At 66.4% G+C, this 57,019-nt stretch carries 51 protein-coding genes (2 of these 51 only partly in view); 23 read left to right on the top strand and 28 right to left on the bottom strand.

Annotation, left to right across the window (positions count from 1 at the left end; all coding sequences use genetic code 11):
* A protein-coding gene (locus ABUA37_RS10140) for an ABC transporter permease (RefSeq protein WP_349899077.1) crosses the window boundary here: on the top strand, positions 1-808 show its 3' portion. It extends 848 nt beyond the left edge of the window; only the last 808 of its 1,656 coding nucleotides appear in the window; its start codon lies off the left edge, out of view; the stop codon is at positions 806-808.
* 103 nt (positions 809-911) lie between these two features.
* Here ABUA37_RS10140 and ABUA37_RS10135 read toward each other — a convergent pair whose 3' ends face one another.
* The 3 genes from ABUA37_RS10135 to ABUA37_RS10125 all read right to left on the bottom strand — a co-directional run bounded on the left by ABUA37_RS10135 (position 912) and on the right by ABUA37_RS10125 (position 2,915).
* Positions 912-1,172: a hypothetical protein gene (locus tag ABUA37_RS10135; RefSeq protein ID WP_349899076.1), complete on the bottom strand. Its 261-nt coding sequence runs from the start codon at positions 1,170-1,172 to the stop codon at positions 912-914.
* Positions 1,162-1,407 carry a DUF2249 domain-containing protein gene (locus ABUA37_RS10130; protein WP_349899075.1) on the bottom strand — a complete coding sequence of 82 codons (246 nt, stop codon included), beginning with the start codon at positions 1,405-1,407 and terminating at the stop codon, positions 1,162-1,164. Before ABUA37_RS10130 ends, ABUA37_RS10135 begins: the two co-directional genes overlap by 11 nt.
* Positions 1,408-1,595: 188 nt before the next feature.
* A complete protein-coding gene (locus tag ABUA37_RS10125) occupies positions 1,596-2,915 on the bottom strand; it encodes a uracil-xanthine permease family protein (protein WP_349899074.1) in 1,320 nt (439 codons plus the stop codon).
* A gap of 121 nt (positions 2,916-3,036) precedes the next feature.
* On the opposite strand from ABUA37_RS10125, the gene ABUA37_RS10120 reads away from it, so the two are divergent.
* The 3 genes from ABUA37_RS10120 (at position 3,037) to ABUA37_RS10110 (ending at position 7,036) form a co-directional block, all read left to right on the top strand.
* Complete coding sequence (locus ABUA37_RS10120) at positions 3,037-5,088, top strand: M13 family metallopeptidase (RefSeq protein ID WP_349899073.1); 2,052 nt, start codon at positions 3,037-3,039, stop codon at positions 5,086-5,088.
* A complete protein-coding gene (locus tag ABUA37_RS10115) occupies positions 5,085-5,987 on the top strand; it encodes a serine hydrolase (RefSeq protein WP_349899072.1) in 903 nt (300 codons plus the stop codon). The genes ABUA37_RS10120 and ABUA37_RS10115 overlap by 4 nt, the downstream gene beginning before the upstream one ends.
* Before the next feature lie 191 nt (positions 5,988-6,178).
* Complete coding sequence (locus ABUA37_RS10110; RefSeq protein WP_349899071.1) at positions 6,179-7,036, top strand: hypothetical protein; 858 nt, start codon at positions 6,179-6,181, stop codon at positions 7,034-7,036.
* Between the two features lie 13 nt (positions 7,037-7,049).
* Here ABUA37_RS10110 and ABUA37_RS10105 read toward each other — a convergent pair whose 3' ends face one another.
* The 5 genes from ABUA37_RS10105 to ABUA37_RS10085 all read right to left on the bottom strand — a co-directional run bounded on the left by ABUA37_RS10105 (position 7,050) and on the right by ABUA37_RS10085 (position 14,445).
* Positions 7,050-9,305, bottom strand: coding sequence for a hypothetical protein (locus ABUA37_RS10105; RefSeq protein ID WP_349899070.1), 2,256 nt, complete (start codon positions 9,303-9,305; stop codon positions 7,050-7,052).
* Between the two features lie 121 nt (positions 9,306-9,426).
* Positions 9,427-10,503: a glycosyltransferase gene (locus ABUA37_RS10100; protein WP_349899069.1), complete on the bottom strand. Its 1,077-nt coding sequence runs from the start codon at positions 10,501-10,503 to the stop codon at positions 9,427-9,429.
* Between the two features lie 279 nt (positions 10,504-10,782).
* On the bottom strand, positions 10,783-11,739 hold the full coding sequence (locus ABUA37_RS10095; protein WP_349899068.1) for a glycosyltransferase family 2 protein: 957 nt from the start codon (positions 11,737-11,739) through the stop codon (positions 10,783-10,785).
* Positions 11,736-12,566, bottom strand: a complete 831-nt coding sequence (locus tag ABUA37_RS10090; protein ID WP_349899067.1) for a glycosyltransferase family 2 protein — start codon at positions 12,564-12,566, stop codon at positions 11,736-11,738. Before ABUA37_RS10090 ends, ABUA37_RS10095 begins: the two co-directional genes overlap by 4 nt.
* 487 nt (positions 12,567-13,053) lie before the next feature.
* Entirely contained in the window at positions 13,054-14,445 is a 1,392-nt protein-coding gene (locus ABUA37_RS10085; RefSeq protein ID WP_349899066.1) for a lipopolysaccharide biosynthesis protein, read from the bottom strand.
* Positions 14,446-14,694: 249 nt separating this feature from the next.
* Here ABUA37_RS10085 and ABUA37_RS10080 point away from each other — a divergent pair, with 249 nt between their 5' ends.
* Positions 14,695-15,840 (top strand): glycosyltransferase, encoded by a 1,146-nt coding sequence (locus ABUA37_RS10080; protein WP_349899065.1) that lies wholly within the window; start codon positions 14,695-14,697, stop codon positions 15,838-15,840.
* 332 nt (positions 15,841-16,172) lie between these two features.
* Here the strand turns inward: ABUA37_RS10080 and ABUA37_RS10075 are convergent, their stop codons facing one another.
* From ABUA37_RS10075 to ABUA37_RS10065, 3 genes are all read right to left on the bottom strand, one after another.
* Positions 16,173-17,069 carry a glycoside hydrolase family 16 protein gene (locus tag ABUA37_RS10075; RefSeq protein WP_349899064.1) on the bottom strand — a complete coding sequence of 299 codons (897 nt, stop codon included), beginning with the start codon at positions 17,067-17,069 and terminating at the stop codon, positions 16,173-16,175.
* 191 nt (positions 17,070-17,260) lie between these two features.
* Positions 17,261-18,970, bottom strand: coding sequence for a cell wall-binding repeat-containing protein (locus tag ABUA37_RS10070; protein ID WP_349899063.1), 1,710 nt, complete (start codon positions 18,968-18,970; stop codon positions 17,261-17,263).
* 316 nt (positions 18,971-19,286) lie between these two features.
* Positions 19,287-20,555: a glutamyl-tRNA reductase gene (locus ABUA37_RS10065; RefSeq protein WP_349899062.1), complete on the bottom strand. Its 1,269-nt coding sequence runs from the start codon at positions 20,553-20,555 to the stop codon at positions 19,287-19,289.
* Positions 20,556-20,572: 17 nt separating this feature from the next.
* Here ABUA37_RS10065 and hemE point away from each other — a divergent pair, with 17 nt between their 5' ends.
* The 11 genes from hemE (at position 20,573) to hemL (ending at position 30,074) form a co-directional block, all read left to right on the top strand.
* Positions 20,573-21,634 carry a uroporphyrinogen decarboxylase gene (gene hemE, locus ABUA37_RS10060; protein ID WP_349899061.1) on the top strand — a complete coding sequence of 354 codons (1,062 nt, stop codon included), beginning with the start codon at positions 20,573-20,575 and terminating at the stop codon, positions 21,632-21,634.
* Positions 21,621-22,892 (top strand): protoporphyrinogen/coproporphyrinogen oxidase, encoded by a 1,272-nt coding sequence (locus ABUA37_RS10055; RefSeq protein WP_349899060.1) that lies wholly within the window; start codon positions 21,621-21,623, stop codon positions 22,890-22,892. Before hemE ends, ABUA37_RS10055 begins: the two co-directional genes overlap by 14 nt.
* 68 nt (positions 22,893-22,960) lie before the next feature.
* Complete coding sequence (locus ABUA37_RS10050) at positions 22,961-23,269, top strand: YtxH domain-containing protein (RefSeq protein ID WP_349899059.1); 309 nt, start codon at positions 22,961-22,963, stop codon at positions 23,267-23,269.
* Positions 23,270-23,277: 8 nt separating this feature from the next.
* Positions 23,278-23,700 (top strand): phage holin family protein, encoded by a 423-nt coding sequence (locus tag ABUA37_RS10045; protein WP_349899058.1) that lies wholly within the window; start codon positions 23,278-23,280, stop codon positions 23,698-23,700.
* Positions 23,697-23,924, top strand: a complete 228-nt coding sequence (locus tag ABUA37_RS10040; protein WP_349899057.1) for a DUF3618 domain-containing protein — start codon at positions 23,697-23,699, stop codon at positions 23,922-23,924. Before ABUA37_RS10045 ends, ABUA37_RS10040 begins: the two co-directional genes overlap by 4 nt.
* A 149-nt stretch (positions 23,925-24,073) precedes the next feature.
* Positions 24,074-24,781, top strand: coding sequence for a hydrogen peroxide-dependent heme synthase (gene hemQ / locus ABUA37_RS10035; protein WP_349899056.1), 708 nt, complete (start codon positions 24,074-24,076; stop codon positions 24,779-24,781).
* Positions 24,782-24,834: 53 nt separating this feature from the next.
* Positions 24,835-25,992, top strand: a complete 1,158-nt coding sequence (locus tag ABUA37_RS10030) for a ferrochelatase (protein ID WP_349899319.1) — start codon at positions 24,835-24,837, stop codon at positions 25,990-25,992.
* A 41-nt stretch (positions 25,993-26,033) separates the two neighbouring features.
* A complete protein-coding gene (hemC, locus tag ABUA37_RS10025; RefSeq protein WP_407075375.1) occupies positions 26,034-26,936 on the top strand; it encodes a hydroxymethylbilane synthase in 903 nt (300 codons plus the stop codon).
* Complete coding sequence (locus tag ABUA37_RS10020; RefSeq protein ID WP_349899054.1) at positions 26,933-27,715, top strand: uroporphyrinogen-III synthase; 783 nt, start codon at positions 26,933-26,935, stop codon at positions 27,713-27,715. The genes hemC and ABUA37_RS10020 overlap by 4 nt, the downstream gene beginning before the upstream one ends.
* Positions 27,716-27,777: 62 nt before the next feature.
* Positions 27,778-28,722 (top strand): porphobilinogen synthase, encoded by a 945-nt coding sequence (gene hemB / locus ABUA37_RS10015; protein ID WP_349899318.1) that lies wholly within the window; start codon positions 27,778-27,780, stop codon positions 28,720-28,722.
* The gene (hemL, locus tag ABUA37_RS10010; RefSeq protein ID WP_349899317.1) at positions 28,722-30,074 is read left to right on the top strand and encodes a glutamate-1-semialdehyde 2,1-aminomutase; all 1,353 of its coding nucleotides are present in this window, start codon (positions 28,722-28,724) and stop codon (positions 30,072-30,074) included. Before hemB ends, hemL begins: the two co-directional genes overlap by 1 nt.
* A 3-nt stretch (positions 30,075-30,077) precedes the next feature.
* On the opposite strand, the gene ABUA37_RS10005 is transcribed toward hemL, so the two are convergent.
* Complete coding sequence (locus ABUA37_RS10005) at positions 30,078-30,479, bottom strand: DUF1304 domain-containing protein (protein WP_349899052.1); 402 nt, start codon at positions 30,477-30,479, stop codon at positions 30,078-30,080.
* 49 nt (positions 30,480-30,528) lie between these two features.
* On the opposite strand from ABUA37_RS10005, the gene ABUA37_RS10000 reads away from it, so the two are divergent.
* On the top strand, positions 30,529-31,770 hold the full coding sequence (locus ABUA37_RS10000; protein WP_349899050.1) for an FAD-dependent oxidoreductase: 1,242 nt from the start codon (positions 30,529-30,531) through the stop codon (positions 31,768-31,770).
* A gap of 106 nt (positions 31,771-31,876) precedes the next feature.
* Here the strand turns inward: ABUA37_RS10000 and acuI are convergent, their stop codons facing one another.
* The 7 genes from acuI to ABUA37_RS09965 all read right to left on the bottom strand — a co-directional run bounded on the left by acuI (position 31,877) and on the right by ABUA37_RS09965 (position 39,146).
* Positions 31,877-32,869 carry an acrylyl-CoA reductase (NADPH) gene (acuI, locus tag ABUA37_RS09995; protein ID WP_349899048.1) on the bottom strand — a complete coding sequence of 331 codons (993 nt, stop codon included), beginning with the start codon at positions 32,867-32,869 and terminating at the stop codon, positions 31,877-31,879.
* Between the two features lie 57 nt (positions 32,870-32,926).
* A complete protein-coding gene (locus tag ABUA37_RS09990) occupies positions 32,927-33,952 on the bottom strand; it encodes a 6-phosphofructokinase (RefSeq protein ID WP_349899046.1) in 1,026 nt (341 codons plus the stop codon).
* A 65-nt stretch (positions 33,953-34,017) separates the two neighbouring features.
* Entirely contained in the window at positions 34,018-35,271 is a 1,254-nt protein-coding gene (locus ABUA37_RS09985; protein WP_349899045.1) for a sugar ABC transporter permease, read from the bottom strand.
* Positions 35,268-36,080: an ATP-binding cassette domain-containing protein gene (locus ABUA37_RS09980; RefSeq protein WP_349899316.1), complete on the bottom strand. Its 813-nt coding sequence runs from the start codon at positions 36,078-36,080 to the stop codon at positions 35,268-35,270. Before ABUA37_RS09980 ends, ABUA37_RS09985 begins: the two co-directional genes overlap by 4 nt.
* A gap of 106 nt (positions 36,081-36,186) precedes the next feature.
* Complete coding sequence (locus tag ABUA37_RS09975) at positions 36,187-37,275, bottom strand: ABC transporter substrate-binding protein (protein WP_349899044.1); 1,089 nt, start codon at positions 37,273-37,275, stop codon at positions 36,187-36,189.
* A gap of 82 nt (positions 37,276-37,357) precedes the next feature.
* Positions 37,358-38,587 (bottom strand): ROK family transcriptional regulator, encoded by a 1,230-nt coding sequence (locus tag ABUA37_RS09970; protein ID WP_349899042.1) that lies wholly within the window; start codon positions 38,585-38,587, stop codon positions 37,358-37,360.
* 73 nt (positions 38,588-38,660) lie between these two features.
* Positions 38,661-39,146, bottom strand: coding sequence for a pyridoxamine 5'-phosphate oxidase family protein (locus ABUA37_RS09965; RefSeq protein WP_349899041.1), 486 nt, complete (start codon positions 39,144-39,146; stop codon positions 38,661-38,663).
* A gap of 93 nt (positions 39,147-39,239) precedes the next feature.
* Between ABUA37_RS09965 and ABUA37_RS09960 the strand changes: the two genes are divergently transcribed.
* The gene (locus ABUA37_RS09960; RefSeq protein ID WP_349899039.1) at positions 39,240-40,589 is read left to right on the top strand and encodes a CoA transferase; all 1,350 of its coding nucleotides are present in this window, start codon (positions 39,240-39,242) and stop codon (positions 40,587-40,589) included.
* A 3-nt stretch (positions 40,590-40,592) separates the two neighbouring features.
* Here the strand turns inward: ABUA37_RS09960 and trhO are convergent, their stop codons facing one another.
* A complete protein-coding gene (gene trhO / locus ABUA37_RS09955; protein WP_349899037.1) occupies positions 40,593-41,501 on the bottom strand; it encodes an oxygen-dependent tRNA uridine(34) hydroxylase TrhO in 909 nt (302 codons plus the stop codon).
* A gap of 32 nt (positions 41,502-41,533) precedes the next feature.
* On the opposite strand from trhO, the gene ABUA37_RS09950 reads away from it, so the two are divergent.
* Together ABUA37_RS09950 and ABUA37_RS09945 are read left to right on the top strand one after the other, a co-directional pair.
* Positions 41,534-42,313: an SGNH/GDSL hydrolase family protein gene (locus tag ABUA37_RS09950; protein ID WP_349899035.1), complete on the top strand. Its 780-nt coding sequence runs from the start codon at positions 41,534-41,536 to the stop codon at positions 42,311-42,313.
* 49 nt (positions 42,314-42,362) lie between these two features.
* On the top strand, positions 42,363-43,265 hold the full coding sequence (locus tag ABUA37_RS09945) for a DNA-3-methyladenine glycosylase family protein (protein WP_349899033.1): 903 nt from the start codon (positions 42,363-42,365) through the stop codon (positions 43,263-43,265).
* Positions 43,266-43,337: 72 nt separating this feature from the next.
* Here the strand turns inward: ABUA37_RS09945 and ABUA37_RS09940 are convergent, their stop codons facing one another.
* Genes ABUA37_RS09940 through ABUA37_RS09930 form a run of 3 tightly spaced genes read right to left on the bottom strand, consistent with a single transcriptional unit; the run spans position 43,338 to position 46,976 of the window.
* Entirely contained in the window at positions 43,338-44,702 is a 1,365-nt protein-coding gene (locus ABUA37_RS09940) for an FAD-binding oxidoreductase (protein ID WP_349899031.1), read from the bottom strand.
* A 42-nt stretch (positions 44,703-44,744) separates the two neighbouring features.
* Complete coding sequence (locus tag ABUA37_RS09935; RefSeq protein ID WP_349899029.1) at positions 44,745-46,304, bottom strand: phytoene desaturase family protein; 1,560 nt, start codon at positions 46,302-46,304, stop codon at positions 44,745-44,747.
* A 48-nt stretch (positions 46,305-46,352) separates the two neighbouring features.
* Positions 46,353-46,976, bottom strand: a complete 624-nt coding sequence (locus ABUA37_RS09930; protein WP_349899027.1) for a TetR/AcrR family transcriptional regulator — start codon at positions 46,974-46,976, stop codon at positions 46,353-46,355.
* Between the two features lie 227 nt (positions 46,977-47,203).
* On the opposite strand from ABUA37_RS09930, the gene ABUA37_RS09925 reads away from it, so the two are divergent.
* A complete protein-coding gene (locus ABUA37_RS09925) occupies positions 47,204-50,707 on the top strand; it encodes a proline dehydrogenase family protein (RefSeq protein WP_349899025.1) in 3,504 nt (1,167 codons plus the stop codon).
* A 100-nt stretch (positions 50,708-50,807) separates the two neighbouring features.
* Here the strand turns inward: ABUA37_RS09925 and ABUA37_RS09920 are convergent, their stop codons facing one another.
* The 5 genes from ABUA37_RS09920 to ABUA37_RS09900 form a co-directional block, all read right to left on the bottom strand.
* The gene (locus ABUA37_RS09920) at positions 50,808-51,032 is read right to left on the bottom strand and encodes a hypothetical protein (RefSeq protein WP_349899024.1); all 225 of its coding nucleotides are present in this window, start codon (positions 51,030-51,032) and stop codon (positions 50,808-50,810) included.
* Positions 51,029-51,358: a DUF7882 family protein gene (locus ABUA37_RS09915; RefSeq protein ID WP_349899022.1), complete on the bottom strand. Its 330-nt coding sequence runs from the start codon at positions 51,356-51,358 to the stop codon at positions 51,029-51,031. Before ABUA37_RS09915 ends, ABUA37_RS09920 begins: the two co-directional genes overlap by 4 nt.
* A 173-nt stretch (positions 51,359-51,531) precedes the next feature.
* Positions 51,532-51,885 (bottom strand): GntR family transcriptional regulator, encoded by a 354-nt coding sequence (locus ABUA37_RS09910; RefSeq protein WP_349899020.1) that lies wholly within the window; start codon positions 51,883-51,885, stop codon positions 51,532-51,534.
* A gap of 10 nt (positions 51,886-51,895) precedes the next feature.
* Positions 51,896-52,753, bottom strand: a complete 858-nt coding sequence (locus ABUA37_RS09905) for a hypothetical protein (protein WP_349899018.1) — start codon at positions 52,751-52,753, stop codon at positions 51,896-51,898.
* Positions 52,754-52,830: 77 nt separating this feature from the next.
* Positions 52,831-54,294, bottom strand: coding sequence for a helix-turn-helix domain-containing protein (locus ABUA37_RS09900; RefSeq protein WP_349899016.1), 1,464 nt, complete (start codon positions 54,292-54,294; stop codon positions 52,831-52,833).
* A gap of 133 nt (positions 54,295-54,427) precedes the next feature.
* On the opposite strand from ABUA37_RS09900, the gene aceA reads away from it, so the two are divergent.
* Both aceA and aceB read left to right on the top strand, forming a co-directional pair.
* Complete coding sequence (aceA, locus tag ABUA37_RS09895; RefSeq protein WP_349899014.1) at positions 54,428-55,759, top strand: isocitrate lyase; 1,332 nt, start codon at positions 54,428-54,430, stop codon at positions 55,757-55,759.
* A 17-nt stretch (positions 55,760-55,776) separates the two neighbouring features.
* On the top strand, positions 55,777-57,019 hold the 5' portion of the coding sequence (gene aceB, locus ABUA37_RS09890; protein WP_349899012.1) for a malate synthase A. Its footprint extends 371 nt past the window's final position; 1,243 of the gene's 1,614 nt are visible here — the first part of the coding sequence; it begins with the start codon at positions 55,777-55,779; its stop codon lies off the right edge, out of view.

Here is a 57,019-nt window from a genome sequence, read left to right as displayed (position 1 = left end):
CCTGGGCGCGGGCATCATTCCCGAGCGCGTCGGACCGCGGGCCGCATCAGCTCTCCTGCGAACACAGTTCGGACTGAGCCTGCGCCTCCAGCGCGGATCGATGATCGGCTGGGCACTCGGCATCGTCGTTTTCGCGCTCTTCTTCGGGGGCGTCGCCACGGCGATGGCCGACCTGCTCTCCGCGGACAACCCGATCGCCCAGGCGTTCACCGGCAGTTCGAAGAGTGTGCTGGATGGCCTGCTCGGCTACTTCACGATGGCGAACGCCCTGCTCGTGGCCGCCTTCGCACTGCAGAGCGCGGACACCATCCGATCGGAGGAGTCGGACGGTCGGGCCGAACTGCAGTGGGCGTCGGCGATCTCCAGGGTGCGCTGGGCCGCGACGCGGATGGCGATTCCCGCCGTTGCCTCCTTTATTCTCCTCGCCCTCAGCGGCGCCGCCATCGGCGCGACCTTCGGCGCCGCGATCGATGACCCGTCCCAGGCAGGCCGCTTCGTCTGGGCGTCCCTCGCCTACTGGCCCTCAGCGCTGCTCGTCGTCGGCGTCGTGATGCTCTACGCGGCGGCGATCCCGCGGGCCGCCGCCACCGCTACGTGGGCGCTCTACGGTGTCGCAGTGATCCTGTCGATGTTCGGCGACCTGTTCGGCCTGCCCGACTGGGTGTCGCAGAACACGCCGTTCACCGCGATTCCCCGACTCGGGACGGAGTTCACGGCCTGGCCGCTGATCGTCATCACCCTGCTTGCGGTGATCGCGGCGTGGGCAGGACTGGCGATCCTGCGCCGCCGCGATCTGACCAGCGCGTAGCGGACGAGGGCCTCGATACGGCGGGCTCCTGCGTTGCGCGCTACTCGATCCGCGGACTACGCCGGTCGCGTAGCGAGGTACGAGCGTATCGAGACCCTGTGACTCATTCTTTCTGCTGGGCCTCTAGTCGCGCCGTGTAGTGCATGGTGCCGTCGAGTCGCTCGGCCTGCCGCTCGTGGGACTCTCGCAGCAGCACCCAGCCGTCGGCGGCGAGCTTGCCTGCGGCGCGCGGTTGACCCGCGTCGGCCAGGGCGCGGCAGGCGTGCGCGAGCACGCGGGTCAGACCGTCGACCACATCCTTCGGATCGCCGGCCTCGACATCCGAGTCGTCGTCAGCGTGATGGTGATCGTGCTCAGCCGACACGGCGGATCGCCACTCGCCAGGTCACGGGGCCCTCTTCGAGGTAGTTCCACTCGTAGCGTCCCGGCCACAGCGACTCGCTCTGGTAGCGCAGCGGCAGCGGGTCGTGGTCGTTGACGATGACGAGGACGCCGTCGGGCTCGAGCTCACCGAGCTTGCCGAAGATGATGTTGTGGCGCGCGCCGTGCGGCAGCGTGCGTACGTCGAGATCGGTGGACTCGGGCGATGCGTCTGGCATAGAGATCTCCTGGTTCGAAGGGCACGCGAGGATCGCGCTATTTAGATGATAGAACTCCTCCAAAAGAATTGCGCTACCGAAGTGCCGGGAAAAACAGTGGCCGGGCGCGCTCTGCACCCGGCCACTGTTCTGATTCCACACCTTCCCTGAGCTCGTCGAAGGGCCACCTCGGCGAACTCCAAGCGCGGCTACTTTCGCACCGGCTCCGCCGTGTTGTCGTCGCGAGGTGCCGCAACCGTGCTGACATCCGTGCCGCGCAGCCTGCCCAGCAGGTTCATCAGGTGGTAGACGACGAGCGCGGCCACGGTGCCGAGGATGATGCCGCTGAAGCTCGCGCTTCCGGCGTGCAGCGTGAAGTCGGCGATCGCGATGATCAGGGCGACACCGGCGGTCAACTGATTCTTCGGCTTGCTGAAGTCGACCCGGTTCTCGACCCAGATGCGCACGCCGATGATTCCGATGAGGCCGTAGAGCGCCGTCGTCACGCCGCCGAGCACGCCCGGCGGGATGGTGAAGATGACCGCGCCGACCTTGGGCGAGAGGCCGAGCAGGATGGCCACGATGCCGGCGACCCAGTACGCCGCGGTCGAGAAGACGCGGGTGGCGGCCATGACGCCGATGTTCTCGCCGTACGTCGTGGTCGGCGAACCGCCGCCGATCGCGCTGATCACGGTGGCGAGGCCGTCGGCGAAGAGCGCGCGGCCGATCACCGGGTCGAGATCGCGCTCGGTCAGCTGCCCGACGCCCTTGACGTGTCCGACGTTCTCGGCGATGAGCGCGAGCACGACCGGCAGGAACATCAGGTAGATCGGGAAGTGCGCGAAGTTGAACGACGGCGTGATGAACTCCGGCAGCCCGATCCAGGCCGCCTTCTCAACGCCGCTGAAGTTGATCTCACCCATCAGCACCGCGGCGAGGTAGCCGACCACGACGCCGAGCACGATCGAGAGCCGCCCGATCATCCCCTTGAAAAGGACGGTGATGAGGATGATGGCGAGCAGTGTGATCACCGCGATGAGCGGCGACTTCTCGAAGTTGGTCTTCGCCGCTGGTGCCAGGTTGAAGCCGATGAGGGCCACGATGGTGCCGGCGACGATCGGCGGCATGGTCGCGTTCACCCAGCCGATCCCCGCCACGTGCACGATCACGCCCACGATAGCCAGCAGCACACCGACGACGAGGATGCCGCCGAGCGCGACGCTCTTGCCGTCGGACGCCACCGCCGCCGTGATCGGCGCGATGAACGCGAACGACGAACCGAGATAGCTGGGCAGCTTGTTCTGCGTGATGATCAGGAACAGCAGTGTTCCGATTCCCGAAAACAGCAGGGTCGTGCTCGGGGAGAAGTGCGTAATCAGTGGGACAAGGAACGTCGCGCCGAACATGGCGACGACGTGCTGGGCTCCGAAGCCGATCGTTCGCGGCCAGCTCAGCCGTTCTTCGGGTAGAACGATTTCGGATGCGGCGACGTTCTTGCCGTCTCCGTGCAACTTCCAGGGGAGTGCCATCAATGCTCCTTCTCGTTGGGTAGGTCTTGCCAGAGAGTATTGCCCGCCGGCCCCTCGTCGCCAGTGGCGCGCTCAAGAGCCGGCTCGACCGCGCCCGCCGCAGAGCATTTAGGCTGGGTCCATGAGCCCAGACGCAGCCTCGAACCGACACGACGACGCGAGCGAGGATGCGAGGCTCAGCGCCGGCATCGACGCCCGGGAACTGGACCCCAACATCCGCCCGCAGGATGACCTCTTTCGCCACGTGAACGGCAAGTGGATCGACCGCACCGCCATTCCGGACGACAAGGCGCGCTACGGCTCGTTCCACATTCTCGCCGAGGAGGCCGAAAAGGCCGTCCGCGACATCATCGTCGAGGCGCAGACGGCGGAGCCGGGCACCGAGGAGCGCAAGTTCGGTGACCTCTACGCGAGCTTCCTCGACGAGGATCGCATCGAAGAGCTCGGCGCTGAACCGCTGAAGCCGCTTCTGGCGCAGGTGGATGCGATCACCTCCGTCGACTCGTTCCTCAGCACCCTCGGCACGCTAGAGCGACAGGGCACGAGCGGCTTCTTCCAGCTCTTCGTCGACAACGACCCGGGCAACCCCGAGCGCTACCTCGTCTTCCTGGAGCAGGGCGGCCTCGGCCTGCCCGACGAGTCCTATTACCGCGAGGAGAAGTTCGCCGACATTCGTGCCGCGTACCTACCCTTCGTGCAGAAGATGCTCGAGCTCGCCGGAGTTCCGGATGCCGCTGGCCGCGCCGTGCGCATCGCCGCACTTGAGATCGAGATCGCCGCGCAGCACTGGGACAACGTGAAGACCCGTGATAGCGAGGCGACCTACAACCTCACCACGTGGTCGGAGGTGGCGGCGGGTGAAGGGGCCGCTCTCAACCGCTGGCTCGACGCGCTCGATGTTCCGAGCGGTGCGCTCGACGAGCTCGTGGTGCGCGAGCCGAGTTTCGTCGATGGTGTGCGCTCGCTCATCGAGCCCGGCCACCTCGAGGCCTGGACGGACTGGCTGCGCTGGCAGGTCATCCGCTCGAACGCCGCCTACCTGTCGAGTGAATTCGTGGCGACCAACTTCGACTTCTACGGCAAGACGCTCACCGGAACGCCCGAACTGCGCGCCCGCTGGAAGCGCGGCGTCTCGCTCGTCGAGGGCGCGATGGGCGAGGCGATCGGGCGCATCTACGTCGAGCGGCACTTTCCCGCGGCGGCGAAGGCGAGCATGGATGTGCTCGTCGGCAACCTCATCGAGGCGTACCGGCAGAGCATCCAGAGCCTGCCGTGGATGACGGAGGCCACCCGCGCCCGCGCTCTCGAGAAGCTCGAGAAGTTCACCCCGAAGATCGGCTACCCGGTGAAGTGGCGCGACTACTCGTCGCTCGAGATCGACGCCGCCGACCTGCTCGGCAACGTGCGCGCGACCAACGAGTTCGAGTTCCAGCGCGAACTCGGCAAGATCGGCAAGCCGCTCGATCGCGACGAGTGGTTCATGACGCCGCAGACGATCAACGCCTACTACAACCCGGGCTTCAACGAGATCGTGTTCCCCGCCGCGATCCTGCAGTACCCCTTCTTCGACGAGACGCGGGATGCCGCAGCCAACTACGGCGCGATCGGAGCGGTCATTGGCCACGAGATCGGCCATGGCTTCGACGATCAGGGATCGAAGTACGACGGCGACGGCAGACTCACCGACTGGTGGACCGAGGAGGACCGCGCGGCGTTCGAAAAGCTCACCGCCTCGCTCATCGCGCAGTACAACGCGCTCGCCCCGCGGCAGATCCCCCAGCATCACGTCAACGGTGCTCTCACGATCGGCGAGAACATCGGCGACCTTGGCGGCCTCGGCATCGCCTGGAAGGCCTATCTCATCTCGCTCGGTGCATCCACGCTCCCTGAGCCTGTCGAAGGGGCGAGCGCTTCGACAAGCTCAGCGACCGAGCCACCGGTCATCGACGGCCTCACCGGCGCCGAGCGCTTCTTCCTGTCCTGGGCTCAGGCTTGGCAGCAGAAGAGCCGCGATGAGGAGGCCATTCGGCTGATGTCGATCGACCCGCACTCGCCCAACGAATTCCGCTGCAACCAGATCGTTCGTAACATCGACGAGTTCTATGAGACATTTGCAGTGACCGAAACCGACGAGCTGTGGCTCGACCCGAGCGATCGCGTGACTATTTGGTGACCATCCGAGACCAGGAACGTCGCGAGCGCATCCGCGCCCCGCGACTGGGCCGTCATCGCGGAGCCGATGGAGTGGAGAACTTCACCGGTAGCTTCACCGTGCTCGGCCACCTGGCCTACGGCGGTGCGCAGGTCTCGGCCAACGTCGTCGACCTGCAGAGCGGGGCGACCCTGCTCTCGATCGACGACCGGATCGTGCTCCCCACCGCGGGCATCGGCAAGGTGCTCCTGCTCATCGAGGTCTCGGCGCGCATCACCGCGAGGGACTTCGCCGGTTACGGCATCCTCGACAAGACCCCAGCGGATGCCGTAGGCGCAGGCGGTCTCTGGCAGCACCTGCAGGCTCCCGCGCTTCCCGTCTCCGACCTCGCTGCACTCGTGGGTGCAACGGGCGACAACCTCGCCACCAATGTGCTCCTGCGCCAGGTGGGCCTCGACTCGGTGCGTGCGCGGGCGGAGTCGCTCGGACTCGCCCGCACGGCACTCCTCGACCTGGTGCGCGACAACCGCGGCCCGGATGATGCGCCGCAGCTTTCGGTTGGATCGACCGCCGAACTCGCGTGGCTGTTCTCCGCTCTCTACCGAGGCCGCGTCGTTGACACCGTCACGAGCCAGCGCGTGCTCGGGTGGCTGTCACTACACTCCGACCTATCGCTCGTCGCCAGTGCCTTCGGCCTCGACCCGCTCGCGCATCGATCGATCGATCATGGCATCCAGTTGGTCAATGTCACGGGAACGGATACCGGGGTGCGATCGGAGGTCGGACTCTTGCGGGGATCGCGCACCGCAGTCGCTTACGCCGTGACGATCCAGTTCACGGACTCTGCGCTGCAGGCACGGCTTCGGGTGATCGATGCCATGCGAACCATCGGCAGTGATCTGCTGGAATACGTGCACTGAATCCACCCCCTTAAAGAGGTACTTGTCCGCAGAAGGGGGGACAGATAGAGTCGTCTGCGGCACTAGAGCGTACGAAACCCGAATCGTTGCGCTGACCCCGACTGTGTCATCGAGTACATCTGGATTACTGCATGTCGCTACCCCGGCGGCTTAGGAACGTCAGTCATTCCCTGCGTTCCTACGCTTTTCCCTTGTCGAAAGGCCACAATGCCTCGCGCGGCCTCACGCTGCGCAAGGCTGTGGTGATGTCCACTGCCGTGCTCCTGACCGGGGGCATGACGCTGGCGGGAGTTTCTGCGTCTGCGAGCGCCGAGACGACGCCCGTGCCCCCCTCCGCAGTCATCACCGCGAGCGACGCGCCAATCGCGACGCCCCCGTCGGCGGTCGCGCAGAGCTGCGGCAGTGACGGACTCCTGGTGGATGGGTACATCGTCACGAACGGCACCGCCGAGATCAGCTACACGATCGTCGGTACCGCCCCGGGTACCTACATCAACATCCCGAATGCGCCCGCGAAGTCGGTCGTGCCCCCCGGTGAGTACCGGGTGACGGTCGCGGCGATCGGTGGCGCACAACTCGCCGGAGACACCGGCCCGTGGCTTCGCACCGTCGAGCCCTACGCTGGCACCTGCGAGCCGCAGCTCCCCTCCCATCCCGACTGGGAGGCTGATGCAAGCGCCACCAACCAGACCTGTGGCGTCAGCGGCGTAACGAGCGGCAGCGTCACCGTCGCCCTGGTGCAGGAGCCCGGGTTCGAAGATCGTGTGCAGTACTTCATCGGAACGACGGAGCTCACCGCCAGCCGCACGGAGATGGCGCCGGGCACGTACACCGTCACGGCAAAGCCACGAAATGCTGGCGACGGGGTGTACCCGTCGTCATGGGTCGTGACAGTCGGCGCCGCCGCCGGAGCGTGTAGCAGTCAGCTCGTGACGCTTCCATTCACGGGACCGAGTGACCGTGCCGGCTTGTTCCTCTGCGCCCTGTGCCTGCTTCTCGGTGGCATCGCGCTCTATGTCCTCAGTCGCCTGCGGGCACGGGTGAGCTGAGTCGCACCGTTCCTCAGGGACGACGCAGTTCGTAGACGCGCACGGCCGAGTTATCGAAGATCCGCAGGAATGCGGAGCTGTCGCTGACGCTGGACTCGATTCTGTCCATCTGCGCCGCAGAGAGCAGTTCGTGGTTTCGCGCATACGCCGTCTGGGCGTCGGAGAAAATCAGGTACAGGTGTGGAACGTCGATCTGGTTGAGGTATTTCGCGATCGTCTTCCCGGTTATTTTCGACGGCTTATCGCCGATTGGTGACGACAGAAGCGGTGTTCCGGATGCCCAGCTGTTGAAATACGAATAGTGCGGCCCGACGACAAGTGGGAAGTTCCCAACGATCTGGACCGCACCGTCGTTCGGGGAAATGTGCTTGTCCAGCCACTGTGCTGCCTTCACCTCCGATGACGGAACGGCGTAGTCGGCCTCAGGTTGGAAGTACACGGTAACGAAGAGCGTCGACATGGCGACGAAGGCCGCAGTTAGACCCAGTACGAGGCGACGGGGGTGCGCGGACTTTGACCAGAACAGCCACGCGATACCGATCGCGTACCAGGGAGCCCCGAACAGAAAGACCCTAAGACGCCCTTCTCCCCCGTAACTCTGCCCGAACAGCGCCATGATGGGGGCTACCGCCAGCCACGCGACCATGATGGTCGTGCCCGTGTTGCCCTGCTGGAGGTTGCGTATCCACCCCGCTGCCGCGAGCAGCACCGTGATGATCGACAGTACCGTCGCCGCGCGCGCACCCAGGATCGCGGCATCGGTGATCCGCACTGCGGCCGTGGGCGTGTAGCCGACGTTTGCGAACAGGTCGAACCCGCTGAACAACCCATATTTGGACTGAATGAAGTCAAGGTTGGGAAGCAGGTAGAGGAGCGGGATTGCGACCAGTCCCACGCCAAGCCATCGGGGCCGGATGTACCCGATGAAGATCAGCGGCAGGAGGCCGAGAATTGCCAGGTACGGCGTCAGTTGATGGCTGGCCGTAATGATCGCCTGAAGAATCAGTACCGCCACTATGCAGGCAATCCGTAGCCGGTGTCGCAGTTTCTCTTGGCTGAGCGACCAGGGATCGGGAGCGGGAACCGACCGGTTCTTCTTCTTTTTGGAACGTGCGTACTTGGTGGAACTCGCTCGCGTGAAGGCTCGACTGAGGGGCTTTTCGAACCGAGAGATCCACGCCTGGGGTGTGCTTCGCAGGAACGTCATGACAATCAGGCACATGGAGAGGTAAAGCATGTAGGCGAAGGCCTGCGGGGAGTAATAGTTCTGGTTGACCCAGTTGCAGAGGGAGAAGGCCAGCGCGGCCGTCCACGACATCTTGGGATTTCTCGTCAGAGCGCGCGCGATTCCGAATACGAGTGCTGCGTCGATGAGCGCGAAGAGAGGCTCCGCCCAGGTCGCATACGAGAGCGGATCCCGGTAGCCGGCGATGCGACCGAGGAACGCGCTCACCGTGAACATTCCGGGCCAACGATTATAGATATCGATCGAGGGGTCGACGTGACCGAACGCATCGATGTAGTTCGTGACGGCGAGGTGCTTGTAGGTCCAGACCAGCCGAGGCGAGTTCTCGATGAGATTGGCAGAGCCGTACAGCATTGCGATCAGAACGCCGACTCCGATGACCATGTACCAGCGGGGGAACGTGGTGCGGGTAACCAGCATCCAGATGCAGAGGCCGAGCATGAGGGCCACCGCGATGTACCAGGTCACGGGCAAGGCCGGAAGCAGGCCCCACTTGCCCAGATCGCTCACGTCCGTACCCATGAGCGATGTTTCCCAGAGAACTATGGCGATAATTCCGACCACGGCGGGAATCAGGGCGAAAAGATGCGCCTTCGAATCTCGCGCGGGAGCGGCCGCGAGCTCAGAGCGTTTGAGGATCGGGTGCCCGATGCGCGGGGTTGCAAAGATGAAGGCCGAAGCGGCCAGCAGCGTGACGACGGCAACGGCCTGAGGAGCCCACAATCCCGTCCATGCCATGATCAGACTCACTACCGCGGCGAGTGCCATGCCGGTGATGATGGCAACGAACAGGCGCGCTTCAGGGCTCTCGAGAGGCGCGACCCGAGCGCAGATCCAGCCAGGGAGCAGGAACCATACGGTCACGATGAAGAGCCCGAACACCGGACCGCCGAGGTTAAGGATGACGAGCGCCGCCGCCACGACCCCGCTGAGCGCGAGCGCGAGCTCGAAGCGACGGCTCGTCAGCCACATGCTCTGGTGCGGTTCATCCGTCCCCGGCGCACCCTCTGCGAGCGTGGTCATCGCCATGCGCCTTCTCCGGTCATCTGCTTCTTACAGTCGCTGTGATGGTGGGTTTGTCGCGCTAGAGAAAGTCGCGAGCGAACTTACGAATCGCCGTCCAAAGACCATCGTTGCCGATCGGCTAGCGACTTGCCAAGTCCGTCGACTCGATGCGTCGCTCGCGCACTCCAGCCACTCGAATTTTTTCGGACCGCCGCTGCGCCAGATACCGGATGGGGCCTCTGGCGACCGAGAACAGCTCGAGCCATCCCACGCGGGAGACTTCGCGATCCCATTCGTCGGGCTTTCCCTGAGGGGCGGTCGCCGTGGCGGCCGGTTTGCGCCAGGCGAGGGAGATGAGCCGTCCGACTGCGTGGGGGCTTCGCACCGCGGCCATGCCTGCGGTCCGAGGACTCATTGCCAGCTTCATGAGCCACGCACCGAGCCCGGTGCCGTAGCCCCTGGCTTGAACGCGAAGCGCGGCAAGGTCGTCTCGGTGCCGATGCCACACGACCGCCGATGGTTGGGTCACCAGCGTTCTTCCGTCGAGCAACACTCGGGTGAACATGTCAAGGTCTTCTCCGCCGCCCGTTCGCGTACCGACACCGAGTGCAACGTCGAATCCGCCCAGCGTGAGCGCGGCGCTCCGCCGGAGAGCGAAATTCGCGCCGGTGCCGAACTCCCCGATCGAGAACGGGAACATCGGCAGATCGGCAGGCGGGCGCGCGAGGGAAAACGTGCGCGGCACCAAATTCTTGGACCAACTGACGCGACCGTCGAAGTAGTTTTGCGTGCGCGTGCGAAGTTCCCCGCTCGGGACGAGCCCGGTGACGCAATCGACGCCGGGTGCACGCTCGAAGCCCGCTGCCAATTCGGTCAGCCAGTGTGGATCCACAATCACGTCGTCATCGGTGAAGGCGACGAATTCGCCGCGAGCGGCGTGGAGACCACGGTTGCGAGCGTGAGACAGTCCGGGCACGGGCTCCGTCGCGATGGTCACCGCTGGCAGATTGAACTCGTTCCGCACCAGGTCGGCAGTCTCGGTGGTCGCCGATGCGTTGTCTACGACGAGGATGTCGAAGTGCGGGTAGTCGAGGTCGACAACGGCTCTCAATGCTTCGCGGAGTTGAGACGCGCGATCCCGGGTGCAGATGACAACCGTGAAGGTGGGGCTGCCTGTCGCCGCCGCGCGCGGTGGGGACGGTGGGAGCGATGCCATTTCCCGTGTGACCGCCGACCCGTCGATGAGGCCATCGGGGGACACCGGGACCTCGACGAACCCCCTGACGAGCGAACCGTCCCGGATCAACAGGCGAGCGCGACTGTAGCCATCCGCACTGTGAAGGCGAATTTTCTCCTGTTCGGAAACACGAGCGGAGTCCATGCTGCCCACCCAGCATGCTGCGGGCCATTCCGGACCCTGCTCGCTCGGCATCGCGGGATACAACTCAAGTACTGGCACTCTGTGGCCCTATCTTGGTCAAGGTTGCGTCCTCCGTCAGCTCGCGGCCGCGTCACCCGTCGAGACTATCGAAGCGGCAGTCGAGACACGGGTGATTCCGTAAACATACCCGCACGCGGCAGCGGCAAGAGAGAGGACGATGGCAAAGGCGGACGCCCAGCGCAGGTGCACCAACTCGCGCACCACGGCGCGGGGAAGAACTCGCACGGTGTAGCTCCGCTCACTTGACAGGGCATCCTGGCGTCCGAGATCGCGGCTCAGTGCAGCCTTGGAAACTCCTTCAAAAAAGCAGCGTCTGCGCAAGTAACGCCACGTTGTGCGATCCGGCGTGACCCGATGGTGAACAATACTGCGCGGCTCGAAGATGACAGTGTTGCGCGGGTCCAGCTGGCGCAGCTTGATGCACGCCTCTGTTTCTTCTCCGCCGAGCGGAATCTGACCTATTCGACCGGTGTTGACGTTGAATCCGCCGATCTCGAGAAGCAGCTTCCTGTTGAAGAGCATCGAACAACCGATGACGTTGCGCACTTCGGTGCGGTGCTTCGGTTGTCCTTCATAGGTGCATCCGACCACCCAGAGCAGTTCTGGCGGCAGAGTGCGCGACGGCTTGCCGGCAGGCCAGACGGGGATTGCGGCACCGCCCGCTCCCACGACGTTGTCGCTCTCGAAGCAGTCAACGAGCAGCCTGAGCCAGTCATCGGCGGCGGCCGCGTCGTCGTCGAGAAAAGCGACCAACTCGCCTGACGCCGCTTCCAGCCCGGTGTTGCGGCCGCCAGACAGCCCTTGCTGATGACCGTTCTGGATCACCGTGACATCGCTCGACGCCCACTTCTCCCGAGCGCGATCGAGAAGCTCCGGTTGATGATCGATAACGACGATGACTTCCGTCGCTTCCGCTTGCGCGCTCGCCGAAGTCACCGCCGCAACGAGGTCATCCCAGCGACGAAGTGTGTACGCGCAGATGACGACGCTGACCGACGGGTGGTCGATCACGCTGATTTAAGTGACAGGTCCGTGGACTTGCTCGAATTGCGGAGGGAGTGTGCAGGGCGTGCCGAGACAGCGCTGCGCGACGTCAGCACGCGCGGACGCTCGTGCAAGATCGTGCGAAGGACGCGGAAACCGTCGCTGATCGCGTTCAGGTTGCTGACGCCGAAGATGCGCAGCTTCTCGACGCTCGGCACCTCCGTGACAGTGAGATTCGCGGCCTTGACGCGGCAGGTGAGCACGGTCTCGATCTCGAATCCATCGCCCCAGTGCATGCGGCCGTCTTCGAGTTTCGGGAGGGAAACATCCGGCAGATCGAGGTACGGAATCACGCTGGTCCAGAAGGCGTTGTAGCCGTAGCACAGGTCGGTGTACCGGGTCTTGAGCAGAACGTTCGTGAGGAGGTTCAGACCGTAGTTGCCGAGCCTGCGGAAGAGAGTGATGTCCTCGCTTCCGCCGCCGACGCAAAAACGACTGCCCTTGGCGACATCCGCGCCGGCCAGGAGTGCGTCGACGAACGCGGGAATCTCTGCCGGGTCGGCAGAACCGTCCGCGTCGAACATGACGAAGATGTCGCCGGTGACGGCCGCGAAGCCACACGCAAGTGCATTGCCCTTGCCGGTGCGGGTCTGCTGGATCACTTCGATGTCCGGCATCACCCTGCGCGCTGTGGCAACGGTGTCGTCGGTGGAGTTACCGTCAACCAGAATCACCTGGTGGACCGGGGGCAGCTCAGAAAGAATTATTTCGAGATTTCTGGCTTCGTTCTTTGCCGGGATCACGATGGACACTCGCGGCAGGGCGCGCTGATGCAACTGAATTATTTCGGGCATGACACTATTCCGTTCGGGTCGGGGGTACTACTTGGTCGACTGGGTAGGACGACCAGTCCTGACGAGTCGGGGTAAGCGACTCAAGTGTCAGGACAGCCTTCAGTGTAGGGCCTCGGCGAGTTGGATAGCAAGCCGTTCAGGCGACGGGGCGATAGGATGTGACCGGCCGGGTTTGATGGCTGTGGAGGCTTCATGGCCAGGGGCCAGAGCCCTCCCTGCGTCACAACTCTCAAGGAGTGATGGGTCTTCGTGAAGAAGCGTTGGGGGTCTTGGGCGTGGCAACGGGAGCGCGGCGGCGAGCTGCGGTGTAGGTGCGGGCACGAACGTGGTGTGCATGAGCATTACCGGCGGGGGTCCGATTGTGCTATCTGTGGGCCTGAGAAGTGCCCCAAATTCACCGCGGCAAAACGATCAACTCAGAACTGATTTGCTCATCGGGTAGGCCAGATATTTGCCGCGGCGGCCCTGGCATCCAGGGAATATCGCCTCATTTCGCCGGCTTGACAGGCGCGCTTTGCAGCCCGCGGCGCGCGCGGTTGAACGACCAGAAGAACCAGGGGAGACAGCTCACGGCCGCAATGAAACGGATCAGGTTCCACAGCTGAGTTTGCGGGAGCAGGATCGAGCCTGCCGCTATCAGGGTGCACAGACCGATGCCCACGATCAGACGCGTGGGAGAACGCTTACACTGCAGCTCTCGCGGAAGCGCGCGTAATTGCAGGAACGCGAGCAAGCCGAAAGCGGCAACGGTGGCGAAGGCAGCACCCACAACGCCGATGAGCGGGACGAGCACGATATTGAGGGCGATGTTGAAGACGACCGCGATGGCGGTGAGGATGCCGATCGTGTTTCCACGCCTCTGAACGATCAGAATCTGCGCGGTAGCCAGCTCTGCCGCGACGGGAAATGCGGAGAGTGCGACCAGGAAGACCACAAGGGTCAACGGGCCGGGCTTGAAAGACGCTGGAGCCACCACCCGAAGGATGGTCGGCGAAGCGAGGGTGACGCCGATGATCGTGGGCAGCAGAAGTCGGTAGAGCTGATCTCGAGACCGTGAAGCCAGCTCGGAGCGTTCCCTATCCGTACGAAGTGCCGCGAAGTGCGGTGACCACGCCCCGTGTGTGAACGTGAGAAGAGTGATGACAACGGAACCCACGATGTACGCGATTTGGTAGCGCGCCACCTCGTCGGGTCCCTGGATTATTTGGATGATGACCCGGTCGCCCGCGCTGAGCAGGATCCACGACAGGCTGGCGAAGGCCAGGGGGATGCCCAGTGTGATCGCCCGCTTCGTGACCGGCCAATTGATCAGACCTCGAAGCGATGGACGGGTCGCGACAATACCGATCGCCATCGCCGCGAATTGTGCTACGACCCCGCCCCAGGCGTAAACGGTTGGATCCTGACGCACGGTAAACAGCAGAATGAGGCCGAGCAGCTGGCCTCCGACGGCAGCGATGAGGCCTACCGCTGCGAAGGGTCGGAACCGGTCTTCGGTGAGCAGGAGTGCTTCGATCACCAAGACAGCTGCCGTCGGTGCCGTCCATAGCATCACCGCGAGCAACAGGGTATGCAGAGAGGCAAAGCCCAACGCATCTTCCCACAGTGGGATGGTTGCGACGGAGACGAGCGTGACAAGCAGCGAGATCGCTATCCCGACGGCAACGAGACCGCGGGCCGTTCCCCCGTCGCTGTCCTCCGACCGTTGCAGCACGACCGCCTTGTCGATGCCGAGCACCGCGAGCACGCTCACGACCTGGTGTACCGCGATCGCCGTGGCGAGCGACCCGAACTCCGCGCGTGAAATGACGTGCGTCAGGACCGGCGACACGATGATCGACGCAACGATCTGCAGCGACCACACAACGGCGTAGAGCATGCCCCGGCCGAATAGCGCCGAATCTCTCGCTTCAGGATCCGTGTCAGGAAGGCCTGGCATGGTCATGCTTTCACCGGCGTCTCGTCTCGTCTCGACTATCATAGGTATCTATTGACGGTGTGCATTTCGATAGACAGCACGCCGCGCGCGACCGCCTTGTGTGAGTAACGCGGGCGTCGTCGATACGACGCCATCTGCCCGTTCCGTGGGCCAGGATTCGCCGTCTCCAGGGCACGGTAGCATCGGACCGTGAGACTCCTTATGGTCACCGATGGCGTACCGAGCAGGGATCCAGAGTTGGGCGATGGCAGCTCAATGATCTCATTCGAGATTATCAGGGCACTGCCGCATCACATGTCCATCGTCCTCGTGGTGGTGGGAGCGACCCATGGCATTCCGCCAGAGATAGTCGAACGATGCGAGCGCGTCATCACATTCGCCACCAGAAATCACGCGGTCGCTCTGGCTCGATCCCTCTTCTCGCGGTTGCAAGTCAGTGCCGAGGAGCGTTCGGCAGCGGAGGTGCGGCGGTGCGTTCGGGAGTTGTCCGCGGAGAACGACGTAACCTTCCTTCACGGTCAGCACGTTCCCTTCCTGGCCAGGGATGTGCAGGGACCCTTGGTGTTGCAGGTGGTTGACCCGTGGTCGATGCGCATGGAGATGGAAGCGCAGCTGAGCCCGGGTCTGTTGGGCTACTACCGACGATTCAAAGCCCGTCGCGTGCTTGCTCTGGAACGCTCGATTCCTGTGAGAGCGCGCCTGCTCACCGTCGGGCGCGAAGATGCTGCTCGGTGGTCGGCGCGGCTCGGCCGACCGGTGAGGGCAATCTCGAACGGTGTGGAGCGCGCAGAGCGCGCGCCGCGTCAGGATGGCCCGCCCGCTGTGTGCTTCACCGGTAGCCTCAACTACGCGCCCAATATTGAGAGCGCCCGCATTCTCGTGAAAGAGATTGCTCCTCTCATATGGAGGGACCTTCCCGCGACGCGATTTGTGATCGCGGGAAGACAGCCTGACCGCTCAGTCACTGAGCTGCAGGGAAGCCAGGTCGAAGTCCTGGCCAATGTTCCCAACATGGCAGACATCTTTGACGCCGCCGACGTTGCCGTGTTCCCGGACCGCGAGGGACTCGGCGTTCGCAACTCGGTTCGGGAAGCGCTCGCCTCCGGCATTCCGGTTGTGGCCACCGCCACGGCAGCCCGAGAGGTGGAAGGTCAGGCGTCGCTCACTGTGACGGGAGGGGCAGAGCAGATCGCAAAGGAAGTGGTCCGACTACTGCGCGCCGCCACGTCCGCGGAAGGCCGCCCAGAGAGCGGGTCCGCGGAGGAGCGGTCATGGAAGACCGCTGCGGACGAGTACATCGACGAAATCGAACGGGCAAACGTCGCGCCGGTGTGAGTCGAGCTTGTTCGGAAAGAAAATGGCGACCCTCGACCGATACCCATTCGGAGGAGGGCCGCCGTCTCACCCAGCCACGACCCGAACCTGCTGTAGGCCGCGTGAGAACTTGTGCCTGTGCTACTCGCCGGGAGATGAACACAGGCGAACCTGGGGAGAAAATGTGATGGCACCAACAAGAGGCGGAATCAAACGTCAACTAGGAGAGCGGCTTTACCTTTCTTGAGGAACGCTGAAACAACACTGGCTGCCCCCTAAAGTGGGTACACAGGTAAAACATAGGGTATCGACGTGCACCGTGCCAAGCGCCGCACGGAATGACGGCAGGACCCTTAGCGCCAGACCCTGACCCAGTCGATCGCCATTGTTGAGCCGGGCGCGGGAGAGTGCCCGTCGAAGACCGCGAGGTTGAAGAGCAGGTACATCGGAATGTTGGTCTTCGCGGGGTACGAGGCGTACGGCTTGCCGTCGAGGTAGGGAGTGGCCTCAACGCCATCCCAGTACAGCCCATACACGTGGTACTGATCCAGGTAAGAAAAGTTCGGCTCACCATACGGTGAGGGAATTACCTCGCCGCCGTCCGGAAAGTGGAAATTGAACTCTGGCCGAGTTTTGGGTTGGAAGAACTCGAATATGTCCAGTTCTGGCGGCCATCGCTTTGAGGGCTGAGCCCAAAAGGCGCCCCAACACCCATCACAGGTGGCGACCTTGGCACGCGTTTCGACGTAGGTGCCAGGGGTCAGGTAAAAGTGGTTCTCGGACTGGATGAGGCCGGATGCGTAGTAGTACTTTTTCCCGTTGACCGTCGCCTTCGATGGTTCAGCGGTCAGAATGACGCTTCCGTCCGATTGCGAGACCTGGGAGCTGGCGTAGTACGCGCCCTCGAAGTTGGGATTGAAAGGCGCATCTCGCTTTGTCGTCTTGGAGTAGCGACCGGTGTTCCACTTCGTCACATCGAGGGTGGGCCCGTTGAATTCGTCGGAGAACGCGAGCTTTTTCATGGAGGTCGCCGGTGTTCCTGCATCGACGCTGGGAACCAGTCCCAGTGCTTTCGCCGTGCTCGTGGGCGTAGGAAGGGGCGTGGCGATAATCACCTTCTCCGGGGTCGGCGGGGGAGAACTGATGAACACCGCGCTCACGACGGCGGCGACGGCGAATACCGCGATCAGTACCCTGACCAGTCGCTGACGCCAGGTATCGCCTCGTGTTCTCTTGGGCTCAGCCGACATCGCGTGCTCGAGAGAAGACGGCCAGCGAGTCACACAGCGGCGAGCGACCGGACACGAAGCGATCCGCGAATTCCGATGCCTTCTCGGTGCCCCGGGCGGCCCAAGAATTGTGTCTCAATTAGCGGCCCTATCCCCTAGTCGTGATGGTGCAGTCATTGGTGTGAAGGCCCATCGTCGCGGATGGACAGAGATCAGGGTGCGTAAGCGTACTGCACTGCCCAATCTACCTGCAGGTGACCAGCAACGCTCGGTGCGGGCGCAGGTGCGCCGATCTGGGTCTCTGCCTGCAGCGTCCATCGGAAATTCGTGTTGGGAACTCCGGCCCGGTTACTTGTCTGCGAGACCAGGACGCCGTCCCAGTACCACTTGACGCTACCCGGAGTCCACTCTGTCGTCGCGATGTGCCAGTTCGAGGAGTCAGTCGCGGACCAACTTCTGGGGCTCACGGCGTCGAACGCCATGCCGCTCGTGCTCGTGTACGAGCCCTTGATCGCTGATGCGGGGCTCATCTTGCCATTCAGGTCACCCTCTGGCCAGTCGATCTCACCCTCGTTCCAGTTGTCGCTGCTAGGCCACAGGAGGAACGCGATCTTGTAGCCGGGCAGGGAGTCGGAGCGGAACCTGATGGAGTAGCGACCATACGTCTGGCCCGAGTAACCGAAGGGCACGGCCGCCGCCACCTGGGGCCGGCCGGATGCGGTGTGCAGGTAGAAGTCCAGGATGCCATTCGACACGGAGAGAACCGAATCCGGGTTGTAGGTTCCATTCTTGGATGTATCCAGGAGACCGGAGTAGCCGCGCACGGCCGTTCCGTAGACGTTGCCGATCTGGCCGGTCGCCGCCGTGGCGGTGAAGTCCTGAGCCCCGACCTGTCTCCACCCGGGGAGATTACCGACCGGCATGGAGCTGCTCGCCGGGATGGAGCTGCTCGGCGGCATGGAGCTGCTCGGCGGCGGCGGCGTGCACGAGACGAGACTCTCGACCGCGGGGCTGAGCGCAGACGTTCCGCCGAGAACGACGACCTTCTGTACCGCCAGAGACTTCAGCTCGTCAAGAATGTTCTGAGGCACGCATTGCGGGGGCACGATGAACAGCGGAGCATTCGAGATCCCCGCGAGCGTCGAACCGGCAAGCGCGTCTGGGAAGTTATATCCGCTGGCAAGATACGCGGTGGTACTGGTGCTGTAAGCATCGCTGTTGATCGCGGCACCCGTGCTGAATCGGTCCGCCCCCGATAGGCGGGTTGTGCTCGCCTGGCGGGTCAGCGAGCTTTGGACGCCGTTCGAGACGGACGCAGGTCCCCCGGCGATCTTCACGCTGGAGACTCCGAGGCTGGAGATCAGCGTGGATGTTTGAGCGCTGATCTGGGGCGCGGGACCGTTGACGAGGATGACGGGAGCGCCCGCCGAGCCCGCGGCGGACCCGGCGGAGAGCGCATCCGGGAAGTTCGTGCCCGTAGCGACGTAGGCGGTACTCGCACCGCTGCGGCCGAACGCGTAGTCCGCGACCATATGCGAGGTGTTGTAGCGGTCGCTTCCGGCGATCCTGACGACGGAACGCGCCAAGGTTTTGAGCGATCGTTCCACCGCCGGAGAGAGCGAGGCGCCGCCGCCGACCATCACGATCGTGTTCGGGGTCAGCGCGGCTATCGCCTTTGCGACGGAGGGCAACAGTTGGTCGGGCGTCGTCAGGAGCAGGGGTGCGTGGGCTGCGATCGCGGCCGGTGCGGCGCTGAGCGCGTCCGGGTAGTTCGTTCCTGTCGTCACGAAAACAGTGTCTGCGTGCGAGGGGAACCCGGCCAACGCGATGGCGTTGGAGACGTCGTAGCGCGACGCGCCGGCAATTCGCGAGACGGTGATCCCGGACGGCGTGACGATGGCCGTCTTTGCGGAGGGCTGCATCTCAGCCCGCGACGGTGATTGGGTCCAGAGCACCCCGAAGGTCACCAAGAGCAGCGCAACGATGGATATCGAAAGCGCAGGCCTCATAAATTGCGCGTACTTGCGTGAATCCCCCACGTGATCTCCCCCAAGATCAAAAAGCAGAAGCGAACGTCACCGTCGCAAGCTGCTCAAACAAAAAAGCAGAAGTATAACGAACAGACTTCTCTGAACGCGTGTACTTCCTTCCCCGTGTCGCTCAACTTAGCATCGATTGTGCCCGTTTTCCAGCGCGGGTCTGGCACCACGAGCACCAGGCGCCGCAGCGGTGCAAGGCTCAGGCGGTGGCGGCGTTGTCGCCCGACCGCGCATCCGCCCTCGGCGCGTCAACGTCGATCTCCGCGGGGATGCCGAAGACCGCCTCGAGGCCGTCGACGAATTCCTGTCCCCGGCCCGCGCGCGCGAGCTGCCGCGCCCGTTCCGCGGGCGAGTGCAGCAGCACGCCGGCGAGGTGGCGCAGCGCAGACTCGGTGCTGCCATCCGCGTCTCCGCGCCTCCGCGCCCGGGCGATCTCCGTCTCGAGCACGCCGAACACGTGCGCCCGCAGTGCAACGATCGCCGGCGACATCCGCTGTTCCGCCTCGAGCGCCGCGAACTCCGCCGCCGCCTGACCGACCAGTGCCCTCGCATCCTCCGATGCCGTCAGTTCCTCGAGTGGAGCGTGCAACTGCACCGTCTCGAGGTCGAGAAGCTCGATGCCGTCGAACTCGACGACGTTCGGATCGACGTTGCGCGGCAGGCCCAGGTCGATGACGAGGCGATACCCGGGCGCTGCGCCGCTGACGGTGGCCAGGTCGATGACGGGGGTGTCGGCCGAGGTGCACGTGATCACGAGGTCTGCCTCGGCGAACGCCTCCGCGAGCGAGCCTGCGAGATCGAGGCCGTGGCGCAGCGCGAACGCCGCGCCCCGCCCCGAGGGCGAATGCACCGTGATGTGCTCGGCGCCGCGGTCACGAAGTGCGGCGATCGTTGTTCCCGCGTACTGACCCGTGCCGACGACGAGCACGCGTTGCGTGCTCCAGTCGGTGACCCTGGAGGCGGCGAGGTCGAGGGCGAGCCGCACGAGCGAGCGGCCCGCGCCGCCGAGTGGCGTGTTCGCCCGGACGCCGCGCGAGGTATGAGACGCGTTCTGGAAGAGCAGTTCGAGCCTGGACGATGTGGTGCCGTCGTGCCGGGCGCGTTCGAGCGAGCGCCGCACCTGACCCGAGATCTCGTCCTCGCCCACGATGACGGATTCGAGTCCGGCCGACACCGCGAAGAGGTGCTCGACCACGGGTTCGCCGGTCAGCACCGTGAGCGAGCCGCGCAGAGCATCCGTATCGACGCCGGTCGCCGAACTCAGCAGCGAGATCGCGTCAGGGGCCACGAGTGCTTCCCCGTCGATGTCGAGGTACGCCTCGAAGCGGTTGCAGGTCGCGAGCACGACGGCCCCGGCGACGTCATCGCGAGCGGTGAGAGCGGATGCGGTGGCGGCCGAACCGATCGAGAGCTGTTCCAGCAGTTCGAAGCTTGCATTTTCGTGGTTGGCGGTGAGGCAGAGAAGCACGACTTAACCTTAGACACGTGAAGCTGCAAGAAAACCACCCGCTCAGCGACGGCCGCACCACCGACTCACGGCTCATCCGGGCCTATCGGGGTGAGCGCCCCGAGGTGACCCCCGTGTGGTTCATGCGTCAGGCGGGACGGTCGCTGCCCGAATATCGCGAGCTGCGCGTCGGGACCGCGATGCTCGATGCCTGCCTCAATCCGGAGTTGTCGAGCGAGATCACGCTGCAGCCCGTGCGTCGTCACGGTGTCGACGCCGCCATCTTCTTCAGCGACATCGTGGTGCCGCTGAAGCTCGCCGGGGTCGACGTGACCATCGTGCCAGGCCGCGGTCCCGTGCTCGGCGCCCCGATCCGCACCGCCGCGGATGTCGCCGCCCTGCGCCCGCTCGAGCCGGATGCCCTTGCGTCCATCACCGAGGGAGTGGCACGCACGGTCGCCGAGCTGGGCGTAACCCCCTTGATAGGTTTCGCGGGCGCACCATTCACCCTCGCCGCCTATCTCGTCGAGGGCGGACCGTCGAAGGATCACCTCAAGGCGCGCACGCTCATGCACGCCGATCCCGCCACCTGGAACGCGCTTCTCGCCTGGGCCGGCCAGGTCAGCGGTGCCTTCCTGCGTGCGCAGGTGCTCGCGGGCGCCAGTGCCGTGCAGCTGTTCGACTCCTGGGTCGGCTCTCTCTCGGTGGCCGATTACGAACGCGCGGTCGCGCCGCACTCTGCCGCGGCCATCGCCGCCGTCGACGACCTGGGTGTGCCGATCGTGCACTTCGGTGTCGGCACGGGCGAGCTTCTGCGATCCATGCACGCGGTCGGCGCGGATGTGATCGGCGTGGACGATCGCATCACGCTCGCCGAGGCGAACCGACGACTCGGCGGCACCGTGCCCCTGCAGGGCAACATCAACCCCGCGCTTCTCGCGGCCCCGTGGCCCGTGCTCGAAGCTCACGTTCGCGAGGTACTCGCGAGCGGCGCAACGGCTCCCTCCCACGTGCTGAACCTTGGACACGGCGTTCCGCCCGACACCGATCCGGCCGTCCTCACTCGCATTGTCGAGCTGGTGCACGGTGGACGAGAGTAGCCCGGCGCGCATCATCATCGTCGGTGGTGGCATCGGCGGCCTGACCGCAGCGCGCGATCTCGCAGTCGGCGGGGCGCGCGTCACGGTGCTGGAGGCATCCGCTGTGCTCGGCGGCAAGGTGGCCAGGCACAGCGTCGCAGGGATCGAACTGGACGCGGGCGCGGAGAGCTTCGCGACCAGGCGGGATATGGTGCGCTCCTTCGCCGACGGCCTCGGCCTCGGAGACGAGATCGCGCAGCCGAACCCCGCCGGAGCGTGGCTGCAGCGCGCGGAGGGCGGCGCCGTTCCGCTGCCCAAGGCGGGACTCCTCGGCATCCCGAGCACTCCGCTGGCGGCGGATGTCATCGCCGTCGTCGGGTTGCGCGCGGCCCTTCGCGCGCAACTCGACTCCCTGCTCGCGTATCGCGGCGCGAAGGAGCGCACCCTCGGCGGTCTCGTGCGTGCCCGGATGGGCACGGCCGTTCTCGACAAACTCGTCGCCCCGATCACGCTTGGCGTTCACTCGCGCCACCCCGACGACCTCGATGTCGACGTCGTGGCGCCCGGACTCCGGGCGGCGCTGCTCAGCACGGTCTCGCTCGCGCAGGCCGTTCAGAAGCTCCGCGCCGCGGCTCCCGCGGGCTCAGCGGTGGCCGGGATCGAGGGCGGCATCTTCCGGCTCGTCGAGGCTCTGGCGGCCCGGCTCGAACGCCTCGGCGTGGAGGTGCGCACCAACACGAGGGTCACCGCGATCGAGGCGGACCGCGTGACGCTCGCGAGCGGCGAAGTGATCGAGGCCGATCGCGTGGTGCTCGCCTGCAACCCCGAGGAGTCCGAGGCGGGCATCGTGCTCGCCACCCTCGTCGTGCGGTCACCGCGACTGGATGCCGCACCGCGGGGCACTGGACTTCTCGTTGCTCCCGCCGCCCGTGGCATCCGGGCGAAGGCTCTCACTCATGCCACGGCGAAGTGGCCGTGGCTGGCCGCGCGGGTCGAGTCAGGAACCCACGTGCTGCGCCTCTCCTATGACGCGGCTGCCGCTCCCTCAGATTTGTCTGAACAGGCCACTGCGGATGCCGCGAACCTGCTCGGCGTAACGATCGAGCCGGAGCAGGTGCTCGGCTTCGATCGCGTTCAGTGGGCCAAGCCGGCGAAGCGGTACGCGGCACCGAGCGGCGTCACGGTCATCGGTGAGACCGTGGCCGGGGCTGGGCTCGCAGCCGTCATCGGCCAGGCGCGTCGTGAGTCTGGGAGTTTACTCACAGACCTCGCCCAGTAGGCGGAGCTACGCTTGACTGACGAACCGACCATTCCGCCGCGACCGGGCGGAACCTGAACGGAGGAATCATGCGCGGAAAACTCTTGCTGGCGATCGGTCTTGCCGCGGGCTACGTGCTCGGTGCTCGCGCCGGCCGTGAGCGCTACGAAGACATCAAGCGCACCGCGGGCAAATTGTGGAACGACCCCAGGGTGCAGCATCAGGTCAAGCAGGCCGAGGACTTTGCCAAGGACAAGGCGCCCGAGGTCGTCGAGTTCCTGAGTGATGGCGCCAAGAAGGTTGCATCCCAGGTCAGCGGCTCGGCGCGCGCTAAGTCGACGCCCGCAACGTCTACGTCTGCAAAGTCGCCTGCCTCGAAGTCGTCCAGCTCCAAATAGGAGAACCCATGAGCGAGACACCCGCGCAGACGCGCTCCGCCAAGCGATCGCTGTTCGCTCTTCTCGCCGACCTGCCCCGGCTCTTCGGCGACCTCATTCGTGAGGAGATCGACCAACTCAAGAATGAGCTGGTCGGGAAAATCAAGCACGCGGGCATCGGTATCGGGCTGTTCGCCGCCGCGGCGTTCTTTGCGTTTTTTGCCTTTGCGGTTCTGATCGCTGCCGCCGTACTCGGTATCGCCGAAGCCCTGCCAGGGTGGCTCGCCGCCCTCATCGTCGCCGTGGCCCTGCTGGTCATCACCGGCGTACTCGCGGGGATCGGTGCGGCGCAACTGAAGCGGGGCGTGCCCCCCACGCCCACGCGCACCATTAGCAGTGTCAAGAAAGACGTGGATGCCGTCAAAGGCACCGGGAAGCGAGAGAAGCTATGAGCACCCCAGCCGCTGAAGATTCCATCTCCGAGACGCGCGCCGAGCTCGAAGAGACGCTCGACGCCATCGAAGACAAGCTGAACGTTCCGAAGCAGGCCAGCAGGCTCGCGAAGAAGGCTCAAGCCTCCTATGAAGACAACCCCGTGCCGTGGATCATCGGAGCCACGGCCGCCATCGTCGTCGTCGGCGGTCTCGTGGCCTGGGCGATCTTCGGCGACGACTGAACGGTCCGTCCTCGAGCCTGCCGGAGGGCCGAGCATAGCGACGGTCGTGGCCGCCGACAGGCTCAGGACCCCAGTAAAACGAGCACGACAACAAACCAGAAGCAGCGCCGCTTTTTGATCTCGCGTCCGCGCGAGGGAGGATAGACGGCATGAGCACCACAGCAGAGGCTCTGGCTTCTTCAGGCACGTCCGTTTCCGGCTACACCCTGTGGGCGGTGTTGCGCCGCGATCCGGGCGTTGCGCCGTCGACCACGCAGGGCCCGGCAATCGTCGCGGCACTCGATGAATCCGTCGCGGCGGTCGAGGCGCGCGGCGTGACCGTGCGCGGCTTCTACGACGTCTCGTCGATCAAGGCGGATTCGGACATCATGATCTGGCTGCATGGGGGTGCCCCGGAGACGCTGCAGTGGGCGCTGCGGGAACTGCGCCGCTCGCCCCTGCTGCGACCATTGCTCCCGACCTGGAACGTGATGGGCGTGCATCGTGACGCGGAGTTCACCGCGAGCCACCTGCCGGCATACATGCGCGACAAGGAGCCCGCCGCGTGGCTCACGGTCTACCCCTTCGTGCGTTCCTACGATTGGTACCTGCTCCCTGACGAGGATCGCAAGGGCATGCTGGCGCGCCACGGCCGGATGGGTGCGGACTTCCCGCAGGTGCTCGCGAACACGGTGGCCTCGTTCGCGCTGGGCGACTACGAGTGGATCCTCGCCCTCGAGGCGCCCGAGCTCGTCGACCTCGTCGACCTGATGCGCCACCTACGCGGCGCGGACGCCCGGCTGCACGTGCGCGAAGAGGTGCCGTTCTACACGGGCCGCCGCATCGGCACCGCCGAGATCGTCGAGGTACTGGCGTGACCGATTCGCCGCTCGCCGCTGGTGGAGTAGCGAACGCCGGCGACCGTCTCGACATCGTCGTCCCGGGGGCGACCGCTGCCGCGGCATCCGGTCCGGAGCACGTGACGGAGCCGACCGCGTACGACGCGATCCTGCTCGCCTCCTTCGGCGGTCCAGAGGGTCAGGACGATGTCATCCCCTTTCTGCGCAACGTCACGCGCGGGCGCGGCATCCCCGAGGAGCGACTCGAAGAGGTGGCCCACCACTACCGGGCGTTCGGTGGAATCAGCCCCATCAACGACCAGAATCGCGAGCTCAAGGCAGCGCTCGAGGCGGAACTCGCGCACCGCGGCATCGAGCTGCCGGTGCTGTGGGGAAACCGCAACTGGCATCCGTATCTCAGTGACGCGCTCACCGAGGCGAACGAGCGCGGGTTCACGCGGCTGATCGCGATCGGCACGAGTGCCTACAGCTCGTACTCCAGTTGCCGCCAGTACCGCGAAGACTACGCGCAGGCGCTCGCAGACACCGGCCTCGCGGGCGTCATTCAGATCGACAAGGTGCGCCAGTTCTTCGACCACCCCGGTTTCGTCACCCCGTTCATCGAGGGCGTGCAGCGGGCGCTGACAGAGGTGGCGGACCAGGGCATCGCGCCGCACGAGACGCACGTGCTGTTCTCCACCCACAGCATCCCCACTCCGGATGCCGAACGCAGTGGTCCGCGCGACCGCGACTTCGGCGAGGGCGGCGCGTACGCCGCGCAGCATCTCGCGGTTGCGGAGGTCGTGATGGCTGCCGGCGCCGCTGGTTTCGGTGAGATCGGATGGGACCTCGTCTACCAGAGCCGGTCCGGCCCGCCGACGAGCCCGTGGCTCGCTCCCGATGTCAACGACGCGATGCGCGACCTCGCGGCGAAGGGGATCAAGGTCGTCGTCATCGTGCCACTCGGCTTCGTCTCCGACCACATGGAAGTCAAGTGGGACCTCGACACCGAGGCCATGGAGACCGCGGCCGAGCTCGGCATCCTGGCCCTGCGGGTTCCCACTCCCGGCACCCACGCCGCCTACGTTTCGGGGCTCGTCGATCTCGTGCTCGAACGCCGTGACGGCGTACCCGTGGCCGACCGCCCGGCGATGACCGAGTTCGGCCCCTGGTACGACGTGTGCCGCCCCGGCTGCTGCGAGAACGTGCGCCTCGGATTCAAGCCCGCGCTCGCCGGAGTGGCACCGTGAGCGCCGCGATCCGCATCGGCACCCGCGGCAGCGCTCTCGCGATGGCGCAGACGGGTCTCATTGCGGACAGGGTGGCCAAGGCATCCGGACTCGAGGTCGAGCTCGTTCCGATCGCCACGCACGGCGACCACTCAACCGAGTCGCTCGCGTCCCTCGGCGGCACGGGTGTGTTCGCGAGCGCGCTGCGCGAGGCCCTCCTCGCCGGCGACTGTGACCTCCTCGTGCACTCGTTCAAAGACCTGCCGACCGCTGACTACCCCGGCCTCACCGTCGCCGCCGTGCCCAAGCGAGCGGATGCGCGCGACGCCTTCTGCGGTCGCGATCTCATGTCCCTCGAAGCGCTGCCCGCGGGCTCGCGCATCGGCACGGGCGCCCCGCGCCGTTCGGCCCAGTTGCGGCTCGCCCGGCCCGACGTCGAGGTCGTCGACATCCGAGGCAACGTCGACACCCGGCTCGGCCGCGTCGCCGAGGGCGACCTCGACGCCGTGGTGCTTGCCGCCGCCGGTCTCGGCAGGCTCGGCCGGATCGACGCCGCTTCAGAACTATTCGAACTGTCGCGCTGGCCCACCGCGCCCGCACAGGGCGCTCTCGCAATCGAGACGCTCGCCGAGCACTCCGCCGAGCTCGGTTCCGTGCTGCGCGCCATCGATCACGGTCCGAGCCGTATGGCCGCGCTCGCGGAGCGCGCCGTGCTCGCGAGCCTGCAGGCCGGATGCTCCGCTCCGGTAGGCGCATCCGCTGTTCTCGACGGCGAGATGCTGTTCCTCTCCGCCACCGTCTACGCCGACGACGGGCAACGCTCGCTGACCAGCTCGCACGCGCTCGTGGTCGAGGGAACCGCGGCAGAACGAGCCGCGCTGCCCGCAGAGCTGGGTGCTCGCGTGGCCGATGAACTGCTGAAGAACGGCGCAGCCGAACTCACGACTTTCGGCGGCACAGCATGACGCCCCGCTCCGCCAAGCCGCTCGCCGGCTGGCGGGTGCTCGTTCCGCGCGGCGGCAAGTGGGGCGACGGGGTTGCCGCGACGCTGCGCTCGCACGGCGCGGTTCCGGTGATTGCACCGATGATCAACTTCGCGAGCACGCCCGACCACGCGACGCTCGAGCACGCGCTCAAGCGACTCGAGCGCGGCAGCTTCGACTGGCTCGTCATCACGAGCGCCACGACCGTCGACGTTCTCATGAGCCAACAGGTCACGATCCCCGAGAATACGCGGATCGCGGCCGTCGGTGAGACCACGAGCGCGGCTCTCATCCTCGCTGGCTATCGGGTGGATTTCGTACCGGACGATAATTCGGCGCGTGGGCTCGTCAAGGAGTGGCCGCAGTCCGAGATCGTCGGCACCGTGCTCATCCCGCAGTCCGACATCGCGGAGCCCGTGCTCGTGGCTGGCCTCGCAAAGCTCGGCTTGGAGGTCGAATTCGTGGCCGCCTACCGCACGGTCGGCGTATCCGTTTCGGAGCAGGTTGCCGCGGATGTCGCCTCCGGGCGGATCGGCGCGGTGCTCGTCACCTCCGGCAGCGTCGCCCGCCAGGTGGAGGCGCAGCTCGCGCCGCTGCCCGAGGGCACGGTCGTCGCCTGCATTGGTCCGCGCACCGCCTTCGACGCCCGAGCGGCGGGGCTCAGGGTCGACGTTATCGCCGAAGATCGCTCCGTTGCCTCGCTCGTCGAAGGCCTCGTCGACCATGTCACGAGTGCGCACGCAAGCGGAAGCGACGCCTGATGGCCGATCCTCGCGACTGGACCAACGGCATCCGCCCGCGTCGGCTGCGCAGCACCGCGGCGATGCGGCGGCTGGTGTCGGAGACCCGCGTTCATCCGGCCGAATTGATCCTGCCGCTGTTCGTGCGGGAGGGCGCGAGCGAGCCTGCCGCGATCGGCTCGATGCCCGGCGTGCAGCAGCACTCCCTCGACAGCCTGCGTCGCGCGGTGTCGGAGGCTGCGGCTGCGGGCGTCGGCGGCGTGATGCTGTTCGGCATTCCCGAGACCAAGGACGCGATCGGCTCGGGCGCCACCGACGAAAACGGCATCCTGAACGTCGCGACGCGCGCCGTAGTCGCCGAGGCCGGGGACGCGCTCGTCGTGCAGACCGACCTCTGCCTTGACGAGTTCACCGACCATGGGCACTGCGGAGTGCTCGCGGTCCCTTCGACAGGCTCAGGGAACGTGGTCGTCGACAACGACGCCACGCTGCTGCGCTACCGCGACATGGCCATTGCCCAGGCGAGCGCTGGATCCCAGGTTCTCGGACTCAGCGGCATGATGGACGGCCAGGTGCGCGCCGTGCGCGAGGCCCTCGATGACGGCGGATTCGCCGACACCGCCATACTCGGTTACGCGGCGAAGTACGCCTCCGCCTTCTACGGGCCGTTCCGCGAGGCCGTCGATTCCTCGCTCGTCGGAGATCGCCGCACGTACCAGCTCGACCCGGGCAATCGGCGCGAGGGACTGCGCGAGGTGTTGCTCGACGTCGAGGAGGGCGCCGACATCGTGATGGTGAAGCCCGCGATGAGCTATCTCGACGTGCTCGCTGACGCCGCCGCAACGAGCGCGGTGCCGGTGTGGGCGTACCAGGTGTCCGGGGAGTACGCAATGATCGAGGCCGCCGCGGCGAACGGATGGATCGACCGCCGCAGGGCGATCGAGGAATCCGTGGTCGGCATCCGTCGTGCCGGTGCCGACGCCGTGCTCACCTACTGGGCCACCGAGCTGGCCGGGTGGCTGCGCTGATGGGCGCGAACGAGACCTTCTTCACGAGGGCCAAGCTCTCCATCCCCGGCGGGGTGAACTCGCCCGTGCGCGCCTACGGCTCGGTCGGTGGCACGCCGCGGTTCCTCGTGTCGGCGAGCGGCGCCTACGTGACGGATGCCGAGGGCCGCGACTACGTGGACCTCGTCAGTTCCTGGGGCCCCGCGATTCTCGGTCACGCGCATCCGGACGTCGTGAAGGCCGTGCAGGACGCGGCCGCGCGCGGGCTCTCGTTCGGAGCCTCGACCCCGGGCGAGACCGAGCTCGCCGAGCTCATCCGGGAGCGGATCTCCGTCACGCAGCAAGACGGCTCCGAGCAGCGCGGCGTCGAGAAGCTTCGCCTCGTCTCCACCGGCACCGAGGCCACCATGACCGCGATCCGCCTGGCCCGCGGCGCGACCGGCCGCGACCTCCTGGTGAAGTTCGCCGGCCACTACCACGGCCACTCCGACGCGCTCCTTGCGGAGTCCGGGTCTGGCGTCGCGACGCTCGCGATGCCCGGTTCGGCCGGAGTCACGGCGGCGACCGCGGCGCAGACCCTCGTGCTGCCCTACAACGACCTCGACGCGGTGCGCGAGACGTTCGCGCAGCACGGCGACCGCATCGCTGCGGTGATCGTGGAGGCGGCATCCGCGAACATGGGGGTCGTGCCGCCCGCCCGCGGCTTCAACCGCGCGCTCTCGCGCATCACCCGCGAGAATGGCGCGCTGCTCATCCTCGACGAGGTGCTCACCGGATTCCGTGTGGGCAGTGCGGGTTGGTGGGGCCTCGAAGCCTCTCGGGTCGTGCCCGACGGCGCCGGCTGGCAGCCGGACCTTTACACCTTCGGCAAGGTCATCGGCGGCGGAATGCCGCTCGCAGCGCTCGGTGGTCGCGCGGACATCATGGACCTGCTCGCCCCGCTCGGCCCGGTCTACCAGGCGGGCACGCTCAGTGGCAATCCCGTCGCCGTTGCGGCCGGCATCGCGACGCTTCGCGCGGCGGATGCTGCCGTGTACGAGCGACTGAACGCCACCGCCGACCGGCTGGCCGAGGGGGTCTCCGCCGCGCTCGCCGCTGAGGGCGTGGAGCACAGCGTGCAGCGCGCGGGCAACCTCTTCTCCTTCGCTTTCTCGCCTGTGCCGCTGCGCAACTACGTGGATGCGAAGGCGCAGCAGACCTTCCGCTACCCGCCGTTCTTCCACGCGATGCTCGATGCCGGAGTCAACCTGCCGCCCTCGGTCTTCGAGGCCTGGTTCGTCTCGGCCGCGCATGACGACGCGGCTGTCTCCCGCATCCTGGATGCCGCGCCCGCTGCCGCTCGTGCGGCCGCCGCCGCGCATCCGGCTGCGTGAAGCTCAGCGCGATACGACCGCGAACAGCAAGAACAGCGTTCCCACGAGCGGCGGCCCCGCCTGTAGCAGCGCCGCCCGTCGCGAGGTCGGCAGGCTGAAGAACAGCACGATGCCGGCGCCCACCATGCTGAGCGCCGCGAACATCATGAGCGTCACCGCAACGGTGGTCGATACGCCGAGGAGCGCCAGCCCGACGAGCGCACCGAGCGCGAGGAACAGGTTGTAGAAGCCCTGATTGAAGGCCATCGGGCGGATGATGTCGGCGTGCTCCTGGCTCGGCAGACCGAAGGCCTTCCACGTCTTCGGCGTGCGCCAGGTCACGCTCTCGAGAAAGAAGACGTAGACGTGGAACGCCGCGGCGAGAAAGATAACGATCGATCCGATCACGAGCAGGACAGAGTGCATGCTCGGTAGTGTTGCATGCAATCGCGGAGGCGGACGAGAGGCTTAGCGGATGACCGCCAGAATGCTGAGGGCCCAGTGCTGCATCGCGGGTGGCGGCCCGGCCGGCCTCATGCTCGGATTTCTGCTCGCGCGCGCAGGCGTCAAGGTCGTGGTGCTGGAGAAGCACGCCGACTTCCTGCGTGATTTCCGCGGCGACACCATCCACCCCTCGACCATCGATCTGCTCGACCAGCTCGGGCTCAAGGAGCGCTTTCTCGAACTGCCGCACGACGATATCGAAACGCTCGACATCGTGGTCAGCGGCAACCGCATCCGCCCCGTCGACTTCAGCCGGCTGCACAAGGGCACCCGCTTCCTCGCGCTCATGCCGCAGTGGGACTTCCTCTACTTCATTTCGACGGAGGCGGCGAAGCACCCGAACTTCACGCTGCTGATGAGTACCGAGGTCACCGGACTGCTGCGCGAGGGCGAAAGAATCGTGGGGGTCACCGCAACGGATGTCGACGGCCCGCTCGAGATTCGCGCCGACCTCACCGTCGCCGCCGACGGCCGCTCCTCCGTGGTGCGGGAGGCATCCGGTCTCGTCGCCGAAGATTTCGGCGTGGGGATCGACGTGCTCTGGTTCACGCTGCCGAAGCCGCAGAACTCCCCACCGGCCACGCTCGGCTACATCGATCGGCACTCGATGGTGATCACCATTCCGCGCGGTGACCATTTTCAGGCCGGGCTCATCATCCCCAAGGGCGGCTTCGATGAGATTCGACAGGGCGGGTTGGATGCGTTCCGCCAGCGCCTCGTCGACACTGCCGCGTTCCTCGAGCCGGTGGTGCCGACCATCGCCGACTGGGATCAGGTGAAGCTCCTGTCGGTGCAGGTCAATCGACTCGACCGCTGGTATCAGCCGAGCTTCCTCTGCATCGGCGACGCGGCGCACGCGATGTCGCCGGCGTTCGGCGTCGGGGTCAACTACGCGATTCAGGATGCCGTGGCCGCCGCCAACTACCTGACGGTGCCGCTGCTGGGGGGCAGGGTGTCGGAGCGGGAACTCGCGCGAGTGCAGCGCCGCAGGCTGTGGCCGGTGAAGCGAATTCAGCCGATCCAGTTGCTCCTGCACAAGACCATTGCGCGCCCGGGCTCCGGGGTCGCGCTTCCCACTCCGCTTCCTCGGCGCACGCGACTGCTGCTGAAGATCGCGCTTCCGATCGTGCAGCGCCTCGCCGCTCGGCTGGTCGGGCGGGGATTCCGGCCGGAACGCGTGTCGCGCGAGCTGCAGCGGCTCTCGGCGCACTGACGGCCCGCCTCACCTTCGCGACAATGCTGGGCCTTGTTATCGATGCGGCCGCTGTAACGCGCGCATCGTTGACGCACGGGCGCATCATCGGCCGCAGCTGACCGAGTTACCCGTGAACGTCGACGACGAGACGGCCGCGCACCCGGCCGGCGAGCACGTCCTCTGCCCGAGCCGCGGCATCCGTGAGCCCGATCGTCGAGGTCATGCCGTCGAGCAGACTCTGGTCGAGGTCGGACTCGAGCCGCGCCCAGGCCTCCTCGCGCAGCTCCCGTGGCGCGAGCACCGAGTTGATACCGGTGAGCGTGACGGCCCGCAGGATGAACGGCATGACCGTGGTAGGCAACTCCGCGCTCTGCGCGAGCCCACAGCTGGCGACGGTGCCGCCGTATGACGTCTGCGCGAGCACGTTCGCGAGCGTCGAGCCGCCCACTGAGTCGATCGCCCCGGCCCAGTGCTGCGACTGCAGCGGCTTGCCGGGCTCCGACAGTGTCGCCCGATCGATGACCTCGGATGCGCCCAGCCGGCGGAGGTACTCGGCTTCCTCGGTGCGACCGGTCGAGGCGACCACGTGGGCGCCGAGTCGGGCGAGCAGCGCGATCGCGACCGAGCCGACTCCGCCCGCCGCGCCGGTGACCAGGATGTCGCGGCCCGGTGTCTCGCCCCCGACGATACCCGCGCGCTCGAGTGCAAGCACGGCGAGCATCGCGGTGTATCCCGCGGTGCCGATGCCCGCGGCCCGAGCCGCGTCGATGCCCTGCGGAAGCCTCACGAGCCAGTCGCCGTTCACCCGTGCCCGCTCCGCGAGACCACCGTGATGCGTCTCGCCGATGCCCCAGCCGTTGAGGATCACCCGATCGCCCGAGATCCACCGCGGGTCCTCGGATGCCGCCACAGTGCCCACCAGGTCGATGCCCGGCACGAGCGGGTACTGCCTGATGACGCCCGGCCTGCCCGCGATCGCGAGCGCATCCTTGTAATTGAGGCTCGAGTATTCGACGTCGATCGTGACGTCGCCGGGCATGAGGTCGTCATCCGTCAGCTCGGTCACCTCGGTCGTGACAGCGGCGTCACCCTTGCTCACCCACAGTGCGCGAAACATCCTTCCACGCTACCCGCAGGGTGAACGCAAACGGGAGGGCGGGGAGGGCGAGCGGCGTCAGCCGAAGAGGATGGCGGCCTCGTCGTAGCGGGACTGCGGCACCGTGTTGAGCGTGCCGAGCGCGTCTTCGAAGGCGACGTGGGTGATGTGGGTGCCGCTGAGCGAGACCATGCGGCCCCACAGCTGGTCCATGACGGCGTCGACCGCGGCCAGGCCGTAGCGGGTCGCGAGCACGCGGTCGTAGGCGGTCGGCGTTCCACCGCGCTGGATGTGGCCGAGCGTCGTCGCGCGCGTCTCGATGCCGGTGCGTGCCTCGATCTCGGGCGCGAGCAGGTCGCCGATGCCGCCGAGGCGCGGTCGTCCGAAGGCGTCGAGCCCGCGCTCGGAGTGGGCGTCATCCATCGTATCGAGCTTGAACCCCTCCGCCACGACGACGAGTGGCGCGCGGCCGCGGTCGCGAACGGACTGCACCCACTCAGCGATCTGCTCCATGCTCGTGCGGTGCTCGGGGATGAGGATGGCGTGCGCGCCCGCGGCCATACCGGAGTGCAGGGCGATCCAGCCGACGTGGCGGCCCATCACTTCGGCGACCATGCACCGGCCGTGCGAGTCGCCGGTGGTGCGCAGGCGATCCATGGCATCCGTCGCGATCTGCACGGCGGTGTCGAAGCCGAAGGTGTAGTCGGTGGCCGAGAGGTCGTTGTCTACGGTCTTCGGCACGCCCACGATCTTGATGCCGGCATCCGTCAGCCGCTTCGCGGCGGCAAGCGTTCCCTCGCCACCGATCGCGATGAGCGAGTCGACGCCGAGGCGCTCCATTGTGGCCTGCACGTTCTCGGCGCCGCCGTTGCCCTCGAAGGGGTTGGTGCGGGAGGTGCCGAGGATCGTGCCGCCCTGCTTGCCGATGCCCTGGATGTCCTTCCGCACGAGCGGAACGACGTCGCCTTCCACGACACCGCGCCAGCCGTCGCGGAAGCCCACGAACTCCTGCCCATAGATCTGGGTTCCCTTGAGAACCGCACCGCGGATGACCGCGTTGAGCCCTGGACAGTCGCCGCCACTCGTGAGGATGCCAATCGTCATGGCACCATCATTCCGTAAATTTCAGGGTTCTTTCGCCACGCCCATCCGCGTGGCCTCTTGCGCAGTTATGCGCGTCCGTGCGAGGCCCGGGAACGACGCGACAGCGAGTCGATGATCACGGCGAGCAGCAGGACCGCACCGGTGATCATGTAGCGCTCCGGGGAGCCGAGGCTCAGCAGCGTGAGGCCGCTCGAGATGGACTGGATGACGAGGATACCGAGGAGTGCGGAGAACGCGCTTCCGCGCCCACCAAAGAGGCTCGTTCCACCGATGACCGCGGCTGCGATCGCGTTCAGGTTGACGTCGCCGCCACCGCTACTCAGGCTCGCGGAGGTGAGTCGAGCCGCAGCGAGCAAGCCGCCGAGGGCCGCGAACAAGGAGGAGAGTGCGAAGACCGAGATGTAGATGCGGTTGACATTGATACCGGCCCTGCGAGCCGCCTCGACGTTGCCGCCGACGGCGTAGACCGAGCGGCCCCACTTCGTGCGACGCAGTGCGTAGTTCATGACGATCACGACGACGATGAAGAGGAGGAAGGAGACGCCAACCCCGCGGTCGGTGTTGAGGTACCACGCGGCGGCAGCAAGCACCACGAACAACAGAACGCTCTTGACGATCGTCTCGATCGGAGACGTGAAGGACAGCCCGTGGGCCTTGCGGCGCCTCGCCGAGAGATAGCCCGACAGCCCGTACGCGATCGCCGCGATCGCCGCGAGGGCGTAGGCCACGATCGGAGGGAGGAAGCTCTGCTGGGCGAATTGCACGACCCAGGACTCGAACGGGATGTTGATCGAGCCGTTGGGTCCCAGGATCCACAGCTGCAGCCCGAGGAAGCCGAGCAAGCCTGCGAGGGTGATGACGAAGCTGGGCACGCCGAAACGCACAAAGAGGAAGGCGTAGAGCAGTCCGATCGCGATGCCTGCCGCCAGAGCGACGCCAATCGCCACGGACACCGGCCAGCCGAGCCTGGTCATGCCCACACCGAGAATCGCCGCTGCGAGGCCACTCACGGAGCCCACAGAGAGATCGATCTGGGCGAGCAGAAGCACGAGCACGACGCCGACGGCGATCATTCCCGTCGCGGCGCACTGCAGCGCGAGGTTGACGAGGTTGTTGGAGGAGAGGAAGTCGGAGTTGAGAATCTGGAAGACAACCCAGATGATGATCAGTCCGACGACGACGGGCAGCGAACCGAGGTCACCGTTGCGAACGCGGCTGACGAAGGCGCGGATCGCGCCGCCGACGCCCGACGAGCTGATGAGGCGCTCATCCTGTTGGTCTATGGCGACCGATGACGTTGTGGGGGTCGACTCCGTCATGACTTGCTCTCTTCCTTGTTCTGTCCGGCGGCCCTGCGGGTGACGACGTTGTCGGTTGCGCCGGTGATGGCGGCGATGATCTCTTCATAGCTGACGTCGGAGACCAAGAACTCTCCGTTGTTGCGACCGAGGCGCAGCACGACGACGCGATCGGCGACGGCCTGAACATCCGCCATGTTGTGGCTGATGAGCACCACGCCGAGGCCGCGCTCGCGCAGCCTCTCGACCAGGTTGAGCACCTCTGCTGTCTGGGCAACGCCCAGGGCGGCCGTGGGTTCGTCGAGGATGACCACGGTGGGGTCACCGATGAGGGAGCGGGCGATGGCGACCGTCTGTCGCTGACCACCGGAGAGGGAGGCCACCGCGAGTCGCACGGAGGGGATCTTTGCGGAGAGTTGGCGAAGCAGCGTCCAGCTGCGTTCTTCCATCTCGACCTCGTCGAGCGCGAGGGTGCCGATTTCGCGGCCGAGGAAGAGATTGGAGACGACGTCGAGGTTGTCGCACAGAGCGAGATCCTGGAACACCGTGGCTATGCCGAGTTCCCGCGACACCGCAGGACTCGGGATGGAGACCACTCGATCCTGGAAGCTGATAGTGCCCGCGTCGGCGGGATGGACTCCCGCGAGAATCTTGACGAGCGTCGATTTCCCCGCTCCGTTGTCGCCGACGATGGCGACGACCTCGCCAGCATAGATGTCGAGGTCGATGCCGCTGAGGGCCTGAACGGCGCCGAAGCCCTTGCTGATGCCACGCAGGGACAGAACGGGTTCACCATGCGGGTTGGTCCGCGCCTGGGCGGTTGACTCCATCGTCACGATATCTCCTTGATTTTTCACCGGTTACGGTGAGGACAAAGTACAGCCGATCGGGAGCCGCTGCACGCGCAGCTCCCGATCGGCCTTTGCTAGGTGGTACTTACTTGATTCCGGCCTTCGCGCAAGCGTCCGCGTACTGCGTGGTGCAGATCTCGGATGCCTTGTACAGCCCGTCGGCTACGACCGTGGACTGAATCTTGTCGACGGTGACCGCGACAGGGTTCAGCAGAACGGAGGGGACGCCGTCCGTGGTCGTGTCGCTCTTCGGCTTCTTGCCATTGATCAGGTCAACTGCGGCCTGTGCCGCAGCTTCTGCCTCGGGCTTGAACGCCTTGTAGACGGTCATGTACTGCGTGCCGGCGAGGATGTTCTGCACGCCCGCGAGGGATGCATCCTGTCCCGTGACCGGCGGCAGCTTGGTGACACCAGCGGCCTGGAGCGATGCGATTGCTGCTCCACCAACGCCGTCGTTTGCCGCGTAGACGCCGGTGATCTTGTCAGCACCGAACTTGGTGATCTGGCCGTCCATCCAGGCCTGAGCGTCGGCAGGGGTCCAGCCGGGTGTGTCGAACTCCGAGAGCACCTTGTAGCCGCTCTTGTCGATGACCGAGTGCGCGCCCTTCTTGAACTGCGACGCGTTGTTGTCGGTCGGGGAACCATTGATCATCACGATGCCGCTGCCCGCGGGAACCCCGTCGGCCTTCAGCTTCTCGACGAGCGCGGTCGCCTGGAGCTCGCCGACCTTCTCGTTGTCGAAGGAGATGTACAGGTTGGCCTTGCCACCGGCGATCAGACGGTCGTAGGAGATGACCGGGACCTTCTTGGCGTTTGCCTCTGCGACGATGCTCTGTGCTGCCTTGCCGTCGAACGGGTCGAGCACGAGCACCTTGACGCCCTGCGTCAACATCGACTCGGCCTGCTGCTGCTGCTTGGCTGCGTCGCCGTCGGCGTTCTGGTAGATGACCGTGCAGTCGGCGCACAGTTCCTTGATCTTTGCTTCGAACAGTGGCTTGTCTGCGCTCGCGTAGCGCGCGGTCACGGAGTCAGGCAGCAGCAGACCGATCTTCGCTGAGGACTTGCCGGAGGAGTTATCTCCCGAACCGGAGTTGGACGAACAGGCTGCGAGAGTGCCTGCCGTGAGCAGAAGAGTTGCTGTGACGACAACTGCCCTCTTGATGGCTATCTTCATTGAAAAACCTCTCTAGTGGAACGCCTTCTTTGGCGGCTGGCATGAGCCTGTCACTCAGAGTTCTTGGCGTCAAGTCTTGAACTCAAGCTTTTCGCAATTGTGACATAGCCGATTGCGACAGTCCGACGGATCTCGCGTCGACGTCATCCCCACGTATCGTGGCGCGCTCAACTGCGTACATGATCGCCCCCATGAGCGCCGCGCGTTCCCCGAGTTGGCCCTGCACAACATCCGGTAATTCGTTCGGTTCCCAGAGCACCGAACGTTCCATGCTGTGGCGGAGCGGCCCGAGCAGAAGCTCACCAGCCTTGCCGAGGTCCCCGCCGATGACGACGTGTTCCGGGTCGAGCAGGTTGCAGATGCCCGCGACAGCGATGCCTATGTGCCTGCCCGCATCCGCTATTGCCCTGATGCAGTGTGGGTCCCCGGTCAGGGCGCGAATGACGACGTCCTGAAGTTTGATCGCCCCGGCGGTTGCTCGCACGCTCTCCAGAATCGCCGGGCCTCCGGCCAGGGCTTCGAGGCAGCCGCGGTTACCGCAGCGGCAGAGCGGACCGTTCTCGACGATGGTCACGTGCCCGAACTCGCCCGCCCCACGGCTGTGTCCGCGATAGACCCTGCCATTCAGGATGAGGCCCGCGCCGATGCCGTGGGACACGTCAACGTACAGGGCGCTCTCCTTGCCCCGCGCCGCGCCGCTGTGAAGCTCGGCTAGGGCGCCCAGATTCGCGTCGTTGTCCACGAAAACGGGGCGCATCGTGCGCCGGGCCATGAGGTCTGCGATCGGCAGACCGTCCCAGCCGCGCAGCAGTCCAGTGCGCGCGATGCGCCCGTTGTCGGAGCGGATGGGCGCGGGAAGCGCGATGCCGACGGCAAGGATGTCGTCGAAGCTCGCCTCGACGGACTCGAGCATGTCCGCGATCATCCTGGCCGCTCGATCGAGCTCGTTGTCGGCGCGATGATCCTTCGCGAGCGGCATGTGGTGCTCCGCGACGACGACGTTGGCGACGTCGGAAAGGGCCACCCACATGTGCCTCGCCGAGATATGGATACCCGCGACGAGCCCCAGCGCGTGGGCCAGCGTGACGTGCTGGGCGCGCCTGCCGCTGCGCGAGGTGGGGGTCGTGTGAAGCACGCCGGATGCCGACAGTTCCTTCACGATGTTCGACACCGTGGCGGGCGACAGGCCCGTGACGCCGGCGAGTTCTACCTGCGTGAGACCACCGTGATGCTTCACGGCATCCACGATTCTGCCTCGGTTGGCTTCACGAAGTGAAGTTTGGGACCCCGGCGTGGCCCTCAGGTTGCTCACGGCATCACCATACATGGCCGCCTCGCGGAGGGCAGTATGAGAGCCGAAATCGGCGGCGGTCGGCCGCCGGGTATTAGAGCGTGACGGTCTCGTTGCCGCCGATGTCCGGGCGCTTGCCCGTGACCGTGGCCGCTGCGATCTTGAGCAGGGTAACCGGCTTCGGTTCGTCGGCCGACCAGTACTCTGCCGCATCCGCGGTCACCTTGATCACGGCGACGGAGTCGTCTTCCTTGCCGTTCGGAAACCAGGCCTCGACCATCGGCGACCAGAGTTCATCGATCTTCGTTCGGTCGTGCAGCACCGACGCGGTCCCCGCAATAGAGAGGAAGCCCTTGCCCGACTCCATCGCGACGTTCACCTGGTTATTCGCGGCAATCTCGCTCGTCTTGTCGGAGGGATCCTGACTGAGGAACCACAGATCACCGTCGAATTCGGCTTTCTGAACGGCCAGCGGTCGGCTCACCAGCTGCCCACTCGCGGTCGTCGTGGTGAGAAGTGCGATCTTCGAGTTCTTGACCAGCATGGCGACCTTGTCGATTTCTTCTCTCGTAGCAGTCATGCTTCGCAAGCTATGCGCGCAAGCTGGAGGGACCCTCCGAGTTTGCGGCACGGGCGCTCCGAGCCGGCGGTGATGCGCTTTAGGCTGCGAGGCATGGGCTCGCTCATTGACGACTACCACGATGCACTCGGCCTCCCGCATCGGGAGGTCCCGCTGCCGATCGAGGAATTTCCGCTCGACTCGGTCCTGCCGGTGGCGCAGCTAGCGCTCGGTTCCGTCGCCGCTGTCGCCATGGCCGCCGAGCGCCGCGCGCAGGGTCGCGCCGCGCTTCCGCGACCGCCGCTGCGGCTCGACGCGCAGCGCGTGGCCGCCGCCTTCGCGAGTGATCGGCTGCTCAGAATCGGTGGCGAGGCGATGGATGGCTTCGCACCCTCCTCGGGCTTCTTTGCCGCCGCCGACGGCTGGGTGCGCACCCACGGAAACTACCCGCATCATCGGCAGCGTCTGCTGGCACTCCTGGGGCTCGGAGCGTCCGCGGATCGCGAGGACATCGTGGCGGCGATCGCCGAGCGGCCCGCGCAGGACATCGAAGATGACGCAGCACGCGCCGGCGCCATCGCGGTGCGCGTGCGCGCGGCGGAAGAGTGGGCCGCCTCGGATGCGGGTCGCGCGAGCTCGGCGGGCCCGTTGGTCTCCTCCCGCATCCGCGACGATGGCGGCGAGGTCGCCCAGACGCGGCGCGGCACCCCGCGGCTCCCGCTCGCCGGCATCCGCGTTCTCGATCTGACCCGCGTGTTGGCGGGTCCAGTGGCGTCGAGGACGCTCGCCCTGCTCGGTGCCGAGGTGCTCAGGGTCGATCCGCCGGAACCCTCCGAAATCGGATGGCAGCACCTGGATAACGGTCAGGGGAAGCGCAGCACCATCGTCGACCTGAACTCGAGCGCGGGATTCGCGAGGATGCAGCGGCTGCTGGACGGCGCGGACGTCTTTCTCAGCGGCTATCGCCCGGGGTCCCTCGACCGCTTCGGCCTGCGTCCACCGCCGGGGGTGATCGTCGCCAGGATCAGCGCCTGGGGCGAGGTGGGGCCGTGGGCTCCGAGGCGCGGCTTTGACTCGATAGTGCAGGCGGCATCCGGGATCTCGCTCATCGAGGGAAGCGACGATCGGCCCGGTGCTCTTCCCGCTCAGGCGCTCGATCACGGCACCGGATACCTGACGGCGGCCGCGATCATCGATGCGATCGCCCTGCGTGATCGCGATGGGCTCGGGCGGGAGCTGTCGCTCTCGCTGGCTCGCACGGCGCACTGGCTACTGGATGCGGAGCGCGGAGCACCGGGGGGGGAGTCCGTAGCGTGGCGCCCCGGGCTCACCGTGAGGCACGGAGACCTGGAAACGGTGAGGCCCGCTCTGGTGGAATTCGACGACTACGCGTGGCCGGCGCATCCGTGGGGAAGCGACCCGGCGTACTGGGAAGCGGATTCCGGGCACCCAGAAGGAGCCTGAACGTCAGGCCGAGCCCGTGGGCGCGAATGCTGAAGTCGCGTGCTCATCACACAGGGCGGCAGCGGCATGCTCGTCGCAGCTGACGAACTGCTCACGGCAGGAGGGCGCCCCCGTGGGTGAGTACGAGCAATTGACGGTGCGCCTGGTCGCGGTGCCGCAGGAGTAGCAGCGTCCGATCGTCACGGCGTCATCCGTGAAGTCCAGGGAGAGCCGGTTGTCGAAGACGTAGAGCGAACCCTCCCACAGACCGGAGTCGCCGAAGCGCTCGCCGTAGGTGGCGATGCCGCCGTCGAGTTGGTAGACGTCGGTAAATCCACGGTTGATCATGAGGCTCGAGAGCACTTCGCAGCGGATGCCGCCGGTGCAGTAGGTGACGACCGGCTTGTCCTTGAGATGGTCGTACCGCCCGCTGTCGAGCTCGGCCATGAACTCGCGGGTGTTGCTGACCTGCGGGACCACCGCATCCTTGAAGTGCCCAATGGCCGCTTCGATCTGGTTTCGGCCATCGAAGAAGGTCACCTCCTTCGACTCGACCAGCTCGTGCAACTGCTCGGGAGTGAGCCGCTGGCCACCGCCGACGACACCGTTCTCGTCGACGCGCAGTTCACCGGGTGCACCGAAGCTCACCAACTCGTCGCGCACCCGCACGCTGAGGCGCGGGAAGTCGCCGCCGTGTCCCTCGCTCCACTTGAAGTCGATGTCTTTGAACGCCGGGTACTCGCGCGTCTTCTTGATGTACCGCTTGACCTGCTTGAGCTCGCCACCGACGGTTCCGTTCATGCCGTCCTTCGACAGGATGATGCGCCCGCCGAGTCCGAGCGACTCGCAGAGGTCGCGCTGCCACAGCCGGATCGCATCGGGGTCGGCGAGCGGCGTGAAGACGTAGAACAGCAGGATCTTGGGAACGGCCATCGCACGAGTTTAAGCGCGGGTAGCGTTGACCCATGTTTCGCAGTTACGTGGCCATTGGAGACAGCTTCACCGAGGGCCTCGGCGATGAGTTGCCCGACGGTCGGCTGCGCGGGTGGGCCGATCTCGTTGCGCTGGGTCTGGCACTGCAACTCGAGGCCTCGGGTGGCGGACCTTTCCGTTATGCCAACCTCGCCATCCGCGGGCGCAAGCTCGCGCCGATCCTCGCCGAGCAGCTCGAACCGGCCCTGGAGATGAAGCCCGAACTGCTCAGTCTCAACGGCGGCGGCAACGACATCATGCGGCCCAAGGTTGCTATTGCGGATGTTGCGCGCACGCTCGAAGACGCGGTCGGCACGGCGGTCGACGCTGGAGCGCACGTGCTCTTCATCAGCGGCGGTGACCCCTCGGCGCACATCCCGCTCGGCTCGCTGCTGCGGCGCCGCGGCGAACAACTCGCACGCGCGGTGAGAGCGGGCCAGCCGCGCGACTCGGTGACCTTCGTGGACAATTGGGCGGACGAGGGGCTCGGCGACATCCGCTACTGGTCGGCGGACAAGCTGCACCTCAATGCGCTCGGCCACGCGAGGGTCGCCGGCAACGTGCTCACCGCGCTGGACGCTCCGGTGCCGCCCGAATGGGGCGTCGACGAGGTGGCGGCGGCCCCTCCGGGAGTCCGTTCGCGCAACACCTCCGCGTACTATCGCGAGTTCGTGCTGCCGTGGATCGGGCGGCGGCTCACCGGGCGCTCCTCGGGCGACGGGCGTGCGGCGAAGATTCCCACTCTCGAACCGGTGGATCCGAGCGCTGCCTGAGTCGGCATCCGTCGCCGGTGTTGTCGCAGCCGTGACGTAGCCTCGTTGCATGCAGCTCGAGTCGACGTACGCTCCCCGGGAGCCGGTCGACCTGCGCAGCACCCTCGGCCCGATCGGCCGCGGCCCCTATGACCCCACCCTGCGCTGGGAGGGCGGCAGCGTCTGGCTGACCATGCGCACGCCCGAGGGCGCCGCGACGCTGCACCTCAGCCGTGCCGATGGCATCGCGGCAACCGCGTGGGGGCCCGGCGCCGCGTGGGCGATGGCTTCCGTGCCGGAGTTGCTCGGGGCACACGACGACTGGTCTGAGCTCGACGTCTCAGCCAACTCGCTGCTCGTGGAGACGAGGCGACGGATGCCGGGGCTGCGCCTCGCCCGCACCGCGCGACTCTTCGCCGCTCTCGTGCCCGCCATCATCGAACAGAAGGTGACGAGCGTCGAGGCACTGCGCAGCTGGCGCAGGCTTGTGACGCAGTTCGGCGAGGAACCGCCAGGGCCCGCGCCCCTCGGCATGAGGGTCATGCCCACCGCGGAGGGGTGGAAGCGGATCCCCTCGTGGGAGTGGCACCGGCTGGGCGTCGGCCCGCAGCGTTCCGCCACGGTCGTGCGTGCGGCATCCGTCGCGGCCTCGCTGGAGAAGGCAATCTCGGTCCCCGCGGTCGAGGCGGTGAGCCGGATGCGGTCGATCAGTGGAATAGGCGTGTGGACCGCCGCCGAGACGGTGCAGCGCTGTCACGGCGACCCGGATCACGTGAGCATCGGGGACTACCACCTCGCGGCGTTCGTGGGCTGGGCGCTGCTCGGTCGACCGGTCGACGACGACGGGATGCTGGAACTGCTCGAACCGTGGGCAGGTCACCGCCACCGCGTGGTGCGATTGTTGCTCGCGAGCGGATTCCGCAAGCCCGCGTTCGGCCCGCGGATGGCGATCCAGGACCACCGCGGGCACTGAGTGGGGCGAGGCCGGGGGTTTCGATACACGCGCTGAGCGCGTTACTCAACCCGCCTGGGCGCGCTGAGCGCGTTACTCAAACCGCGTTGGGCCGTAGGGGAAGACGTGGTCGGGGTCGTAGCGCTTGCGTATCCGCGCAAGCCGCGCGAACGTCTCGGCGGGCCACGCGCTCGCGAAGTGCTCGGCCGAGCGGATGCGGCCGGCGAAGTTGATGTTGATCTCCGGAGACAGCCACGGCTGGATGGCCGCGAGCACCCCGTCGGTCACGGAGGGCAGCACTTCGGCGAAGAGCGAGGCATCCGGTGCGCCGATGAGATTGACGGCGAAGTTGCCGGTGCGACCACCGACCGCGGAACCGCCTTCGACATCCGTGTGGGTCGCTTCGCCGATATGGCGCACCTCGGTGAGGAGAACCGGGACGTGCACGCCAGCGCCCGCCTCAGCGAGCAGTGCCGTAGCGAAGTCCTGGTCAACGTGGGTGAGAAGCACGCCACGGTCCCAGCCTGCACCCGGCTCGTCGGGGTCGCTGTGGATCATCGCGACCTGAGCGGGCGGCAGCACGCCGAGCTGATCCATGTAGACCGGCGCGCTCGACCGCAGCGGCTCGGCGAGCCGCTGCCCCTCGGCAGCGGCGCCGGGGTACGCAAACCGGATGGCGAGCAGCGTGCGTCCGCGCAGCGGCTCGGGGATGAAGTCGAACGGAGGGAAGCGATAGATAGCGGCGCTCGTCGTGACATCGGCTGGTGCACTCGCCGTCCATTCCACCCAGGCGCGGAAGGCCTGCTCGATGTGCTGTTCCTCGAAGAACAGGGCTCCCGCATAGAGTTCGCTGAGCGCGACGAGCTGCACCCGCACTTCCGTGACGATTCCGAGCCCGCCTTTGCCACCGCGAAGCGCCCAGAACAGATCCGGGTTCTCGTCCGCCGTCGCCTCGACGAGTTCACCGCGGCCGGTGACGACGGTGAAGCCGCGCACGTAGTCCGACGCGAAGCCGTGGCTGCGAGAAAGCGGCCCGAGCCCACCGCCGGTGACGAGGCCGACGACGCCGACATTGGTCGACGAACCCGAGATCGGCGCGAGACCCAGCTGGGCCGCGGTCTCGACCACAGCGCCCCATCGCACGCCCGCGCCGAGCGTGGCGATGCCCGTCTCCCGGTCGATTGACACTTCGGAGAGGCCGCCCGTGGTGATCAGGACTCCCTCCGTGTAGGCAGCGGCGGCGCCGTGCCCGGTGGACTGCACGTGTACCGGCAGGCCGTGCTCGCGCGCGAAGAGCACCGCTTCGACGACATCCTGTGCGGTGGTCGCACACACGGCGACCTGGGGCGATTGGGTGACCGCCGTGTTGAACCCCGCCACATTCGCGGCAAAAGCGGAATCGGAGGGGGCGAGGACGAGGCCGCTGACGCGCGCACCAAGGACTGTGTAATCGGGCATGGCTAACGTTAGCGCCCGGCAACGCCGTTCTGCGAGCGACAGTCAATCCGCTTCGAGCACCGCCATCGCGGCGTTGTGCCCGCCGATACCGCTGACCGCTCCGCCGCGTCTCGCGCCGGCTCCGCAGAGCAGGATGCGCTCGTGTGCGGTGGCCACTCCCCAGCGCTCGGCGGGGGTCTTCAGCGGGGCGTCTTCCTCGACAAACGGCCACGAGAGTGGGCCGTGGAAGATGTTGCCACCGGGCATCTCCAGCGCCGCCTCGAGGTCGAGCGTGGTCTTGGTCTCGATGCAGGGTCTACCCTCGGCATCCGTCATCAGCAGGTCTTCAATCGGCTCCGCGAGTACCGAGTTCAGCGAATCGAGCACCGCCCGCTGCAGCGCAGCGCGCATCCGGTCGTTGTTCTCTGGCGTGAGCAGCCGATCGGGCACGTGCAAGGCGAAGACCGTGAGCGTCTGCGCGCCGGCCTCCTGCAGCTCGGGCGAGAGGATGGACGGGTCGGTGAGCGAGTGGCAGTAGATCTCGCTCGGCAATGGGCTCGGAATCGAACCGCTGCCCGCGGCCTCGTATGCCGCCTGCAGCTGCTCGTAGCCCTCGTTGATGTGGAAGGTGCCACCGAACGCGGCGGCAGGATCGATACTGCTGTCACGCAGGCGCGGCAGACGCTTGAGCATGAGGTTGACCTTGACCTGGGCGCCCTTCGGGCGAGCTGCTCCAGCGGGCGAGCTCGTGAGCAGCCGGTCGAGAACATAGGGTGCGACGTTGACGAGCACCGTGCTGGCGGCGATGCTCATCTCCTCGCCGTTGAGGTGATAGCGCACCTCGCCCTCCGGGGAGATTGAGGTGACCTCCGCCGAGGTGAGCAGAGTCGCCCCGGCCTCGCGAGCGGCGCGCGCCAGCTCGCCGGTGACGGAGCCCATGCCGCCGACGGGCACGTCCCAGTCACCGGTTCCGCCTCCGATGACGTGGTAGAGGAAGCAGCGGTTGGCCGCGAGGCTTTCGTCCCGAGCTGGCACGAAATTGCCAATCAGTGCGTCGGTGAGCACGACCCCGCGCACGAGATCGTTCGAGAACGTCGATTCGATCGTCTCGCCGATCGGTCGTTCGATCAGCGACTCCCACAGCTCGTCGTTGCCGAGCGCGCGCTTCGCCTCCGAACGGGTGAGCAGCGGCTCGCACACCGTGGGAAAAAGGGAGCGGGCGAGAGCGGCCGTGCCCGCGTAGAACTGCTGCCAGCGAGGTGAATCGTCCGCGGCGTCGACGGAAGCGAAGGACGCTGCCGTGGCGGCGGCATCCGCGTTGTCGACGAGGAGCCCGCGATCGGTGCCAGGCAGCGGGGTATAGGAGGAGTAGCGGCGGCGTTCGAGTCGGATGTCGAGCTTCAGCTCGTCGATGATGCGCTGCGGCAGCAGGCTGACCAGGTACGAATATCGCGAGAGCCTCGCGTCGACACCGTCGAAAGCCTCGGCGGACACGGCCGCGCCTCCCACGTGCTCGAGGCGTTCGAGAAGGGTGACGCTCTTACCCGCCTGGGCCAGGTATGCCGCGGCGACGAGCCCATTGTGCCCGCCTCCGACGATGACGACGTCGACTGTGCTGTCCATGCTGCGATTGTACGCAGCCGAATCAGTGCGACCGGTACGGCGGATGCGTCAGCTGATGGGTCGCGCGAGGTACTCGTCGAGGTAGCTCACCATCACCCGTTCGCACTCGCCGAGGAAGAAGGGGTCGCCCTCCGGCGAGCTGTCGAACGCCCTGGCGATGAGGCATTCGCCGATCTCGACCATCACCTCGACGTGCATCACGAGCTGGGTGCGCGGCAGCACCTCGAACTCCTCGACGAAGAGCTCGCTGACCGCTCGGGCGAGCATGTTCTTATTGCTCGAACGGGTGCCGCGCGCGTCCTGCGCGAAGCTGTCCCCGAGCCGAATGCGCCGGAAGCCGGGCTCGTGACGGAAGAGGTCGGCGTAGGCGTCTATCGCCGCGGCGATGGCCTGCTGCCACTCGCCCGTGTGAGCGAGGAATTCCCGGCACCGTTCGACATAGCGTTCGAGGTTCCTCGCCGCGAGCGCCAGGGCGATGGAGTCGACATCGGTGAAGTAGCGATAGATCGCCGGACCCGACATGTCTGCGCGCCTCGCGATGAGGGCCGTGGTGAGCGCACCGTAGCCCACCTCGTCGATGAGCGCCGCCGTGGTGTCAAGGATGAGTTCGACGCGCTGGGCACTGCGATCCTGCCGGGGCCGGTGTCTCTGCGCCGTTGTACTCCTGGCCATCAGACCACCTCTCGTGCATCATTCTGCCCTGTGTTCTTGCCCGGTGTGCGCTGATCTGCTACCCTCCAAACACTACACTGTGTAGCGTTACACCCGAAGTGGCGCGCGCCTGTTGGAGCCGGTTCACGGCACACGCAGTGTCTACGTGGTGTCGTGGTGTCGGCCGACGGGCCGGCATCACGATCTCCTCTCCCGCACCCTCACCGCGACGCAAGTAGGCTCTTTCCATGCCTTCGACCGCATCCGGACGGCCCGACGTGACAGCAGACGACGTCATAGCGACCGTGCACCGCTGGGTCACCGACAGCGCGGGAGCCGTTTCGACGCGGCGTCGTGATCGCACCGCGGCCGAGCGCCTCTCCGGTCTTCTCAAAGACCCGCACGGCCTCGACTTCGCCGTCGGTTTCGTTGATCGAGTGGTGAGACCCGAAGACCTGAGGGTCGCGGGTCGCAACCTCGAGCGCCTGTCGAGAAGCGTGCCGGCCTTCCTGCCGTGGCACATGCGGGTCGCCATTCAGCTCGGCGGGGGATTCGGGCCGCTCCTCCCGTGGCCCATGGTGCCCATCGCCCGCTCCGTCTTTCGTCGCATCGTCGGCCACTTGCTTCTGGATGCGACGCCTGGGCGCCTCGACTCCTCGCTGGCGGCCCTTCGCCGACCCGGCATCCGACTCAATCTGAACCTGCTGGGCGAAGCCGTGCTCGGAGATGCCGAGGCCTCGCGCCGACTGAAGGAGACCCACGAGATCCTCGCCCGGCCCGACGTTGACTACGTCTCGATCAAGGTGTCTGCGGTGTCGAGTCAGCTCAATCTCTGGGCCTTTGACGAGACGGTGGAGCGCGTGGTGTCACGGCTCACACCGCTCTACGAGTTCGCGGCAGACTCGCCCACGGCCAAGTTCATCAACCTCGACATGGAGGAGTTCCACGATCTCGACCTCACGATCGCGGTGTTCCAGCGCCTGCTCGACCAGCCGAGGCTGAAACGTCTCGAGGCCGGCATCGTGCTTCAGGCGTATCTTCCGGATGCGCTCGCCGCGATGCAGCGCCTCACTCGCTGGGCGCTCGCCCGCCGCTCCGAGGGCGGTGCAGGCATCAAGGTGCGCCTCGTGAAGGGCGCGAACCTGGCCATGGAGCGGGTGGACGCCATCATGCACGGCTGGCCGCTCGCGACCTGGTCGAGCAAGCAGGAGACCGACACGAATTACAAGCGCGTGCTCGACTGGTCGTTCACGCAGCAGCGCACCGACGCTGTGCGCATCGGGGTCGCCGGTCACAACCTGTTCGACATCGCCTTTGCCTGGCTGCTCGCGCAGGAGCGCGGCGTCGAACGCCGGGTCGACTTCGAGATGCTTCTGGGCATGGCGACCGAGCTCGCCGAGGTGGTGCGCATCGACGTCGGTGGCCTCCTGCTCTACACGCCGGTCGTGCACCCCCGCGAGTTCGACGCCGCGATCTCGTATCTCATTCGCCGACTCGACGAGAACGCGAGCAAGGAGAACTTCCTCTCCGGCGTCTTCGAACTCGCGGATGACCGCGGCGTCTTCGCGAGGGAGGCCGAGCGATTCACGGCCTCCTTCGAGGCGCTCGAGCACTCGCGCGCCGCTGCGACCCCAGACGCCGCCCCGCGCTCGAACCGCACGCAGGATCGTCGTCTTCCGCTCGCACCGGCCATGCCCATCGAGGGCTTCCGTCCCGAACCGGACACCGATCCCTCCACCGCGGCCAACCGCGAGTGGGGAAGTGAGATCCTGCGCCGCGTGGCCGGGTCGCGCCTCGGCGACGACCTGCTCGCGCGGGTGGCGGTCGCGGACCCGCAGACGCTCGATCGCGTCATCCTGGCAACGGCGGAGGCGGGTGAGCAGTGGGGCCAGCGGCGCGGGAGCACGCGCGCCCAGGTGTTGCACGCGGCGGCGGAGTCGCTCGCCGCGTCGAGGGCACGGCTCATCGAGGTGATGGCGAGCGAGACGGGGAAGACGATCGCCGAGGGCGACGTCGAGGTGAGCGAGGCCGTCGACTATGCCAACTTCTACGCCGAGCGAGCGCGCGAGCTCGACCACGTGGACAATGTGCGGTTCGCTCCGTCGCGGCTCATCGTGGTCACCCCGCCGTGGAACTTTCCGGTGGCGATCGCGGCGGGTTCCGTGCTCGCCGCGCTCGCGGCGGGCAGTGGCGTCATCCTGAAGCCCGCGCCCCAGGCTCGCCGCAGTGCCGCTGTACTGGTCGAAGCGCTGTGGGCGGGCGGTGTGCCGAGTGACGTGCTCTCGCTGGTCGACGTGGAGGAGGGGTCGCTCGGGCAGCACCTGATGTCGCATCCGGAGGTCGACAGGGTCATCCTCACAGGGTCGTGGGAGACGGCGAAGCTGTTTCGCTCCTGGCGGCCAGACCTGCGACTACTCGCCGAGACCAGCGGCAAGAACGCGATCGTCGTCATGCCGAGCGCCGACCTCGACCTCGCGGTCGCCGACGTCCTGCGCAGCGCCTTCGGGCATGCGGGTCAGAAGTGTTCCGCCGCGAGCCTCGTGATTCTCGTCGGGTCGGTGGGCAGGTCCGAGCGCTTCCGTCGGCAACTCATCGACGCGGTGAAGACCCTGCGCATCGGCTACGCGCAGGATCCGACCACGACGATGGGTCCGCTGATCGAGCCGGCCCAGGGCAAGGTCTTACAGGCGTTGACCACGCTCGAAGCCGGCGAGAGCTGGCTCGTGAAACCGCGAGCGCTCGACGAGAGCAATCGCCTCTGGTCACCCGGGGTTCGAGACGGCGTGGCCGAGGGCTCCGCGTTCCACCTGACCGAGTACTTTGCTCCGGTGCTCGGCATCATGCGCGCCGACAGGCTTGAGGACGCCATTCGGCTGCAGAACGCACCCGAGTTTGGCCTGACCGCCGGAATCCACTCGCTCGACCCCGATGAAGTGGCGGCCTGGCTCGGCGCCGTGGAGGCGGGCAATCTCTACGTGAATCGCGGAATCACGGGTGCGATCGTGCAGCGGCAGCCGTTCGGTGGCTGGAAGCGATCGAGCGTTGGACCCGGCGCGAAGGCGGGCGGACCCAACTACCTCCTCGGCCTCGGCGACTGGGCGCCCGTCTACGCTGAGCCCTCCTCCTCGGTGCGGTTGACCGGCCTGAGCGACGGCGTGACGCGGCTGATCGAGGCGGCGCAGCCGAGCATGGAGTTCGTCGAATTCGACCAGGTGCGCCGCGCAGCCCTCAGCGACCAGGCGGCATGGGAGAGCGAGTACGGTCTCGCGCGCGACGTCTCGGGGCTCGTCGTTGAGCGCAACATCCTGCGGTATCAGCCGGTGCCCGTGACGATCAGGCTCGCCGAGGGCGCATCGGCGTCACAACTCGTGCGGATGCTCGCGGCCGCTTCGCGCGTGAACGCGGTGGTGTCGATCAGCACCGCCGTGCCGCTGGGCGCCGGCCTCATCCGGCTCTTCGGCGACGCCCGCTCTCCGCTGCGCGTCGACGAAGTCCTGGTGGAGTCGGATGCGCGCTGGCACGCGCGGCTGCAGTCCGGCGATGCGCGTCCGTCCCGCGTGCGACTGCTCGGGGGCTCTGCGACCGCGCTCGCGACGGTGCTCGGCGGCGACCCCGACGTGACGATCTTTGCGGGGCCGGTGACGGCATCCGGTCGCCTCGAACTGCTGCCGTTCCTGCGCGAGCAGTCCATCAGCATCACGGCGCACCGCTTCGGCAATCCCGACCCCGGGATGCTGACACTGCAGCTCTGACCGTCACGGGGGGCTCGCGCGGCTCATCGGCAGGCCGACGACGCCGCTCTCGACCACCCTCGCGGCCAGCCTCTAGGCGCGGCGCCTGGCATCCGAGCGATCAGCCCTCCTCCGGGTCCTCGTCGGGCACGGCGATGAGCGCTATTGACGTACCGGGACCCACGAGGATGTCCGCCGCGCGCGGCTGGCCCTCGCCCTGGTTCACCCTGAACCAACTCGGGTGCCCGCTGCTCGCCGCCGCCTCGATCGCGGTCTTGAGGGCGTCGTAGTCGGTGTCGCCGATCGAGTACTGCAACCCGTCGTAGATCACGTGGATTCGTTTCATACTTCGGTCTCCGAATGCTCGCTTGGTGGGGTCACTGGCTCAGGAACGATGTGCAGACCGGCGGGGCTGTTGGCCGTCAACATGAGCGCATCGATCCAGTGTCTGTTGATGGTGGGGGGCCGCCCGCCGCTGAACTTGAAGTGCAGCGGGATCGTGGGATGCATCCAGAGCGTGCTCCGACCGTCCCCGATGCTCGGGTCGTCGCTCCAGGAGAAATAGAACGCCTCGTTGCGGCGCAGCTTGGCGCCGATGACCAGCTGAAGGTGCGCCAACAGTCTGTCTTCGAAGTCGACGGTCAGCGTCGAATCGTAGGTCAATCTGCCCATGAACGCTCTCCGTCGTTGTCATGCAACGCTTCGCCGGTGGCTTTCTCGAATCGGGTCGGCCGGCGGCCGCCGCGAATGCATCCAGACTAGGTCTCTCCGGCATATTTCGGCAGCGTTTCATGAGCGAGGGGCATCGAAACGGTGGCACTGAAGCGCTGTATCGCGGGCGAGACCTATTCGCTCAGCGCTTGCCGAACCAGAGTGATGGCTCGCGTGGCGTCGAAGCCCAACGAACGGATGCGGGCCGCGAAGGCGTTCGCCGCATCCTGCACCTGCCGCTCGGCCTCGTCTTTGGCCCAGGCAACGAAAGTGCCGTTGCGGCCGCGAGTCTGGATGATGCCGTCCTGCTCGAGTTCACGATAGGTGCGCGCCACGGTACCCGGGGCGAGGCCGAGATCTTCCGCGAGCCGCCTGACCGTCGGCAACTTGGCCCCGAAGGCGAGTTCGCCCGACTGCACCTGCTCAAGCAATTGCACCCGCAGCTGCTCGAACGGCGGAACGGCAGAGCGTGGGTCGATGGTGAGCATCAGCAATTCCTCATGCCGCGTAGGAACCGACGGCGGGCTGCGGCGTGGTCGGCCACAGCCGACGTTGGAAACGAGAGCGTGGTCGAGTGAGTTTGTCCCAGGTATAGAGCCCGGCGAAGCAGAAAATATACTCGATCGCGCCCAACGCCGATGCTCCCGGGTACAGGAGATTTATCGCGAAGAGGGCGGTGGCAATGCCCATTGCGGAGCATGCCAGCCAGACGCTCCGAAGTCCATAGGCTCGCAGTGCGTCATCCCACGCCAGTTGAAGGTCGTCGTTGGCTGGTTGGGGCGAGGAGAGCAGGCGGTATGCGAGCACGGGTGAGGCCACGAGCATGACCGCGGCGACGGCGATGATGACCGTCAGCAGGGAGCGCATCGAGGCATTCGCGGCGTTACCGAGCAGCACCAGAATCGCTACCACGATGCCCGTCACCGCCACCACAATGCCGATCACGATCCACACGGGCGACAGGTAGTCGGTCATTCGTGGTCGTGTGGCTCGTGCGACCCGTGGCAGTTCGGGTGCGCTCGGGCCGATGTTGGTGGTGCACGCGATCGCGGCGCCGAGAGCTCCGCCTGCGAGTACCAGGGAAGCGATGACGGCGGTGGTTGAAAGGCCTCCGTAACGGGTCCCCGAGAACTGCATCCCGATCAAGACCGCGAACCCGGGTAGGCCGCCGATGAGGATGCCCCAGTCGGAGCGGGATAGGCGGCGCGAAAGCATCGTGAGTGCAACTTCCGTGGGTGGCAACGTCACGCCTCTGGTGAATCGCTCCAGCCTCCGGGCCTTGCTCGTTTGCGTTCGCGTCACGATTGCACCGACGCCCAGGATGACAATCAGAATGACGAGGAATATCCAGCCCACGTGTGCCTCCTCTTTGTACTAGATCTGTATCAATGTACCAATACAATGAGGGCGACACAAGATTCTTCTAGGCGCGGCTAGTGCCCCGCGTGCTCCTCGAGAAACTCGTACACCTCGGTCTGGTCGACGCCGGGAAAGACGCCTGCGGGCATGGCCGCGAGCAGGCTCGATTGCAGCCGCGCACTCGGCCACGAGAACGCCTCCCACTTCTCGGCGAGGTCCGCCGGGGCCTGGCGGCAGCATCCGGGATCTGGGCAGGTCGACACCTCGCGGTTCGTCGTGTCTCGACCGCGGAACCACTTCGCGTGAGCGAACGGGGTGCCGACGCTCACCGAGAAGGCGCCCTGGGCCGTCTGCTGGATGCTGGACGTGCACCAGTAGGTGCCCAAGGGCTTGTCGGTGTACTGGTGGTACGGGCTGAAGCGATCGGCGATGTCGAACACCATGCGAGCGCTCCACTTGCGGCAGACGAGCTGGCCCTCGATCGCACCGAGCACATCCGTGGGGAATGCGGCGCTGTCGTTCTCGTAGGCCTTGGAGATCGTGCCGCTCTCGTGCACCTTGAGAAAGTGCACGGGGATGTCGAGGTGTTTCGTCGCGAGGTTGGTGAATCGGTGCGCCGCGGTCTCGTAGCTCACGGCGAAGGCGTCGCGCAGATCCTCGACCGAGAGCTGCTTGAGGGCCTTCGCATCACGCAGGAAGTCGACGGCACCCTGCTCCGGGATCAGCAGCGCCGCCGCGAGGTAGTTCGTCTCCACGCGCTGCAGCAGGAAGTCCGCATAATCGAGCGGCTCCCTCGCGCCGAGGGCGTAGCTTGCGAGCGCCTGCAGCAGTGACGTGCGCGGATCGGTGCGCGGACTCGTCATCGGCAGGTAGATGCGTCCGCTCTTCAGGTCGGTGACCGACCTGGTCGAATTCGGCAGGTCTGTCACGTAGTGCAGCGAGAAGCCCAGATGCGACGCCAGATCGGATGCCACCCGCTGAGACAGCGGACCGCCGGTGTGTCCCACTGCGGCGAGCAGCTCGCGGGCCTTCGCCTCGAGTTCCGGGAAGTAGTTGTTCTGCTTTCGCATCGTGCGGCGCAGTTCGGTGTTGGCGCGGCGTGCCTCCTCAGGGGTCGCCGCGCGCTCCCGGTGCAGCCGTTCCAGCTCGGCGTGCAGCCCGAGGATCGTCTGCATGGCCTCGTCGCTGAGGGTCTTCCGCACCGGGATGGTCGGCAGGGAGAGGCTCGAATACAGCGGCCCGCGTTGGGCGCGCTCGAACTCGATCTCGAGGGCCGCCCGTCCGGTGGGTGGCTCGGTCGAGATCACCTGGTCGATCGTCACTCCGAGCGCCCGCGCCAGCCGCTGCAGTTCGCTCAGCTTGGGTTCACGCTTTCCGTTCTCGATCACCGAGACCTGGGAAGCCGCGCGGCCGATCGCCGCTGCAACGTCATCCAGGGTCATCCCGCGCTCGATGCGCAGTTGACGCACGCGCCTGCCGATGGTGAGGGAGTCGAGCATGTCTTCATCGTGGGCGTCGTCGAGGGGCGCGTGGGGCATTCTCCTAGGCTGACACATCCGCTTCTTAAGTGAAATAGAAAAAGGACCAATCTTCTGGTTGAGCGTTCTGAAAAAACCCTTCCTTCTTGGCGAATAGTCGAAGAACGAAGCAGAATCCCGAAGGAGAAGGATCATGACCAGCACACGGGCCGGCGACCAGACGCAGAGCGCGGCCGCCCTCGAGACCTCATGGAAGACGGATGCGCGCTGGAACGGCGTCACTCGCGACTACTCGGCTGACGACGTCGTCGCGCTCCGGGGTTCGGTGCGCGAGGAGCACACTCTCGCTCGCCGGGGCGCCGAGCGGCTGTGGGAGCTCATCCACTCGCGTGGCGAGGATGGCGCAGACGAGTGGGTTGCCGCTCTCGGTGCTCTCACGGGCAACCAGGCGGTGCAGCAGGTGCGTGCCGGGCTCAAGGCCATTTACCTCTCCGGTTGGCAGGTCGCGGCCGATGCGAACCTGAGCGGGCAGACCTACCCCGACCAGAGTCTCTACCCGGCCAACTCCGTGCCCGCCGTCGTGCGGCGCATCAACAACGCGCTGCTGCGCGCAGACCAGATCGCCTTCGAAGAGAACTCGCGCCCTGAGCCTGTCGAAGGGAGCCGCATCGACTGGATGGCGCCCATCGTCGCGGATGCCGAGGCCGGCTTCGGCGGTCCGCTCAACGCCTACGAGCTCATGCACTCCATGATCGAGGCGGGCGCGGCCGGGGTTCACTGGGAAGACCAACTGGCGTCCGAGAAGAAGTGCGGGCACATGGGCGGCAAGGTGCTGGTGCCGACCGGACAGCACATCCGCACGCTCAACGCGGCGAGGCTCGCAGCGGACGTCGCCGGAGTGCCGACGATCATCGTCGCGCGAACGGACTCGCTGGCCGCGACGCTGCTCACGAGCGACATCGACGAGCGCGACCAGCCGTTCATCACCGGCGAGCGCACGGCCGAAGGCTTCTACGCGACCACACCGGGCATCGAGACGGTGCTCGCTCGCGGACACGCCTACGCGCCCTACGCCGACCTGCTCTGGGTGGAGTCGTCGAAACCCGATCTGGAACTCGCGCGCACCTTCGCCGAGAGCATCCACCGTGAGTTCCCGGGCAAGAAGCTGGCATACAACTGCTCGCCGTCGTTCAACTGGAAGAGCCACCTGGATGACGCCCAGATCGCGAGCTTCCAGCGCGAGCTCGCGGCGATGGGCTACGCCTTCCAGTTCATCACCCTGGCCGGCTTCCATGCCATCAACCATTCGATGTTCACGCTCGCCCGCGACTACCAGGAGCGGCAGATGAGCGCCTACGTCGACCTGCAGGAAGCCGAGTTCGCATCCGAACTCGACGGCTACACGGCCACGCGCCATCAGCGCGAGGTCGGAACGGGCTACTTCGACCGTGTGGCCACGGCACTGAACCCGGGGAGCCAGACGCTCGCGCTCGCCGGTTCGACCGAATCCCAGCAATTCCACTGAACGACAGGAACTAGATCATGACTTCACGAATGGAGGTCGCCGGTCCCATGGCCGAGCGATACGACGACATCCTCACCGAGGAGGCGCTGAGCTTCGTCACCGAGCTGCACGACCGCTTCTCCGGCCAACGGCACACTCGCCTGGCCGCCCGGATGCAGCGCCGCTACGACTTCGGCAACGGACGCGACTTCGCGTTCCTCCCCGAGACCGCATCGGTGCGGGCGGATGCCGACTGGCGCGTTGCCGGCGCGGGTCCGGGTCTCGAGGACCGTCGCGTCGAAATCACGGGCCCGACCGATCGCAAGATGGCGATCAACGCACTCAACTCAGGCGCCAACGTTTGGCTCGCCGACCAGGAGGATGCCACGAGCCCCACCTGGGGCAACGTCATCGGCGGCCAGCTCACCCTGTTCGATGCCGTGCGCGGCCGGCTCGACTACACGAGTGGCGACGGCAAGCACTACGAGGTGACCGGCGAGACACCGACGATAGTGATGCGTCCGCGCGGTTGGCACCTGGTGGAGAAGCACCTCAGGTACACCGATCGCGCTGGAATCGCGATGGCGGCATCCGGCAGTCTGGTCGACTTCGGGCTCTACTCCTTCCATAACGCGAAGCGACTGGTGGAGCAGGGTCGCGGCCCGTACTTCTACCTGCCGAAGATCGAGAACCACGAGGAGGCTCGGCTGTGGGACGAGGTGTTCAGCCTCTCCGAAGAGCGGATCGGGCTGCCGCACGGCACGATTCGGGCGACCGTTCTCATCGAGACGATTCCGGCGGCATTCGAGATGGAAGAGATTCTCTATGAGCTGCGCGATCACTGCGCGGGCCTCAACGCCGGCCGCTGGGACTACATCTTCTCGATCATCAAGAACTTCTGCGGTCGCGGTGAGCGGTACGTTCTGCCGGATCGGGCATCCATAACCATGACCGTGCCGTTCATGCGCGCGTACACGGAGCTGCTGGTGGCGACCTGCCACAAGCGGGGAGCCCACGCCATCGGCGGCATGAGCGCGTTCATCCCGAACCGGCGCGATCCGCAGGTGACGGCTCGAGCGCTCGAGACGGTGGCCGCCGACAAGCGGCGCGAGGCCGGCGACGGCTTCGACGGAACGTGGGTCGCGCATCCGGATCTCATCCCCACGGCGCGCTCGGAGTTCGACGCGGTTCTCGGCGACAGGCCGAACCAGGTCGATCGCCAGCGCGACGACGTGCACGTGACCGCGGGCCAACTGCTCGATATCGGCGATCTCGGTGGGG

Origin of the sequence: Parafrigoribacterium soli, from assembly GCF_040227235.1 — a bacterium.
In the GTDB taxonomy this organism is placed as follows: Bacteria; Actinomycetota; Actinomycetes; order Actinomycetales; family Microbacteriaceae; genus Parafrigoribacterium_A; species Parafrigoribacterium_A soli.
The sequence above is the reverse complement of the archived record's forward strand: the minus strand, read 5'-3'. Positions and strand labels throughout refer to the sequence as shown.

What these genes read in the sequence shown, in the direction of transcription:
- hemC (WP_407075375.1), top strand. Translation starts at nt 26,034, where the DNA reads ATGGCGCAGACGGGTCTCATTGCGGACAGGGTGGCCAAGGCATCCGGA.
- ABUA37_RS09945 (WP_349899033.1), top strand. Translation starts at nt 42,363, where the DNA reads ATGCAGCTCGAGTCGACGTACGCTCCCCGGGAGCCGGTCGACCTGCGC.
- ABUA37_RS10005 (WP_349899052.1), bottom strand. Translation starts at nt 30,479, where the DNA reads ATGCACTCTGTCCTGCTCGTGATCGGATCGATCGTTATCTTTCTCGCC.
- ABUA37_RS09965 (WP_349899041.1), bottom strand. Translation starts at nt 39,146, where the DNA reads ATGACTGCTACGAGAGAAGAAATCGACAAGGTCGCCATGCTGGTCAAG.
- ABUA37_RS10100 (WP_349899069.1), bottom strand. Translation starts at nt 10,503, where the DNA reads ATGGCATCGCTCCCACCGTCCCCACCGCGCGCGGCGGCGACAGGCAGC.
- ABUA37_RS09985 (WP_349899045.1), bottom strand. Translation starts at nt 35,271, where the DNA reads ATGACGGAGTCGACCCCCACAACGTCATCGGTCGCCATAGACCAACAG.
- hemQ (WP_349899056.1), top strand. Translation starts at nt 24,074, where the DNA reads ATGAGCACCACAGCAGAGGCTCTGGCTTCTTCAGGCACGTCCGTTTCC.
- aceA (WP_349899014.1), top strand. Translation starts at nt 54,428, where the DNA reads ATGACCAGCACACGGGCCGGCGACCAGACGCAGAGCGCGGCCGCCCTC.
- ABUA37_RS09930 (WP_349899027.1), bottom strand. Translation starts at nt 46,976, where the DNA reads ATGGCCAGGAGTACAACGGCGCAGAGACACCGGCCCCGGCAGGATCGC.
- ABUA37_RS10020 (WP_349899054.1), top strand. Translation starts at nt 26,933, where the DNA reads ATGACGCCCCGCTCCGCCAAGCCGCTCGCCGGCTGGCGGGTGCTCGTT.
- ABUA37_RS09925 (WP_349899025.1), top strand. Translation starts at nt 47,204, where the DNA reads ATGCCTTCGACCGCATCCGGACGGCCCGACGTGACAGCAGACGACGTC.
- trhO (WP_349899037.1), bottom strand. Translation starts at nt 41,501, where the DNA reads ATGGCCGTTCCCAAGATCCTGCTGTTCTACGTCTTCACGCCGCTCGCC.
- ABUA37_RS09900 (WP_349899016.1), bottom strand. Translation starts at nt 54,294, where the DNA reads ATGCCCCACGCGCCCCTCGACGACGCCCACGATGAAGACATGCTCGAC.
- ABUA37_RS09915 (WP_349899022.1), bottom strand. Translation starts at nt 51,358, where the DNA reads ATGGGCAGATTGACCTACGATTCGACGCTGACCGTCGACTTCGAAGAC.
- hemL (WP_349899317.1), top strand. Translation starts at nt 28,722, where the DNA reads ATGGGCGCGAACGAGACCTTCTTCACGAGGGCCAAGCTCTCCATCCCC.
- ABUA37_RS09935 (WP_349899029.1), bottom strand. Translation starts at nt 46,304, where the DNA reads ATGGACAGCACAGTCGACGTCGTCATCGTCGGAGGCGGGCACAATGGG.
- ABUA37_RS09910 (WP_349899020.1), bottom strand. Translation starts at nt 51,885, where the DNA reads ATGCTCACCATCGACCCACGCTCTGCCGTTCCGCCGTTCGAGCAGCTG.
- ABUA37_RS09975 (WP_349899044.1), bottom strand. Translation starts at nt 37,275, where the DNA reads ATGAAGATAGCCATCAAGAGGGCAGTTGTCGTCACAGCAACTCTTCTG.
- ABUA37_RS10050 (WP_349899059.1), top strand. Translation starts at nt 22,961, where the DNA reads ATGCGCGGAAAACTCTTGCTGGCGATCGGTCTTGCCGCGGGCTACGTG.
- ABUA37_RS10040 (WP_349899057.1), top strand. Translation starts at nt 23,697, where the DNA reads ATGAGCACCCCAGCCGCTGAAGATTCCATCTCCGAGACGCGCGCCGAG.
- ABUA37_RS10120 (WP_349899073.1), top strand. Translation starts at nt 3,037, where the DNA reads ATGAGCCCAGACGCAGCCTCGAACCGACACGACGACGCGAGCGAGGAT.
- ABUA37_RS10000 (WP_349899050.1), top strand. Translation starts at nt 30,529, where the DNA reads ATGACCGCCAGAATGCTGAGGGCCCAGTGCTGCATCGCGGGTGGCGGC.
- ABUA37_RS10090 (WP_349899067.1), bottom strand. Translation starts at nt 12,566, where the DNA reads ATGCCCGAAATAATTCAGTTGCATCAGCGCGCCCTGCCGCGAGTGTCC.
- ABUA37_RS10070 (WP_349899063.1), bottom strand. Translation starts at nt 18,970, where the DNA reads ATGCAGCCCTCCGCAAAGACGGCCATCGTCACGCCGTCCGGGATCACC.
- ABUA37_RS09950 (WP_349899035.1), top strand. Translation starts at nt 41,534, where the DNA reads ATGTTTCGCAGTTACGTGGCCATTGGAGACAGCTTCACCGAGGGCCTC.
- ABUA37_RS10125 (WP_349899074.1), bottom strand. Translation starts at nt 2,915, where the DNA reads ATGGCACTCCCCTGGAAGTTGCACGGAGACGGCAAGAACGTCGCCGCA.
- ABUA37_RS09990 (WP_349899046.1), bottom strand. Translation starts at nt 33,952, where the DNA reads ATGACGATTGGCATCCTCACGAGTGGCGGCGACTGTCCAGGGCTCAAC.
- ABUA37_RS10085 (WP_349899066.1), bottom strand. Translation starts at nt 14,445, where the DNA reads ATGCTCTACGCCGTTGTGTGGTCGCTGCAGATCGTTGCGTCGATCATC.
- ABUA37_RS10045 (WP_349899058.1), top strand. Translation starts at nt 23,278, where the DNA reads ATGAGCGAGACACCCGCGCAGACGCGCTCCGCCAAGCGATCGCTGTTC.
- ABUA37_RS09940 (WP_349899031.1), bottom strand. Translation starts at nt 44,702, where the DNA reads ATGCCCGATTACACAGTCCTTGGTGCGCGCGTCAGCGGCCTCGTCCTC.
- hemB (WP_349899318.1), top strand. Translation starts at nt 27,778, where the DNA reads ATGCGGCGGCTGGTGTCGGAGACCCGCGTTCATCCGGCCGAATTGATC.
- ABUA37_RS09920 (WP_349899024.1), bottom strand. Translation starts at nt 51,032, where the DNA reads ATGAAACGAATCCACGTGATCTACGACGGGTTGCAGTACTCGATCGGC.
- acuI (WP_349899048.1), bottom strand. Translation starts at nt 32,869, where the DNA reads ATGTTTCGCGCACTGTGGGTGAGCAAGGGTGACGCCGCTGTCACGACC.
- ABUA37_RS10105 (WP_349899070.1), bottom strand. Translation starts at nt 9,305, where the DNA reads ATGACCACGCTCGCAGAGGGTGCGCCGGGGACGGATGAACCGCACCAG.
- ABUA37_RS09980 (WP_349899316.1), bottom strand. Translation starts at nt 36,080, where the DNA reads ATGGAGTCAACCGCCCAGGCGCGGACCAACCCGCATGGTGAACCCGTT.
- ABUA37_RS10075 (WP_349899064.1), bottom strand. Translation starts at nt 17,069, where the DNA reads ATGTCGGCTGAGCCCAAGAGAACACGAGGCGATACCTGGCGTCAGCGA.
- ABUA37_RS10130 (WP_349899075.1), bottom strand. Translation starts at nt 1,407, where the DNA reads ATGCCAGACGCATCGCCCGAGTCCACCGATCTCGACGTACGCACGCTG.
- ABUA37_RS09960 (WP_349899039.1), top strand. Translation starts at nt 39,240, where the DNA reads ATGGGCTCGCTCATTGACGACTACCACGATGCACTCGGCCTCCCGCAT.